14 protein-coding genes, 1 pseudogene and 2 CRISPR repeat arrays (2 of these 17 cut by a window edge) are annotated in these 57,671 nt (G+C 74.6%); of the genes and pseudogenes, 7 read left to right on the top strand and 8 right to left on the bottom strand.

All coding sequences use genetic code 11. The annotated features are described in order from the left end of the window. The 4 genes in view from BTM25_RS30720 to BTM25_RS18210 are tightly spaced (each overlapping or abutting the next) and all read left to right on the top strand, a layout consistent with a single transcriptional unit that may run on beyond the window. Positions 1 to 4,412, top strand: partial view of a non-ribosomal peptide synthetase gene (locus tag BTM25_RS30720; protein ID WP_103564055.1) — the 3' end only. Its footprint begins 6,031 nt before the window's first position; the window shows 4,412 of its 10,443 coding nt (coding positions 6,032–10,443); the start codon falls outside the window, past its left edge; the stop codon is at positions 4,410 to 4,412. Beyond that, positions 4,409 to 24,787 (top strand): non-ribosomal peptide synthase/polyketide synthase, encoded by a 20,379-nt coding sequence (locus BTM25_RS18220; protein WP_168212150.1) that lies wholly within the window; start codon positions 4,409 to 4,411, stop codon positions 24,785 to 24,787. The genes BTM25_RS30720 and BTM25_RS18220 overlap by 4 nt, the downstream gene beginning before the upstream one ends. After that, a complete protein-coding gene (locus tag BTM25_RS18215) occupies positions 24,784 to 32,418 on the top strand; it encodes a non-ribosomal peptide synthetase (RefSeq protein WP_103564053.1) in 7,635 nt (2,544 codons plus the stop codon). Before BTM25_RS18220 ends, BTM25_RS18215 begins: the two co-directional genes overlap by 4 nt. Continuing rightward, positions 32,419 to 42,462 (top strand): non-ribosomal peptide synthetase, encoded by a 10,044-nt coding sequence (locus tag BTM25_RS18210; protein ID WP_103564052.1) that lies wholly within the window; start codon positions 32,419 to 32,421, stop codon positions 42,460 to 42,462. It begins immediately after the preceding gene. A gap of 264 nt (positions 42,463 to 42,726) precedes the next feature. Here the strand turns inward: BTM25_RS18210 and BTM25_RS18205 are convergent, their stop codons facing one another. Then, the gene (locus BTM25_RS18205; RefSeq protein ID WP_146059076.1) at positions 42,727 to 43,308 is read right to left on the bottom strand and encodes a hypothetical protein; all 582 of its coding nucleotides are present in this window, start codon (positions 43,306 to 43,308) and stop codon (positions 42,727 to 42,729) included. 196 nt (positions 43,309 to 43,504) lie between these two features. Beyond that, positions 43,505 to 44,080 carry a TetR/AcrR family transcriptional regulator gene (locus BTM25_RS18200; protein ID WP_103564050.1) on the bottom strand — a complete coding sequence of 192 codons (576 nt, stop codon included), beginning with the start codon at positions 44,078 to 44,080 and terminating at the stop codon, positions 43,505 to 43,507. Between the two features lie 89 nt (positions 44,081 to 44,169). On the opposite strand from BTM25_RS18200, the gene BTM25_RS18195 reads away from it, so the two are divergent. Next, complete coding sequence (locus tag BTM25_RS18195) at positions 44,170 to 45,606, top strand: MFS transporter (RefSeq protein ID WP_103564049.1); 1,437 nt, start codon at positions 44,170 to 44,172, stop codon at positions 45,604 to 45,606. Between the two features lie 217 nt (positions 45,607 to 45,823). On the opposite strand, the pseudogene BTM25_RS30380 reads toward BTM25_RS18195, so the two are convergent. Further along, positions 45,824 to 46,003: pseudogene (locus BTM25_RS30380) on the bottom strand (helix-turn-helix domain-containing protein); the annotation flags it as partial. A 419-nt stretch (positions 46,004 to 46,422) separates the two neighbouring features. Beyond that, a complete protein-coding gene (locus BTM25_RS18185; protein ID WP_146059075.1) occupies positions 46,423 to 46,833 on the bottom strand; it encodes a hypothetical protein in 411 nt (136 codons plus the stop codon). A 158-nt stretch (positions 46,834 to 46,991) separates the two neighbouring features. On the opposite strand from BTM25_RS18185, the gene BTM25_RS18180 reads away from it, so the two are divergent. Together BTM25_RS18180 and BTM25_RS18175 are read left to right on the top strand one after the other, a co-directional pair. Next, the gene (locus tag BTM25_RS18180) at positions 46,992 to 47,870 is read left to right on the top strand and encodes a helix-turn-helix domain-containing protein (protein ID WP_103564046.1); all 879 of its coding nucleotides are present in this window, start codon (positions 46,992 to 46,994) and stop codon (positions 47,868 to 47,870) included. After that, positions 47,818 to 48,012 (top strand): DUF397 domain-containing protein, encoded by a 195-nt coding sequence (locus tag BTM25_RS18175; protein WP_103564045.1) that lies wholly within the window; start codon positions 47,818 to 47,820, stop codon positions 48,010 to 48,012. Before BTM25_RS18180 ends, BTM25_RS18175 begins: the two co-directional genes overlap by 53 nt. A gap of 170 nt (positions 48,013 to 48,182) precedes the next feature. Continuing rightward, a CRISPR array of direct repeats spans positions 48,183 to 49,607; the repeat unit is 37 nt; unit sequence CCTCCAACGGTGACCGGCCCTTTCTGGCCGGTGCGAC. Positions 49,608 to 49,753: 146 nt separating this feature from the next. On the opposite strand, the gene csb2 is transcribed toward BTM25_RS18175, so the two are convergent. The 4 genes from csb2 to cas3g are packed head-to-tail and all read right to left on the bottom strand — an operon-like array spanning position 49,754 to position 57,023. After that, positions 49,754 to 51,241, bottom strand: a complete 1,488-nt coding sequence (gene csb2, locus BTM25_RS18170; protein WP_103564044.1) for a type I-G CRISPR-associated protein Csb2 — start codon at positions 51,239 to 51,241, stop codon at positions 49,754 to 49,756. Positions 51,242 to 51,247: 6 nt separating this feature from the next. Then, on the bottom strand, positions 51,248 to 52,222 hold the full coding sequence (gene cas7g / locus BTM25_RS18165; RefSeq protein ID WP_205648140.1) for a type I-G CRISPR-associated RAMP protein Csb1/Cas7g: 975 nt from the start codon (positions 52,220 to 52,222) through the stop codon (positions 51,248 to 51,250). A gap of 2 nt (positions 52,223 to 52,224) precedes the next feature. Then, the gene (gene cas8g1, locus BTM25_RS30375; protein WP_268877675.1) at positions 52,225 to 54,546 is read right to left on the bottom strand and encodes a type I-G CRISPR-associated protein Cas8g1/Csx17; all 2,322 of its coding nucleotides are present in this window, start codon (positions 54,544 to 54,546) and stop codon (positions 52,225 to 52,227) included. Beyond that, positions 54,543 to 57,023 (bottom strand): type I-G CRISPR-associated helicase/endonuclease Cas3g, encoded by a 2,481-nt coding sequence (gene cas3g, locus BTM25_RS18155; protein ID WP_103564042.1) that lies wholly within the window; start codon positions 57,021 to 57,023, stop codon positions 54,543 to 54,545. The genes cas8g1 and cas3g overlap by 4 nt, the downstream gene beginning before the upstream one ends. A 377-nt stretch (positions 57,024 to 57,400) precedes the next feature. After that, positions 57,401 to 57,671: a CRISPR direct-repeat array (repeat unit 37 nt; unit sequence GTCGCACCGGCCGCACCAGGCCGGTCACCGTTGGAGG) (it continues 723 nt past the right edge of the window).

Below are 57,671 nucleotides of genomic sequence, written 5' to 3'. Positions count from 1 at the left end.
ACGTGGACGCCGTCTACAACCTGCCGCTCGCGCTCCGCATGACGGGCGAGCTGGACGTGGCGGCGCTGGAGGCCGCGCTCGGCGACGTCGCCGACCGCCACGAATCGCTGCGCACGATCTTCCCCGACCAACCGACCCCGACCGACCTCCCGGGTTTCCCCGACCAACCGACCCCGACCGACCTCCCGGGTTTCCCCGACCAACCGACCCCGACCGACCTCCCGGGTTTCCCCGAGACCGACGACGGGCCGCGGCAGCTCGTCCTGCCGTCCCGGCCGGTCCTGACCGTCCGCTCGGTGCCCGACCTGGACGCGGCGGTGCGGGACGAGGGCGGGCGCCGGTTCGCGCTGGCCGCCGAGCCGCCGCTGCGCGCGACGCTGTTCGTGCAGGGGCCGGACGAGCACGTGCTGCTGCTGGTCGCGCACCACATCGCGGTGGACGGCTGGTCGATGGGCGTCCTCGGCCGCGACCTCGGCACCGCCTACGCGGCCCGGCTGGCCGGGCGCGCACCGGAGTGGGAGCCGCTGCCCGTCCAGTACGCCGACTACGCGCTCTGGCAGCGGGACGTCCTGGACGACGCCGTGCTGGACGCGCAGCTCGCCCACTGGCGCCGCGTCCTCGCCGGCGCCCCGGCGGAGCTGGCGCTGCCGACGGACCGGCCGCGTCCGGCGGCGTCCACGCTGCGGGGCGGCTCGGTGCCGCTGCGCGTCGGCGCGGACACCCACGCCGCGCTCACCGGGCTGGCCCGCGACCGCCGCGCGACGATGTTCATGGTCGCGCACGCCGCGCTGGCCGCGCTGCTCACCCGGATGGGCGCGGGCGACGACCTCCCGATCGGCACGGCCATCGCGGGGCGCGGCGACCCCGCGCTGGACGGCCTGATCGGCTTCTTCGTCAACACGCTCGTGCTCCGGACGGACCTGTCCGGCAATCCGACGTTCGCGCAGCTCCTGGACCGCGTCCGCGACGCCGACCTCGCCGCCTACGCCCACCAGGACCTGCCGTTCGAGCGGCTGGTCGAGGACCTGAACCCCGAACGGTCGCTCGCGCGGAACCCGCTGTTCCAGGTCATGCTGAGCGTGGAGAACGTGCCGCGCGAGGCGGGCGCGTGGGAGCTGCCCGGCCTGGACGTCCGCGCCCTGCCGCGCCGGACGGACGAGCCCGTCGAGTTCGACCTGTCGGTGACGCTCACCGAACGGCACGACGCGGGCGCCCCGGCGGGGTTCGACGGCCTGTTCCAGTACGCGGCGGACCTGTTCGACGCGGCGACGGCGGAGGGGCTGGCGCGGCGGCTCGTGGCCGTCCTGGACCAGGCCGCCGCCGACCCGCACCGCCCGATCGGCGAGCTGGCCGTGCTCGACGCGGCCGAACGCGCGCGGATCCTCACCGGCTGGAACGCCACCGACGCGACCGTGTCCCCGGCGACGTGGCCGGAGCTGTTCGCCGCGCACGTCGCGCGGACGCCGGACGCCGTGGCCGTCCGGTCCGGCGGGGACGCGCTGACCTACGCGGAGCTGGACGACCGCTCCGCGCGGCTCGCCGGGCACCTGCGGAGCCTCGGGGTCGGTCCCGAGACCGTCGTTGCGCTGTGCCTGCCGCGCGGGGTGGACTGGCCCGTCGCGCAGCTCGCGGTGTGGCGGGCGGGCGGCGCGTTCGTCCCGCTCGACCCCGAGCACCCCGCCGAGCGGCTGGCCCACATCGTCGCCGACAGCGGCGCCGCGCTGGTCATCGGGACCGGCGACACGCTCGGTCCGTTCGACGCGCCGACGACCACGCCGGACGTCCTCGGCCCGCCGCTGCGGGCGGACGTCCGGCCCGGTCAGCTCGCCTACGTCATCTACACGTCGGGGTCCACGGGCCGTCCGAAGGGCGTCGCGATCGAGCACCGGGGCCTGGTGAACCTCGCGACGGCGCTGCGGCCCGCGCTCGGCGTCGCGCCCGGCACGGTCGCGCTCCAGTTCGCGTCGTTCGGGTTCGACGCGGCCGTGCTCGACGTCGCGGTGGTGCTCGGCGGCGGCGGGACGCTGGCCGTCGCGACCGCCGAGGAGCGCGCCGAGCCGGACGCGCTGGCCGCGATGATCCGGTCGGCGGGGGTGTCGGTGGCGAGCGTCGTGCCGTCCCTGCTCGGGGTCCTCGACCCGGACGCGGTGCCCGGAGTGCGGCGCTGGGTCCTCGGCGCCGAGCTGCTGACGGCCGACCTCGCCGCGCGCTGGACGGCCCGGTCCACGGTCTGGAACACCTACGGGCCCACTGAGGGCACGGTCATCGCGACGTCCGGGCCGGTGGACGCGGGCATCACCGCCGAGGACCGGCCGCCCGCCGTCGGACGGCCGCTGACCAACACCCGCCTGTACGTACTGGACGAGAAACTGCGGCCCGTCCCGCCCGGGGTGGTCGGGGAGCTTTATCTGACGGGCGTCGGGCTGGCGCGCGGTTATGCGGGACGGCCCGACCTCACCGCCGAACGGTTCGTCGCGTGCCCGTTCCGGCCCGGCGGGGCGCGCATGTACCGCACCGGCGACCGTGCGCGCTGGACGGCCGGTGGCGAGCTGCTGTTCGCGGGCCGCGCCGACGAGCAGGTCAAGATCCGCGGGTTCCGGGTGGAGCCGGGCGAGGTCGCGTCGGTGCTGGCCGCGCACCCGGACGTCGCGCAGGCCGCCGTGGTCGTCCAGGACGGGCGGCTCGTCGCCTACACCGTCGGGGGCGGCGCGGACGCGCTGCGGGCGCACGTCGCGGCGCGCGTGCCGGACTACATGGTGCCGTCCGCGTTCGTCGCGCTGGACGCGCTGCCGCTCACGGTGAACGGCAAGCTGGACCGGGCGGCGCTGCCGGTGCCGTCGGCCGCCTCGGCCGAGGACGCGCGCGAGCCCGCGACGCCCGCCGAGGAACTGCTGTGCGGGCTGTTCGCCGACGTCCTCGGGCTGGAGCGCGTCGGCCCCGACGACTCGTTCTTCGCGCTCGGCGGCGACTCGATCCTGTCGATGGCGCTGGTCGCCAGGGCCCGCCGGTCGGGGCTGGTGCTCGGCGTGCGGGAGGTGTTCCGGCGGCGCACCCCGGCCGCGCTCGCCGCCGTCGCGACGGCGCTCACCGATCCGGCGGCGGCGGACGTCCCGGCGACCGGCGCGGTCCCGCTGACGCCGGTGATGCGCGAACTGCTGGCCGGCCCGGACGCCGAGCGCGCCGTGCAGTCGGCGGTGCTGGCCGTCCCGGCGGACCTGGACGCCGGCCGGCTCGCGGACGCGCTGCGGGCCGTCATCGACCACCACGACGTGCTGCGGGCGCGGCTGGAGGGCGACGCGCTCGTCGTGCTGCCGTCGGGCGCGCCGTTCGCGCTCGGCGCCGGGGTCGCGCTGGACGGGCCGCTGCTCGGCGCCGCATTGTCGCCGGGACGGCTGGAGCTGGTCGCGCACCACCTCGTCATCGACGGCGTGTCCTGGCAGATCCTGCTGCCCGACCTGCGCGCCGCGTACGAAGGCCGTCCGCTGGAGGCAACCGGAACATCGTTCCGGCACTGGGCGCGGGCGCTCGCCGACCAGGCCGCCGACCGCGTCGCCGAGCTGCCGGACTGGATCCGGCTGCTGGACGGGCCGTCCCTGCGGATCACCGACGCGCCGGTCACGCCCGGCCCCGCCCGCGAGACCGCCGCGACTTTGGACGCGGCGACGACCGAGGCCCTGCTCACCCGCGTCACCGCCGCCTTCCACGCGGGCATGGACGAGATCCTGCTCGCCGCGCTGACCGCCGCGCTCACCGAGACCTGGCGGCGGCGCGGGCGCGACACGTCCGGCGGGCTGCTGGTCGACGTCGAACGGCACGGCCGCGAACCCCTCGCCGAGGGCATGGACCTGTCCCGGACGGTCGGGTGGTTCACCGCCGTCCATCCCGTCCGGCTGGACGCGGGGGCGCTCGACCTCGCCGCCGTCCGCGCGGGCGGCCCGGACGCCGGGACGCTCGTCAAGCGCGTCAAGGAGCAGGTCCGCGCGGTGCCCGGCGACGGGCTCGGCTTCGGGCTGCTGCGCCGCGTCCACCCGGGGACGGGCCCGGTGCTCGCCGCGCTGCCCGCCCCCGGCATCGCCTTCAACTACCTCGGCCGGACGCCCGCCGCCGCGTCCGGCGACTGGCGGCGGCTCGGCGAGCGCGCGGCCGGCGACGTCCCGGTGCGGCACGCGCTGGACGTGATGGCGCGGATCACCGACGGCCCCGTCCTCACCCTCACGCTCGCCTCGCCGCCCGGCGCGCTCGACCCGGCCGACGCGCGCGAGATCGCCGACGGCTGGGCGGCGGCGCTCACCGGCCTCGCCGCGCACACCGGCGGCGGGCACACGCCGTCGGACTTCCTGCTCAGCACGCTCGACCAGCACGAGATCGACCTACTCGAAGCGGACCTCGCCGACGAAGGGGGACCACGGTGACGCAGCGTCGCACGGACGGCCGGGTGGAGGACGTCTGGCCCCTGTCGCCCCTCCAGGAGGGGCTGCTGTTCCACGCGGTGTACGACGAGGACGCCCTCGACGTCTACGTCGGCCAGCACGTGCTGGACCTGGACGGCCCGCTGGACGTCGCGCGGCTCCGCGCGGCGTGGGACGCGCTGTTCGAGCGGCACGCGAGCCTGCGCGCCGGGTTCCGGCAGATGGCGGGGGCGCGGCGGCCGGTCCAGGTCGTCGCGCGGGCCGTGGACGCGCCGTGGCGCGAGGTCCTCTCGGCCGACGCCGACGCCGACGCCGACGCGGTCGCCGAGGAGGAGCGGGCGCAGCGGTTCGACCTGGCGCGTCCGCCGCTGCTGCGCGCCGCGCTGCTGCGCCTGGCGCCCGACCGGCACCGGCTGCTGATCACCGCGCACCACATCGTCCTGGACGGCTGGTCGCTGCCGCTGCTGCTGGACGAGCTGCGCGCCGCCTACGCCGGGACGTCCGGCCCCGCCCCGGTGACGTCCTACCGCGACTACCTGGAATGGCTCGCGCGGCAGGACGCGGACGCGGCACGGGAGGCGTGGCGGGCGGCGCTCGCCGGGACCGGCGAGCCGACCCTGGTCGTCCCCGCCGACCCGAACGCCGCGCCGGTGCTGCCCGAGGACGTCGAGATCGCCCTGGACGCGGGGCTCGCCGACCGATTACGCGCGCTGTCCCGCTCCCGTGACCTCACGCTCAACACGGTCTTCCAGGGCGCGTGGGCGCTGGTGCTGTCGGCGCTCACCGGGCGCGACGACGTGGTCTTCGGCGGGACGGTCGCGGGCCGCCCGGCCGAACTGCCCGGCGCGGACCGGATGCTCGGGCTGTTCATCAACACCGTCCCGGTGCGGGTGCGGCTGCGCGCCGGGACGTCCTTCGCCGACACGCTCGCGGGCTTGCAGGACGTCCAGTCCGGGCTGCTCGCGCACCAGCACCTCGGGCTCGCCGACGTCCAGCGCGCGGCCGGGCCCGGCGCGGTTTTCGACACGTCGATGGCGTTCGAGAACTACCCGGCCGAGCGGTCCGCGCCCGAGCCGGGCGCATTGACGATGACGATGTCGCGCGGCCGGGACGCGGCGCACTATCCGCTGTCGCTGGTCGTCAACCCGTTCGGCTCGATGGGGTTCCGGCTGAGCCACCGCGCGGACGTGCTGCCGGACGGCGCGGGGATCGCGGCGCGGCTCGTCCGGGTCCTGGAGCAGGTCGCGGCCGACCCGGACGTCCCGGTGGACCGGGTGGACGTGCTGGCGCCGTCCGAGCGGCGGGCCGTGCTGACGTCCTGGAACGCCACCGGCGCCGACGTCCCGTCGGGCACGTTCGGCGCGCTGTTCGAGGCGCAGGCAGCGCGGACGCCGGACGCGCCCGCGCTCGTCACCGCCGCCCGCACCTGGACCTACGCCGAGCTGGACGCGGCGGCCAACCGCGTCGCCCACGAGCTGATCGCGCGGCGGATCGGGCCGGGCGACCTGGTCGGCGTGCTGATGGAGCGCTCGGCGGACCTGCTCGCGGTGCTGCTCGGCGTGGTGAAGTCCGGGGCGGGCTACCTGCCGATCGACCCGCGCCACCCGGAGGAGCGGGTGGCGTTCATGCTCGGCGACGCCCGTCCGGTGCTGACGGTCTGCACGGACGCCACGCGGTCGGTGCTGCCGGAATCCGCCGCTTCCTGGGTGTTCGACGCCTCGGCGCTGGCGGCGCGTCCCGCGACGGCGCCGACGGACGCGGACCGCGTCGTGCCGCTGCGGCTGCTGCACCCGGCGTACGTGATCTACACGTCCGGGTCGACGGGCCGGCCGAAGGGCGTGGTCGTGTCGCACCGCGGGGTGGGGAGCCTCGCGGCGAGCCACATCACGCGGCTGGGGGCGGGGCCGGGGGCGCGCGTCCTCCAGTTCACGTCGCTGAGCTTCGACGTGGCGTTCGCGGAGTTCTGCACGGCGCTTCTTTCGGGGGGCGCGCTGGTGGTCGTGGACGCGACGCGGCTGCCGCCGTACGGGTCGCTCGCCGAGGTGGCGGACGAGTTCGGCGTGACGCACCTGATGATGCCGCCGTCCGTCCTGGCCGCCGCCGGGGAGCTGCCCGCGTCGGTGCACACGGTGTCAGTGGCGGGCGAGGTGTGCCCGGAGACGCTCGTGGCGGCCCGCGCGCCCGGCCGGACGCTGATCAACGCCTACGGCCCGACCGAGGCGACGGTGATCGCCGCGATGAGCGCGCCGCTGACGCGCGTCTCCGGCCCGGCGCCCATCGGCCGGCCGATCGAGAACACGCGGACGTACGTCCTGGACGGCTTCCTGCGGCCCGTCCCGCCCGGCGTCACGGGCGAGCTGTACCTGGCGGGCGCGGGCCTGGCGCAGGGCTACGCGGGCCGTCCGGGGCTGACCGCCGAACGCTTCGTCGCCGACCCGTTCGGCGGCGGCCGGATGTACCGGACGGGCGACCTCGCCCACTGGACTCCCGGCGGCGACCTGGTCGTCGTCGGCCGCGCCGACGAGCAGGTCAAGGTGCGCGGGTTCCGCGTCGAGCCCGGCGAGATCGAGGCGCTGCTCGCGTCCCACCCGTCCGTGGCGCAGGCGGCGGTCATCGCCCGCGAGGACCGCCCCGGCGACAAGCGCCTGGTCGCCTACGTCGTCCCCCACGCTGACCAGGACACGGGCCTGGACGGGCGGTCGCTGCGGAGCCATCTGGCGGAGCGGCTGCCGGACTACATGGTGCCGTCCGCCATCGTCGTGCTGGACGCGCTGCCCGTCACAGTGAACGGCAAGCTGGACCGCGCCGCGCTGCCCGCGCCGGACGCGGCGGCCGGGGGGCGGGCGCCGTCCACACCGATGGAAGAACTGCTGTGCGGGTTGTTCGCCGAGGTGCTCGGGACGAACCGCGTCGGCGCCGACGACTCGTTCTTCGACCTCGGCGGCGACTCGCTGCTCGCGATGCGGCTCGTCGCCCGGATCCGCGCGGTGCTGAACTCCGACATCAGCGTCCGGACGCTGTTCGGGACGCCGACCGTCGCCGACCTCGCCCGCGTCGCCGGGGAGACGGGCCGCGCGCCGGTCCCGCTGACGCGCCGCTCCGGCGACGCCGAGCCGCCGCTGTCGTTCGCCCAGCAGCGCATGTGGTTCCTGAACCGGCTGGAAGAGGCGGGCGCGAGCGCGGACTACAACCTCGCCGTCGCGCTGCGGCTGACCGGCGACCTGGACATCGGCGCGCTCGCCGCAGCTCTCGCCGACCTCGCCGACCGCCACGAGACCCTCCGGACGATTTTCCCCGACCAACCGACCCCGACCGACCCCCCGGGCCTAAACGACGCGGGCGAGGTGCCGCGTGCGCGGGTGCTGACGGGGGCGGAGGGGCGGCCTGAGCTGACGGTCGCGGACGTCGCGCCCGAGGAACTCGCGGACGCGCTGGCGGCGGAGGTCCGGCGCCGGTTCGACGTCCGCGCCGAGCTGCCGTGGCGGACGTCGCTGCTGGTCACCGGCCCGGATGAGCGGGTGCTGCTGATCGTCGCGCACCACATCGCGGTGGACGGCTGGTCGCTGGACGTCCTCGGCCGCGACCTCGGCACCGCCTACGCGGCCCGCCGGAGCGGAGACGCGCCGGCGTGGGAGCCGCTGCCCGTGCAGTACGGCGACTACGCGGTGTGGCAGCGCGCCGTCCTCGGTGACCTGGACGACCCCGAGAGCCTCATCACCGCCCAGCTCGACCACTGGCGCACGGCGCTCGACGGCGCCCCGGCGGAGCTGGCGCTGCCGGCCGACCGGCCGCGTCCGGCGGCGGCGTCGTTCCGGGGCGCGTCCGTCCCGGTGGCGGTGGACGCCGCCACGCACGCCCGGCTCGTCGGGGTGGCGCAGCGCGGCCGGGCGACGACGTTCATGGTCGTCCACGCGGCGCTGGCGGCGCTCCTCGCCCGGACCGGCGCGGGCGACGACCTCCCGATCGGCACGGCCATCGCGGGACGCGGCGACCCCGCGCTGGACGGGCTCGTCGGCTTCTTCGTCAACACGCTCGTGCTCCGGACGGACGCGAGCGGCGACCCGACCTTCGCGCAGCTCCTGGACCGCGTCCGCGAGACCGACCTCGCCGCCTACGCCCACCAGGACCTGCCGTTCGAGCGGCTGGTCGAGGACGTCAACCCCGAACGCTCCCTCGCCCGGAACCCGCTGTTCCAGGTCATGCTGAACATGCAGAACGTCCCGGACGACGCGGCGGGCTGGACGCTCCCGGGCGTCGACGTCCGTCCGGTCGAGCAGGAGCCCGGCACCGAGATCGCCCGGTTCGACCTGATGCTCGGGCTCAGCGAGCGGCGCGACGCGGCCGGGACGCCCGCCGGCATCGACGGACGGCTCCAGTACGCCGCCGACCTGTTCGATGAAGCTACCGCGCAGGCCCTCGCCGCCCGGCTCACGCGCGTGCTGGAGCAGGTCGCGGCGGACCCGGGCCGGCGGCTCAGTCAGATCGACGTCCTGCGGTCCGGCGAGCGGGCGCTGCTGGACGGGTTCAACGCCACGTCCCGTCCCGTCCCGGACGAGCCGTTCGCCGCGCTGTTCGAGGCGCAGGCCGACCGCACGCCCGGCGAACCGGCCGTCATCGGCGGCGACGTCGTCCGGTCGTACGCGGAGCTGGACGCGGCGGCCAACCGCGTCGCCCGCGAGCTGATCGCGCGCGGCGTCCGCACCGGGGACCTCGTGGGCGTGCTCCTGCACCGGGGCGCCGACCTCGCGACCGTGCTGGTCGGCGTGGCGAAGGCGGGCGCGGGCTACCTGCCGCTGGACCCGGAGTACCCGGTGCAGCGCCTGGCGTTCATGGTCGCCGACTCGCGGCCCGCGCTGACGGTCTGCGCGGGCTCGCTGCGCGACGTCCTGCCCGCCGACGCGCCCGTCCTCGTGCTCGACGACCCGGCCGTGGCGGCGGCGGTCGCGGCCCGTCCCGCGACCCGTCCGACGGACGCCGACCGGACCGCGCCGACGCGCCTGGACCACCCGGCGTACGCGATCTACACGTCCGGCTCGACCGGGACGCCGAAGGGCGCGGTGCTCACCCATCGAGGCATCGGCAACCTGACGGCCGCCGTGGTCGAGCGGTTCGGCGGCGGCCCGGGGGCGCGGGTGCTCCAGCTCGCGTCGCCGAGCTTCGACGCGATCGTGTGGGAGCTGGCGTTGTCGCTGCTCACCGGCGGCGCGCTCGTCGTGGCCGAGGGCGACCGCCTCCAGCCGCACGGACGGCTCGCCGAACTCTCCGCCCGGCACGGCGTGACGCACATGCTGATGCCGCCGTCGCTGCTCGCGGCCGTGGACGAACTGCCGCCCGTCGTGTCCACGATCGTCGCGGCGGGCGAGGTCTGCCCGCCCGCGCTGGTCGAGCGGTGGGCGCCGGGACGACGGCTCATGAACCTCTACGGGCCGACCGAGGCGACCGTCTACATCACGGTGACCGAGGCGCTGACGCCGCGCGGCGACGGCCGGCCCGTCCCGGTCGGCCGGCCGATCGTCAACACGCGCGTCTTCATCCTGGACGCGCACCTGCGGCCCGTCCCGCCCGGCGTCCCCGGCGACCTGTACGTCGCGGGGCCCGGTCTCGGGCGCGGCTACACCGGACGTCCCGGGCTGACCGGCGAGCGGTTCGTCGCCTGCCCGTTCCCCGGCCCCGCCGGGCCCGGCGAGCGCATGTACCGGACGGGCGACCGCGCCCGCTGGACGCCGTCCGGCGACGTCGACTACCTCGGCCGCGCCGACCAGCAGGTGAAGCTGCGCGGCTTCCGCGTGGAACTCGGCGAGATCGAGACGGCGTTCGCCGAGCAGCCCGGCGTCGGGGCCGTGGCGGTGGTCGTCCGGGAGGACGTGCCGGGGGAGAAGCGGCTCGTCGCCTACGTCGTCCCCGACGGCGGCGCGGTGGACGCGGCCGGACTGCGCGCGTCCGTCGCGTCCCGGCTGCCCGACTACATGGTGCCCGCCGCCGTCGTGGAGCTGGCCGCGCTGCCCGTCACCGCGAACGGCAAGCTGGACCGGGCCGCGCTGCCCGCGCCCGACTTCGCCCCGCGCGGCGGACGCGGCCCCGAGACGCCCGCCGAGGCGGCGCTGTGCGCGCTGTTCGCCGACGTGCTCGGACTGGACGCCGTCGGGGCGGAGGACTCCTTCTTCGACCTCGGCGGCGACTCGCTGACCGCGATGCGGCTCATCGGGCGGATCCGCGCGGCCCTCGGCGCGGAGGTCGGCGTCCGGGACCTGTTCGCGGCGCCGACCGTCGCGGGCATCGCCCGGCACGTCGACGGCGCCGAAGGGGCCCGTGCGGCGCTGACGCGGCGGGAGCGGCCGGACGTCCTGCCGCTGTCGTTCGCCCAGCGCCGGATGTGGTTCCTCAACCGCCTCGAGGACGCGGGCGAGGGCGCCGCGTACACCCTGCCGCTCGCGCTGCGCATCACCGGCGACCTCGACGTTCCCGCGCTGGAGGCCGCGCTCGCCGACGTCGCGGCCCGGCACGAGACGCTGCGCACGATGTACTCCGGCGACGGCGAGCCGCATCAGGTGATCGTCGCGTCCGGGCCGTCCCTGGCCGTCGAGGACGTCGCCGCGGACCGGCTCGCCGACGCGCTCGCCGCGCACGCGGCGGAACGGTTCGACCTGGCCGCCGAACTGCCGTGGCGGGTGCGGCTGCTGCGGCTCGGGCCGTCCGACCACGTGCTGCTGGTCGTCGCGCACCACATCGCGGTGGACGGCTGGTCGATGGGCGTCCTCGGGCGCGACCTCGGCGCCGCCTACACCGCCCGCGCGGAGGGACGCGCGCCGGAGTGGGAGCCGCTGCCCGTCCAGTACGTCGACTACGCGCTGTGGGAGCGGGACGTCCTCGGCGACGGCGCGGCCCAGCTCGACTACTGGCGGGACGCCCTCGCCGGCGCGCCCGCCGAGATCCGGCTGCCGTTCGACCGGCCGCGTCCGGCGACGCGCTCGTTCCGGGGCGCGTCCGCGCCGCTGCGGGTGGACGCGGCGACGCACGCGCGGCTGCTGGACCTCGCGGCGCGGAACGGGTCGACGCTGTTCATGGTCGTCCACGCGGCGCTCGCCGCGCTGCTCGCCCGGACCGGCGCGGGCACCGACCTTCCGCTCGGCACGGCCGTCGCGGGCCGGGGCGACGCCGCGCTGGACGGGCTCGTCGGCTTCTTCGCCAACACGCTGGTGCTCCGGACGGACGCGAGCGGCGACCCGTCCTTCACCGACCTGCTCGCCCGCGTCCGCGCCGCCGACCTCGGGGCGTACGCGCACCAGGACGTCCCGTTCGAGCGGCTGGTCGAGGAGCTGAACCCGGCGCGGTCCCTGGCGCGCAACCCGCTGTTCCAGGTGATGCTGAGCGTGCAGAGCCTGCCGCCGACGCACGAGCAGTGGGCGCTGCCGGGCGTGTCCGTCGGGCCGGTGCCGCCCGGCTCGCGGGTCGAGGCGGCGCAGTTCGACCTGACGGTGGGGCTGACCGAGCAGCGGTCCCCGGACGGGTCCCCGGCCGGGCTGGACGGCATGGTCCAGTACGCGACGGACCTGTTCGACGCGTCGACCGTCGCGGGGCTGGCGGAGCGGCTCGTGCGGGTGCTGGCGCAGGTCGCGGCCGATCCGTCGGTGCGTCTGGGTTCGCTGGACGTGCTCCTCGGCGACGAGCGCTCGCGGGTGGTGTCGTCCTTCAACGCCACGTCGGCGTCCGCGCCCGCCGCCACCTGGCCGTCGCTGTTCGCTTCGTGGGTCGAGCGGACGCCGTCGGCTCCGGCCGTGCGCTGCGGCGCCGACGTCCTGTCGTACGCCGAGCTGGACGCGCGTGCCGACCTGCTCGGGCGCCGCCTCCGGTCGCTGGGCGTCGGTGCGGAGTCGGTCGTCGCGCTGTGCCTGCCGCGCGGGGTGGACATGGTGGTGGCGGAACTCGCGGTGTGGAAGGCGGGGGGCGCGTTCCTTCCGCTGGACGTGTCGCATCCTGCGGACCGGCTCGGTCATGTGATCGAGGACAGTGGGGCGGCGGTCGTTCTGGCGACGTCCTCAACCGTGGGCGCACTGCCCGCCTCTGGACGCGTGGCCTTGCTGGAGGACACGGCCGCTACGTACGCCGAGTCCCTGCCCGGTGACGTCGTTCCCGGTCAGTTGGCGTATGTCATCTACACGTCGGGGTCGACGGGCCGTCCCAAGGGCGTGGCGGTGTCGCACCGGGGCGTGGTGAACCTGGCCTCGGCGCTGCGTCCGATTCTGGGCGTGGAGCCCGGGGTGACGGCGTTGCAGTTCGCGTCGTTCAGCTTCGACGCGGCCGTGCTGGACGTCGTCGTCACGCTGGGCGCGGGCGGGACGCTGGCCATCGCGTCGCCGGACGAGCGCGCCGAGCCCGGCGCGCTGGCCGCGATGATTCGGGCTGCGGACGTGTCGGTGGCGAGCGTTGTGCCTTCGCTGCTGAGCGTCCTGGACCCGGCCGCCGTCTCCGGCGTCCGCAACTGGGTGCTCGGCGCCGAACTCCTGACCGCCGACCTGGCCGCCCGCTGGACGGCCGGTTCGCGGGTCTGGAACACCTACGGCCCGACCGAGGCGACCGTGATCACCACGGCCGTCCCGGTGGACCCGGCGATCACGGCGACCGACCCGCCGCCTTCCATCGGCCGGCCGATCGAGAACACCCGGACCTATGTCCTGGACGAGTTCTTGCAGCCTGTGCCGCCCGGCGTGGTCGGCGAGCTTTACATCACCGGCCCCGGGCTGGCACGGGGTTACGTCGGCCGCCCGGACCTGACGGCTGAACGCTTCGTGGCGTCCCCCTTCGGGACGGGTGAACGCCTCTACCGCAGCGGTGACCTGGCCAAGTGGACCGCCGACGGCGAACTGGTCTTCGCGGGCCGCGCCGACGCCCAGGTCAAGATCCGCGGTTTCCGCGTGGAGCCGGGCGAGATCGAATCCGTCCTGGCGTCCAGCGAGAGCGTCGCGCAGGCGGCGGTGCTCGTCCGCGACGACTGGCTCGTCGCCTACGTCGTCGCTGATGGCCTGGACGTGGACGCGCTGCGCGAGTTCACCGCCGGGCGGCTGCCCGACTACATGATCCCGGCCGCGTTCGTCGTGCTGGACGCGCTGCCGCTCACCGTCAACGGCAAACTCGACCGCGCCGCGCTGCCCGAACCGGACTTCGCCGGGACGGGCGGACGCCCCGCCGCGTCGTGGACCGAGGAGATCCTGTCGGGGCTGTTCGCCGACGTCCTCGGCGCCGACCGCGTCGGCCCGGACGACTCGTTCTTCGACCTCGGCGGCGACTCGCTCTCGGCGATGCGGCTCATCGGGCGCGTCCGGACCGTCCTCGGCGTGGAGATCGGCGTGCGGGCGCTGTTCGCCGCCCCGACCGTCGCGGGCGTCGCGCGCCTGGCGGGCGGCCCGGACGCGGCGGCGCGGCCCGCGCTGACCCCGCGTCCGCGCCCGGAGACCGTCCCGCCGTCGTTCGCGCAGCAGCGCATGTGGTTCCTCAACCGCCTCACCGAGGCGCAGCCCGGCGCCGCCGCCGTCTACAACCTGCCGGTGGCGCTGCGCCTGTCCGGCCCCCTCGACGTCGCGGCCCTCGACGCCGCCCTCGGCGACCTCGCCGACCGCCACGAGTCCCTCCGCACGATCCTCACCGACCAGGCGACCCCGGCGGGGGAGGGGGCGCTGCGGCAGGTCGTCGTCGCGGGCCGGCCCGAGCTGGAGGTCGTCGGCAGCGGCGAGGCGACGCTGCTCGCGGACATCGCCGCGCGGACGGGACGGAGCTTCGACACCTCGCGGGACCTGCCGTGGCGCGTGACGCTGCTGGAGCTGGGACCGGACGAGCACGTCCTGCTGATCGTCGCGCACCACATCGCCGTCGACGGGTGGTCGATGGGGGTGCTGCAACGAGACCTCGCCGTCGCCTACGCGGCGCGGCGGGCGGGAGGGGCGCCCGAGTGGGAGCCGCTGCCCGTCCAGTACGCGGACTACGCGCTGTGGCAGCGCGCGGTGCTCGGCGACCCCGACGACCCCGCGGGCGCGCTCGGACGGCAGATCGCGCACTGGCGGGAGGCGCTGGACGGCCTGCCCGCGGAGATCTCCCTGCCGTTCGACAGGAACCGGCCGGCGGCGCCGTCGTTCGAGGGACGGTCCGTCCCGCTGTGGGTGGACGCGGAGACGCACGCCGCGCTCGCCGGACTGGCCCGCGACACCGGCACCACCATGTTCATGGTCCTCCAGGCCGCGCTGGCGGTGACGCTCGCCAAGCTCGGCGCCGGGACGGACGTCCCGCTCGGCACGCCCGTCGCGGGGCGCGGCGACGCGGCCCTGGACGATCTCGTGGGCTTCTTCGTCAACACGCTCGTCCTGCGGACCGACCTGTCCGGCGACCCGACGCTCGCGCAGGTGCTCGACCGCGTCCGCGCCGCCGACCTCGCCGCGTACGCGCACCAGGACGTCCCGTTCGAGCGGCTCGTGGAGGAACTCGACCCGGCGCGGTCGCTGGCGCGCAACCCGCTGTTCCAGGTCATGCTGAACGTCCAGAACCTCCCGGACGAGGACGGCGGCTGGGACGCGGCGGGCCTCGCCGTCGCCGAGATGGGACCCGGCTCGTTCGTGGAGCCGGCGCGGTTCGACCTCGCCGTCAACCTCATGGAGCGGCACGGCCCGGACGGCCCGGCCGGGATCGGCGGCGGCATCCACTACGCCGTCGACCTGTTCGACCCCGAGACGGCGCAGGCGCTGACCGAGCGGCTGGTCCTGGTGCTGCGGCAGATGGCCGCCGACCCCGGCCGCACCCTCGGCCGCGTGGACGTCCTGGACGACGCCGAGCGCCGGACCGTCACCGAGGACTGGAACGCCACGTCCCGCGACGTCCCCGAGGGCACGCTCGCCGCGCTGTTCGCCGCGCAGGCCGCGCGGACGCCGGACGCCGCGGCCGTCGTCGCCCGCGACCGCGTGTGGACCTACGCCGAGCTGGACCGGGCCGCCAACCGCGTCGCGCACGAGCTGATCGCGCGCCGCGTCGGCCCCGGCGACGTGGTGGGCGTGCTGATGGAGCGCTCGCCCGACCTGGTGGCCGTGCTGCTCGGCGCGGCCAAGGCCGGCGCCGCCTATCTGTCGATCGACCGGAACTACCCGGCGGAGCGCATCGCGTTCATGCTGGCCGACGCCCGCCCCGCGCTCGTCGTCTGCACCCCCGAGACCGAGCACCAGACCCGTCCCCCCGCCGGGCCGGACGGGGTCGAGCGGCTGGTGTTCGACGCGGCGGGGCTCGCGGAGCGGGCGGAGACCGCGCCCACCGACGCCGAGCGGACGGTTCCGCAGCGCCTGGACCATCCCGCTTACGTCATCTACACGTCCGGGTCCACGGGGACGCCGAAGGGCGTCGTCCTCTCGCACCGCGGCGTCGGCAACCTCGCCGCCGTCCAGCGCGAGCGGCTCGGCGCCGGGCCGGGCGCCCGCGTGCTCCAGCTCGCGTCCCTCAGCTTCGACGCCGCGTTCTGGGAGACGGTCATGGCGCTGCTGTCGGGCGCCGCGCTCGTCGTCGCCGACGAGGAGAGCCTGCGCGACCCGGCGGCCGTCGCGACCGAGCACGGCGTGACGCACCTGACCGTCCCGCCGTCGGTGCTGGCGACCTTCGCCGAGCAGCCGCCCGGCCTGGACGTCGTCGTGGTGGCGGGCGAGGCGTGCCCGCCGGCGCTCGCGGCCCGCTGGGCGGACGGCCGCACGATGATCAACGCCTACGGCCCCAGCGAGGCCACGGTCTGCACCACGATGACCGACCCGCTGACGGGCGAAGGCCCGATCACCATCGGCCGTCCCATCGCGAACACGCGGATGTACGTGCTGGACGAGCGGCTGCGGCCCGTCCCGCCCGGCGTCGTCGGCGACCTGTACGCGGCCGGACCCGGCCTCGCCCTCGGCTACCTGCGCCGCCCCGCGCTGACGGCCGGACGGTTCGTCCCGTGCCCGTTCGGTGCGTCCGGCGAACGCATGTACCGCACGGGCGACCGCGCGTCCTGGACCCGCGCCGGCGAACTGGCCTTCGCGGGCCGCGCCGACGAGCAGGTCAAGGTGCGCGGCTTCCGCGTGGAGCCGGGCGAGGTCGAGACGGCGCTGGCGGAGTTCGCCGAGGTCCGGGCGGCGGCGGTGATCGTCCGCGAGGACCGGCCGGGCGACCGGCGGCTCGTCGGCTACGTCGCCGGAACCGCCGACCCCGCCGCGCTGCGCGCCCGGCTCGCCGAGCGGCTGCCGGACTACATGGTGCCGTCCGCGCTCGTCGTGCTGGACGCGCTGCCCGTCACCGCGAACGGCAAGCTGGACCGGGCCGCGCTGCCCGCGCCGGAGGCCGCCGCGCCGGGCCGCGCGCCCGAGACGCCCGCCGAGGCGCTGCTGTGCGAGCTGTTCGCCGAGGTCCTCGGCGTGCCCGAGGTCGGCGCGGACGACTCGTTCTTCGACCTCGGCGGCGACTCGCTGCTGGCGATGCGCCTGCTCGCCCGCGTCCGCGCGGTGTTCGCGGCGGAGATCGGTGTGCGGGCGCTGTTCGCGGACCCGACGCCCGCGGGCGTGGCGCGCAACATCGGCGAGCAGGTGGAGGACGACCGTCCGCCGCTCGTCGCGGGGCCGCGCCCGGACGTCGTTCCGCTGTCGTTCGGTCAGCAGCGGATGTGGTTCCTCAACCGGCTGGAGAGTTCCGGCGAGGGCGCGGGCTACACGATCCCGCTCGCGCTGCGGCTCACCGGACCCCTGGACGTCCCCGCGCTGGAACGGGCGCTCGGCGACGTCGCCGACCGCCACGAGACCCTGCGGACGATCTTCCCGGCGCAGGACGGCACGCCCGGCCAGCGGCTCGTCGACGACCGCCCCGCGCTGGACGTCGTCGCGGTGGACGACCTCTACGCCGACATGGCCGCGCGCACCGCCCGCCCGTTCGACGTCGGCGCGGAGATCCCGTGGCGGGCGACGCTGTACGTCCTCGGGCCGGACGAGCACGCGCTGCTGCTCGTCGCGCACCACATCGCGGTGGACGGCTGGTCGATGGGCATCCTGACCCGCGACCTCGGCGTCGCCTACGCCGCGCGAGCGGACGGACGCGCGCCCGAGTGGGAGCCGCTGCCCGTCCAGTACGCCGACTACGCGCTGTGGCAGCGCGCGGTGCTCGGCGACCCGGACGACCCGTCCAGCCTGGTCAGCCGCCAGCTCGCGCACTGGCGGACGACGCTCGCCGGGGCGCCGGAGGAGCTGACGCTCCCGGCGGACCGGCCGCGTCCGCCGGTGCCGTCGTTCGAGGGCGCGACGGTGCCCGTCCACGTGGACGCGGCGACGCACGTCCGGCTGACCGAACTCGCGCAACGCACGCACGCGACCACGTTCATGGTCCTGCACGCGGCGCTGGCGGCGCTGCTGTCGCGGCTCGGCGCGGGCGACGACATCCCCGTCGGCGCTCCGGTGGCGGGACGCGGCGACGCGGCGCTGGACGACCTCGCGGGCTTCTTCGTCAACACGCTCGTCCTGCGGGCCGACGTGAGCGGCGACATCACGTTCGCCGAACTGCTGGCGCGCGTCCGTGAGACCGACCTGGCCGCCTACGCCAACCAGGACGTGCCGTTCGAGCGGCTGGTCGAGGAACTGAACCCCGACCGGTCGTTGTCGCGGAACCCGCTGTTCCAGGTCATGCTGGCCGTCCAGAACCTGCCGCTGGACGACGACGGCTGGCCCGTGCGCGGGCTCGGCGTCGAGCTGATGCAGCCGAAGGCCGAGGCGGCGCGGTTCGACCTGTCGGTGTCGCTGCTGGAGCGCCGCGACGCGCAGGGGCGTCCGGACGGGCTCGGCGGCGCCGTCCGCTACGCCGTCGACCTGTTCGACGAGGCGACCGCCCAAGGGCTGGTGGCGCGGCTGGTGCGGGTGCTCGCGCAGGTCACGGCCGATCCGTCGGTGCGGCTGCGCGACCTGGACGTGCTGGACTCCGGCGAGCGCGCCGCCGTCCTGACCGGCTGGAACGCCACGTCCGCGCCGCGCTCGGCGGACACCTGGCCGGAGCTGTTCGCGTCCTGGGCGCGGCGGACGCCGGACGCGCCCGCCGTGCGGTGCGGCGACGAGACGCTGACCTACCGGGAGCTGGACGAGCGGTCCAACCGGCTGGCGCGCCGCCTGCGCGGCCTGGGCGTGGCGGCCGAGAGCACGGTCGGGCTGTGCCTGCCGCGCAGTGCGGACCTGGTGACCGGGGTGCTCGCGGTGTGGAAGGCCGGGGGCGCGTATGTGCCGCTCGATCCCGAACACCCGGCCGACCGTGTCGCCTACATGCTGGAGGACGGTGGGGCGACGGTCGTTCTCGTCGCTCCCGAAACGCTGGCGGTCGTGCCTCCCGGGGTGCGGACGGTGCTGGTCGGGTCGGCCGCTCTGGAGTCGGACGCCGCGCTGCGGGTCGTGGTGCGTCCGGACCAGCTCGCGTACGTCATCTACACGTCGGGGTCGACGGGCCGTCCCAAGGGCGTGGCGGTATCGCATCGTGGGCTGGTGAACCTCGCGGAGTCGTTGCGTCCGGCGCTCGGATCGGTGCCCGTCGCCCTTCAGTTCGCCTCCTTCAGCTTCGACGCCGCCGTGCTGGACGTGGCGGTCGTGCTCGGCGGGGGCGGGACGCTCGTGGTCGCGTCGGCGGAGGAGCGCGCCGAGCCCGCGCGGCTCGCCGCGACGATGCGGGACGCGGGGGTGACGGCGGCGAGCGTGGTGCCGTCGCTGCTCAGCGTCCTGGACCCGGACGACGTGCCGGGGGTCGCGCACTGGATCGTCGGCGCCGAGCGGGTGACGTCGGAGCTGGTGAGCCGGTGGGCGGGCCGCGCGAGCGTGTGGAACGCCTACGGGCCGACCGAGACGACCGTCCTCGCGGCGGCCGGGCCGGTGTCCGCCGGCCACCGGGCGGACGACCCGGCGCCGTCCATCGGCCGGCCGATCGAGAACATGCGGGCCTACGTCCTGGACGGATACCTGCGTCCCGTCGCGCCCGGCGTGGTCGGCGAGCTGTACGTCTCCGGGCCGGGCCTGGCGCGCGGCTACGCGGGCCGTCCCGCGCTGACGGCCGAACGCTTCGTCGCCGGCCCGTTCGGCACGCCCGGCGAGCGCATGTACCGCACCGGCGACCTCGCCCGCTGGACCCGCGACGGCCGCCTCTCCTTCGCCGGCCGCGCCGACGCCCAGGTCAAGATCCGCGGCTTCCGCGTCGAGCCGGGCGAGATCGAGTCCCTGCTCACGGCGCACCCGTCCGTCGCCCAGGCCGCCGTGCTCGTCCGCGACGACCGCCTGATCGCCTATCTCGTCCCGTCCGCTGGGGCGAGCGTGGACGCGGCGGTCCTGCGGGGCCATCTGGGGGAGCGGGTGCCGGACTACATGGTGCCCTCGGCGTTCGTGGTGCTGGACGCGCTGCCGCTCACCGTGAACGGCAAGCTCGACCGGGCCGCGCTGCCCGCGCCGGACGCGTCCGGCAGCGGCGGGCGCGCTCCCGCCACGCTGGCCGAGGAACTGCTGTGCGGCGCGTTCGCGGAGGTGCTCGGGGTCGAGCGGGTCGCCGCCGACGACTCGTTCTTCGACCTCGGCGGCGACTCGCTGTCGGCCATGCGCGTCATCGCCCGCGTCCGGACGGCGCTCGGCGTGGAGATCGGCGTCCCGGACCTGTTCGCCGAGCCGACGCCCGAGGGCGTGGCGCGCCTGCTCGCCGCGCGGGCCGGCGTGTCCCGGACCGCGCTGGCGGCGCGGGAGCGGCCGGAGACGATCCCGCTCTCGTCCGGCCAGCAGCGCATGTGGTTCCTCAACCGGCTCGCCGACGAGCAGCCCGGCGCCGCCGCCGTCTACAACCTGCCGCTGGCGGTGCGGCTGACGGGCGTCCTGGACGTCCCCGCGCTGCGCGCCGCCCTCGCCGACGTCGCCGACCGCCACGAGACCCTGCGCACCCTCTACCCCGACGACCTCGTCCTGCCCGGCACCGACGAGACGGGCGCGCGGCAGGTCGTGCTGGACGGCGTCGCCGGACGGCCGGCGCTGGAGGTCGTCGAAGCGGCGCCGCAGGAGGTCAAGGGGCTGCTGCTGGCGTGCGCGGAGCGTCCGTTCGACGTCCGGAGCGACCTGCCGTGGCGGGCGCTGCTGGTCACGGTCGCCCCGGACGAGCACGTGCTCGCGATCGTCGCGCACCACATCGCGGTGGACGGCTGGTCGATGGGCGTCCTGCAGCGCGACCTCGCCACCGCCTACACGGCCCGCCACGCCGGACGGGCGCCCGGCTGGACGCCGCTGCCCGTCCAGTACGCCGACTACGCGCTGTGGCAGCACGACGTCCTCGGCGACCCGGACGATCCGGGCAGCGTCCTCGGCGCCCAGCTCGCCCACTGGCGCGCGGCGCTGGACGGCCTGCCGCCGGAGATCCCGCTGCCCGCCGACCGGGCGCGGCCGAAGGCGGCGACGTTCGACGGCGGCACGGTGTCCTTCCGGATCGCCCCGGAGACGCACGCGGCCCTCGCCGCCCTGGCCCGCCGCCACGACGCGACCATGTTCATGGTGGCCCACGCGGCGCTCGCGCTGCTGCTCACCCGGCACGGCGCGGGCGACGACGTCCCGATCGGCACGCCGATCGCGGGGCGCGGCGACGCGGCGCTGGACGACCTGGCGGGCTTCTTCGTCAACACGCTCGTCCTGCGGACGGACCTGTCGGGGAATCCGACGTTCGCGGAACTGCTGGCCCGCGTCCGCGCGACGGACCTCGCCGCCTACGCCAACCAGGACATCCCGTTCGAGCGGCTGGTCGAGGAACTGAACCCGGTGCGGTCGCTGGCGCGCAACCCGCTGTTCCAGGTGTCGCTGACCGTCCAGAACCTGCCTGAGCAGGAGGCCCGCTGGGACCTGCCGGGGCTGGAGAGCGGGCCGGTGGAGCCCGGTTCGCATCCCGAGACGTCCCGGTTCGACCTGGCGCTCAGCCTGTCGGAGTTCCGGACGGACGACGGCGCGCCCGCCGGCATCGGCGGCGCCCTCCAGTTCGCGACCGACCTGTTCGACGCGGACACGGCGCGGGCGCTCACGGAGCGTCTCGTCCGCGTCCTAGAGCAGGCCGACGCCGACCCGGAGCAGCCGCTCACCCGCATCGGCGTCCTGGCCGAGGCCGAGCGAGGCGACCTGCTGGCCGCCGCCCCCGCCGCGCCGCTCCCGGACGGCACCTGGCTGGACCTGTTCGAGGCGAGCGTCCGGCGCGTCCCGTCCGGGACGGCCGTCCGCTGCGGCGACCGCTCCCGCACCTACGCCGAACTCGACGCGGACTCCTCCCGCCTAGCCGCCCGCCTCCGCGCGGACGGCGTCGGCCCCGAGACGGTCGTCGGCCTCTGCCTGCCGCGCGGTGTCGAGCTGGTCACGGCGGTGCTCGCGGTCTGGAAGGCGGGCGGCGCGTTCCTCCCGCTCGACCCCGAGTACCCGGCCGACCGCCTCGCCTTCATGATCGAGGACAGCGGCGCCCCGATCGTCGCCGTCACCCCGGACACGGCCGACAAACTCCCGCCCACCGACGCCCGCACCCTCCACATCCCGACCCCGGACACCACCGAAGCGCTCGCGCCGCACGATGACGTTGCGGTGGGCGGGGCTGTGGGGGCGGACGGGCTTGCGTACGTGATCTACACGTCGGGGTCGACCGGGGTGCCGAAGGGCGTCGCGGTCGCGCACCGGGGCGTGGTGAATCTTGCGCGGGCGATGCGGCCCGTGCTGCGCGTCGAGGACGGGACGGTCGCGTTGCAGTTCGCGTCGTTCAGCTTCGACGCGGCGGTGCTCGACCTCGCGGTCGTGCTGGGCGCGGGCGGGACGCTGGCCGTCGCGACGGCGGAGGAGCGCACCGAGCCCGCGCTGCTGGAGACGATGATCCGGGACGCGGGGGTGACGGCGGCGAGCGTCGTCCCGTCGCTGCTCGGGGTGCTCGACCCGGACGCGGTGCCGGGCGTCGCGACGTGGGTGCTCGGCGCGGAGCTGCTGACGGCCGACCTGGCGAGCCGCTGGACGGCGCGGTCGAGCGTCCGCAACACCTACGGCCCCACCGAGGCGACCGTGATCACGACGGCCGGGCCGGTGGACGCGGCGATCACCGGGGCCGACCCCGCGCCGCCCATCGGCCGGCCGATCGAGAACGCGCGCGTCCACGTCCTGGACGACCGGCTGGAGCCCGTCCCGGCGAACGTCGCGGGCGAGGTGTACGTCGCGGGGCCGGGCCTGGCGCGCGGCTACCGGGGCAGGCCGGGCCTTACCGCCGAGCGGTTCGTCCCGTGCCCGTTCGGGGCGCCCGGCGAGCGCATGTACCGCACGGGCGACCTCGCGCGCCGCGACCGGAACGGCGACCTGTTCTTCGCGGGCCGCGCCGACCAGCAGCTCAAGATCCGCGGGTTCCGGGTGGAGCCGGGCGAGGTCGAGGCCGTCCTCGCCGCGCACGACGGCGTCGCGCAGGTCGCCGTCGTGGCCCGCGAGGACCGGCCCGGCGAGCGCCGTCTCGTCGCCTACGCCGTCCCGGCGGACGTCGACACCGCCGCGCTGCGCGCGTTCGCCGCCGCCCGCCTCCCCGAGCACATGGTCCCGGCGGCGTTCGTGACGCTGGACGCCCTGCCGCTCACGGTGAACGGCAAGCTCGACCGCGCGAAGCTGCCCGCGCCCGACACGACGTCCGGCGGACGCGCCCCCGAGACGCCGCGCGAGGAACTGCTCTGCGCGCTGTTCGCCGACGTCCTCGGCCTGGAGCGGGTCGGCGCGGACGACTCGTTCTTCACCCTCGGCGGCGACTCGATCCTGTCGATGACGCTGGTGTCGCGGGTGCGGCGGGAAGGGCTCGTCCTGTCCGTCCGGCAGGTGTTCGAGCACCAGACGGCGGCGGCGCTCGCGCGGGTCGCGACGACGGCGGCCGACGCGGCGCGGGCGGGCGAGCCCGGCACCGGCGACGTCCCGCTCACCCCGGTGATGCGCGAGCTGATCGACCGGGCGGGCGCGGACCTGCCCGGCGCGGTGCAGTCCGCGCTGGTCGTGACCCCGGCGGACGTGGACGCCGATCGGCTCGCCGCGGCCGTCCAGGCGCTCGTGGATCGGCACGACCTGCTCCGCGCGCGGCTCGACGGGGACCGGCTGACCGTCCCCGAGCCGGGCGCGGTCACGGTGGCGGTCACCCGCGTCGACGCGGCCGGGCGTGACCTGGACGCGCTCGTCCGCGCGGAGAGCGCCGCCGCGACGGAGCGCATCGACCCGCGACGGTCGCTCGTCGCGGCCGTCTGGTTCGACGCGGGACCCGGCGCGCAGGGACGGCTGCTGCTGGCCGTCCACCACCTGGCCGTGGACGGCGTGTCCTGGCGGATCCTGCTGCCCGACCTGGCCGAGGCGTACGCGGGGGCCGAACTCGCGCCCGTCCCGACGTCGTTCCGGCACTGGGCGCGGACGCTCGCCGCGCAGGCGGGCGCCCCGCGCCGCCGGGCCGAGCTGCCGCACTGGACGGCGACGCTCGGCGCCGCCGAGCCGCCGCTCGGGGACCGTCCGCTCGACCCGGCCCGCGACGTAGGCGGAACAATGTTCCAGATCGCCGTCACCGCGCCGGACGCGGCGACCCGGGGCCTGCTCACGAGCATCCCGGCCGCGTTCAACGCCGGCCCCGACGACGTCCTGCTCGCCGCGCTGACCGTCGCGTTCACCGAATGGCGGCGGCGGCGCGGCGCGACCGGCCCGCGCGGGCTGCTCGTGGACGTCGAGGGCCACGGCCGCGTCCCGCTGGAGGACGGCGCCGACCTCTCCCGTACCGTCGGCTGGTTCACCGGCCTGCACCCGGTGCGGCTGGACGCCGGGCCGGTGGACGTGGCGCGCGTCCGCGCGGGCGGCCCCGAGGCGGGCGAGGTGATCAAGGCGGTGAAGGAGCAACTGCGCGCCGTCCCCGCCGACGGCCTCGGCTACGGCATCCTGCGCCACCTCGACCCCGAGACCGCGCCGCTGCTGGCCGATGCCCCCGCCCCCCAGGTCGGCTTCAACTACCTGGGCCGTTTCACCGTGAGCGCGGGAGACGAGACGCCGTCGGACTGGCGCCCGGCCGGGCTCGGCGGCGGGTCCGGCGACCGGACGCCCGCCGCGCACGCCCTGGAGGCCGGCGGCATGATCGAGGACCTCCCGTCCGGCCCCCGCCTCACCCTCACCCTGGCCTGGCCGCGCGGCCTGCTCGCCGAGAGCGCCGTCCGCGACCTCGCGGCCCTGTGGACGGACGTGCTCACCGGCATGACCGCCCCCACCGCCGCGACCGGCGCGCACCACACCCCGTCCGACTTCCCCCTGGCGGAGATCAGTCAGGACGACCTCGACGAGTTCGAGGCCATCGCCCAGCAGATCGTAGAAAGGGAAACGCCTTGACATCCTCCGCCCTCGCAGGAGTTTGGCCGCTCTCCCCGCTCCAGGAGGGCCTGTTGTTCCATGCGACCTACGACGAGGGGTCGCCGGACGTTTACGCCGGTCAGGAGGTCGTGGACCTGACGGGGCCGTTGGACGCCGCCGTGTTGAAGGCGTCGTTCGAGACCGTGGTGGACCGGCACGAGATCCTGCGGGCCAGCTTCCAGCGGCGCGGGTCGGGGACGCCGGTGCAGTTGATCGCGCGGCGGGCGGCGCTGCCGTGGCGGGAGGCGGACCTGTCGGGGCTGGACGGCGACGCGGCGACGGCGGAGGCGCACCGGCTCGCGGACGAGGAAAGGGAACGTCGTTTCGCTTTGGACGTCCCGCCACTGATCCGCGTGCTGCTGGTGCGGTTCGGGCCGGAGCGGCACCGGCTCGTCGTGACACTGCACCACATCATCCTGGACGGCTGGTCGCTGCCGCTGCTCCGGCAGGAGTGGTGGGCGTCGTACCAGGCGGGCGGGACGGCGGCGGGCATGCCGCCCGTCACGCCCTACCGGGAGTACCTGGAGTGGCTGGCGGGCCGGGACCGGGACGCCGCGCGGGACGCCTGGCGCGCGGCCCTCGCGGGCGTGGACGAGCCGACGCTCGTCGCCCCGGCCGCCGCCGACACACCGCCCGGCGAGTCCGGCGAGGTCGTCGTCCGGACGGGCGAGCGGCTCGCCGCCGCGCTGCGCGAGCTGGCGCGGGCGCGCGGCCTGACGCTCAACACGGTCGTGCAGGGCGCGTGGGCGCTGCTGGTCGCCAAGGCGACGGGCCGCCGGGACGTGGTGTTCGGGTCGACCGTCGCGGGCCGTCCGGCCGAGCTGCCCGGCGTCGAGCGGATGCTGGGGCTGTTCCTCAACACCGTCCCGGTGCGGGTGCGGCTGGACCCGGCGCTGCCGGTGGGGGACCTGCTCGCCGAAGTCCAGCAGCGGCAGTCCACGCTGGTGGACCACTCGTATCTCGGGCTCAGCGAGATCCAGCGGCTGGCGGGCGGCGGCGCTTCGTTCGACACGCTGATGTCGTTCGCGAACTACCCGGTCGGGCCGTCCGGACCCCAGGCCGGGGCACGCGCCCTGACGCTCAACGTCGCGGCCGTGCGGGACGCGGCGCACTACCCGCTGACGCTCGTCGTCGCGCCGACCGACGACCTGGAACTGCGGCTCAAGCACCGCGCGGACGTGTTCACCCCCGCCGAGGTGGAGGTGCTCGGCGGACGCCTGGTGCGGGTGCTGGAGCAGTTCGCGGCGGACCCGGGGCGTCCGGTCGGGCGGATCGAGGTGCTGGACGAGAATGAGCGCCGCACCGTCCTCGCCGACTGGAACGCCACCGCCGCCGACGTGCCGACGGCGACGCTGCCCGCGCTGTTCGAGGAGCGCGTCGCGACCGCGCCGGACGCCCCGGCCGTCGTCGGCGCGGACGGCGTGTGGACGTACGCCGCGCTGGACCGCGAGGCGAACCGCGTCGCGCACGAGCTGATCGCGCGCGGCGTCGGGCCGGGCGACATCGTGGCGGTCGTCCTCGGCCGCTCCCCGGCGCTCGTCGCCGCGCTGCTCGGCGCGGTGAAGGCGGGCGCCGCCTATCTGTCGATCGACAGGAACTACCCCGCCGAGCGGATCGCCTTCATCCTCGCCGACGCCCGCCCCAAGCTGGTCCTCTGCTCCACCGAGACCGAACCCGTCCTCCCCGCCGATCTCGGCGCGGAGACCGTGCGGGTTCTACTGGACGATCCAGAGGTCGCAGCCCAGATCACAGGACGGTCGGACGTCGGGCCGAGCGACGCGGACCGGCGGTTGCCGCTCAATGTCCGGCACCCCGCGTACGTGATCTACACGTCGGGGTCCACCGGGGTGCCCAAGGGGACGATCGTCACCCACGAGGGCATCGGCAACATGGCCTGCCACCAGCGCGAACAGTTCGGCGGCGGTCCCGGCAAGCGGGTGCTGCAACTGGCGTCGCTGAGCTTCGACGCCGCGTTCTGGGAGCTGACGATGGCGCTGCTCACCGGCGCCGCGCTGATCACCGCCGAGGGCGACCGGTCCGGCGCGCACGGCGCGTTCGCGGAGCTGGCCGAACGGTTCGGAGCGACGCACGCGATCGTTCCGCCGTCGGTGCTGGCGGCGGTGGAGGATTTGCCCGAGTCGCTGGAGTTCATCGCGTCCGGCGGCGAGGCGTGCCCGCCCGCGCTGGTGGCCCGCTGGGCGCCGGGCCGGCGCATGATGAACCTCTACGGGCCGACCGAGGCGACGGTGTACGTCTCGGCGACGGGCGCGCTGGACGCGGACGCCGACAAGCCCGTCCCGATCGGACGCCCGATCACCAACACCCGGCTGTTCGTGCTGGACGAGTTCCTGCGTCCCGTCCCGCCGGGCGTCCCCGGCGACCTGTACGCGGCGGGCCCCGGCCTGGCCCGCGGCTACCTGGGACGGCACGCGCTGACCGCCGAACGGTTCGTCGCCTGCCCGTTCGCCGCCCGCGGCGGCGAGCGCATGTACCGCACGGGCGACCGCGCGTCCTGGACGGACTCCGGCGAGCTGATGTTCGCGGGCCGCGCCGACGACCAGGTCAAGGTGCGCGGCTTCCGCGTCGAGCCCGGCGAGATCGAGGCGGTGCTCGCCCAGCGCGACGGGACCGAGTCGGCGGTGGTCGTGGCCCGCGAGGACCGGCCCGGCGACAAGCGGCTCGTCGCGTACGTCGTCCCCGCGCGGGCGGCCGACGGCGCCCGCGAGCACGTGGCGGAGCACCTGCCCGAGTACATGGTCCCGGCGGCGGTCGTGGGCCTGGACGAGCTGCCCGTCACCGTCAACGGCAAGCTCGACAAGGCCGCGCTGCCCGCCCCCGACTTCGCCGGGATGTCCGGCGGACGCGCCCCCGCGAACCCGCTGGAGGAGGTCCTGTGCGGCCTGTTCGGCGAGATCCTGGGCCTGGAGCGCGTCGGCGCGGACGACTCGTTCTTCGACCTCGGCGGCGACTCGCTGTCGGCGATGCGGCTGATCGCGCGCGTCCGGGCCGTCCTGGACACCGAGGTCCCCGTCCGCGACCTGTTCGCCGCGCGCACCCCGGCGGGCGTGGCGCGGCTGGTCGCCGAGAAGGGCGACGGCGTCCGCCCCCCGCTGACGCGCCGCGAGCGCCCCGAGCGCATCCCGCTGTCGTTCGCGCAGCAGCGCATGTGGTTCCTCAACCAGCTCGAAGGCGCCGCGTACACGATGGCGCTCGCGTACCGGCTGGAGGGACGCCCGGACGTCGCCGCGCTCGAAGAGGCCCTCGGCGACCTCGCCGACCGGCACGAGAGCCTCCGCACGGTGTACCCGTCCATCGACGACACCCCCTACCAGCGGATCCTCGACGGCCGTCCGATCCTGGAGGTCGAGGACGTCGCTGAGGACGACCTGAAGGACGTCCTCGCCGAGCGCGCCGCCCGCCCGTTCGACCTCACGGCCGACCTCCCGTACCGGACGCGGCTGCTCCGGCTCGCCCCGGACGACCACGTGCTGCTGCTCGTCCTGCACCACATCGCGGTGGACGGCTGGTCCGTCGGCGTGCTCCAGCGCGACATCGGCACCGCCTACGCGGCGCGCAGGGAGGGCCGCGCGCCGGCGTGGGAGCCGCTGCCCGTCCAGTACGCGGACTACGCGCTCTGGCAGCGGGACGTCCTCGGCGACCTGGACGACCCCGAGAGCCTCATCAGCGCCCAGCTCGACCACTGGCGGACGGCGCTGGACGGCTCCCCGCCCGAGCTGACGCTGTCCGCCGACCGCCCGCGCCCGCCCGTGCCGTCGTTCGAGGGCGCGGCGGTCCCGGTGCGGGTCGACGCGGCGGCCCACGCGCGGCTGGTCGAGATCGCGCAGCGCGGCCGGGCGAGCATGTTCATGGTCGTCCACGCGGCGTGGGCGCTGCTGCTGGCCCGGTCCGGCGCCGGCACGGACGTCCCCGTCGGCACCGCCACCGCCGGACGCGGCGACGCCGCGCTGGAAGACCTCGCGGGCTTCTTCATCAACACGCTCGTCCTGCGCACCGACCTGTCCGGCGACCCGACGTTCGCCGAGCTGGTGGCGCGCGTCCGGGAGGCCGACCTCGCCGCGTACGCGCACCAGGACGTCCCGTTCGAGCGGCTGGTGGACGAGCTCAGCCCGGTCCGCTCGCTGGCCCGCAACCCGCTGTTCCAGGTGTCGCTGAGCCTGCAGAACTTCCCGCAGGACCAGGGCTGGCGGCTGCCGGGCCTGGCCGTCCGGCCGATGTCGCCGCGTCCGCTGGAGGCGCGGTTCGACCTGTCGCTGAGCATGACCGAGCGCCGCGCCGCCGACGGCTCCCCGGACGGCCTGGACGGCATGCTCCAGTACGCGGTGGACCTGTTCGACGAGGAGACCGTCAAGGACCTCGCCGCCAGGCTCGCGCGCCTGCTGAACCAGGTCGCCGCCTACCCGCGCACGCGCGTCAGCCGCTTCGAGATCCTGGACGACGCCGAACGCCACCGGGTGACGGCCGGCTGGAACGCCACCGAGCACCCGCTGCCCGCCGCGACCCTGCCCGAGCTGTTCAGGGCCCAGGCCGCGGCCACCCCGGACGCCCCGGCCGTCGAGACGGACGGCACGAGCTGGACCTACCGCGACCTGGCCGAACGCGCGGACGCGATCGCCCGCGCCCTGGCCGGACGCGGCGTCGGGCGCGGCGATCTCGTCGGCGTGGCCCTCGACCGCTCGCCCGAGCTGGTCGCGACGCTGCTCGGCATCACGCTGGCGGGCGCCGGTTACGTCCCGATCGACACGGCCTGGCCGCAGGCGCGGCGCGACGCCGTCCTGGACGGCACCACGCTCGTCATCGACGCCGAGATCACCGGCGACGGCGAGCCCCAGGCGCCCGGCCCGGACGACACCGCCTACGTCATGTTCACGTCCGGCTCCACCGGCACCCCGAAGGGCGTCGTCGCGACGCAGCGCGGCGTCGCGGCCCTCGCCGCCGACCCGTGCTGGAGCGCGGCGGCGCGCGGACGCGTCCTGTTCCACGCGCCGCACGCGTTCGACGCGTCCACCTACGAGCTGTGGGTGCCGCTCGTCCACGGCGGCACCGTCGTCGTCGCGCCGCCCGGCAGGCTGGACGCCGTCACGCTGGAACGCCTGGTCACCGAGCACCGGCTGACGGCCGTCCACGTCACGGCGGGCCTGTTCAGCGCGATGGCCGAGGCGGCGCCCGCCTGCTTCGGCGGCGTGCGGGAGGTCCTGACCGGCGGCGACGCGGTCCCGCCCGGCGCGGTGCGGCGGGTGCGCGAGGCGTGCCCTGGCGTGACCGTCCGGCACCTGTACGGGCCGACCGAGACGACGCTGTGCGCCACCACCCACGCGATCGCGCCGGGCGCCTCCCCCGGCGCGGTCCTCCCCATCGGACGGCCCCGCGCCAACACCCGGACGCTCGTGCTGGACGACTTCCTGCGTCCCGTCCCGGCGGGCGTGACCGGCGAGCTGTACGTGGCGGGGGACGGCGTCGCGCGCGGCTACCGGGGCCGTCCGGCGCTGACGGCGGAGCGGTTCGTCGCCGACCTGACCGGCGCCGGGGGCCGCATGTACCGGACGGGCGACCGCGCCCGCTGGACCAAGGACGGCGACCTGGTCTTCGCGGGCCGCGTGGACGGCCAGGTGAAGATCCGGGGCTTCCGCGTGGAGCCGGGCGAGATCGAGGCCGTCCTCGCCGAGCGGACCGACGTCGGCCGCGCCGTCGTCGTGGTCCGCGAGGACGGTCCGGGCAAGCGGCTCGTCGCCTACGTCGTCCCCGGCGACGCCGAGCCCGACGGCGCCGCGCTGCGCGCCCACCTCGCCGCGCGGCTGCCCGAGTACATGGTCCCGGCGTCGGTCGTGGTGCTGGACGCGTTCCCCGTCACCGCGAACGGCAAGATCGACCGGGCGGCGCTGCCCGCGTCCGACACCGCCGCGCTCGCCGTCGGACGCGGCCCCGGGACGCCCCGCGAGCAGGTGTTCTGCGACCTGTTCGCCGACGTCCTCAAGCTGGAGCGGGTCGGCGCGGAGAACTCGTTCTTCGAGCTGGGCGGCGACTCGATCATGTCGATGACGCTGGTGGCGCGGGCCCGCCGCGCGGGCCTGGTGATCACCGTCCAGCAGGTGTTCGAGTCCGGCACCCCGGCGGGGCTGGCGGCGGTCGCGACCGAGGCGGCCGAGGACGCGGCGGCCGTGCGGGTGGACCCGGCCGGCGAGATCCCGCTGACGCCGGTGATGAGCGAGCTGGTCGAGCGGGCCGGGGACGGCGTCGGCGAGACGTTCCAGTCGATGCTGGTCGTCACGCCCGCCGACCTGGACGTCGCGCTGCTGGCGCGGGCGCTGGACGCGGTCGCGGACCGGCATCCGGTGCTGCGCGCCCGGCTCGGCGACGGCGTCCTGACCGTCCCGGCCGACGGCGCCCCCTTCGCGGTCCGCACGGTGGACGCCCCGGGCGACCTGGCCGATCTCGTCCGGCGCGAGACCGGCGCGGCGGCGGCCCGGCTGGACCCGCGCGGCGGCGCGATGCTGGAGGCCGTCCTGCTGGACCGGGGCGCGGGGGAGCGGGGGCGGCTGCTGCTCGTCCTGCACCACCTCGTCGTGGATGGCGTGTCCTGGCGGGTGCTGCTGCCCGACCTCGCGCTCGCCTACCGGGCGCTGCGCGAGGGCCGGACGCCCGAGCTGGAGCCCGTCCCGGTCCCGTTCCGCCAGTGGGCGCTGGAGCTGGCCGGGCAGGCCCGCGCCGAGGAGGCCCCCGCCTGGCGGGACCTGCTCGCGGGCGCCGACGAGCCGCCGACGAGCCGCCCCTTCGACCCGGCCCGCGACGTCGGCGCGACGCTGCGGCAGGTCGCGGCGACCGTCCCGGCGGACGCGCTGCTGACGACCGTCCCGGCCGCCTTCCACGCGGGCGTGGACGACGTGCTGCTCGCCGCCCTCGCCGCCGCCCTCACCGACTGGTCGCGGCGGCGCGGCGGCCCGGTGCGCGACGGGTTCCTGGTGGACGTGGAGGGCCACGGCCGCACCCCGCTCGGCGCGGCCCGCGACCTGTCCCGCACGGTCGGCTGGTTCACGAGCCTGCGCCCGGCCCGGCTGGACGTCGGCACCGCCGACCTCGCCCAGGTCCGGGCGGGCGGCGACGAGGCCGGACGGGTCGTGAAGCTGGTGAAGGAGCAGCTCAGGGCCGTCCCCGGCGACGGCCTCGGGCACGGCCTGCTGCGCGCGTCCGGCGCGCTGGACGGGCTGCCGAGCCCCCGCGTCGGGTTCAACTACCTCGGCCGGATGGGCGGCGGCGGCCCGGCCGGCCCGGCGGGCGACTGGCAGCCCGCGCCCGAGGCCGCGCCCGGCGGCGGCCTGGCCCCCGGCACGCCCGCCGCGCACGTGCTGGAAGCGGCGGCGCTCGCCTCCGACACCGCCGACGGCGCCCGGCTCACGCTCACGCTGGCGTGGCCGTCGGGGCTGCTGGACGAGCCCGCCGCGCGCGAGCTGGTCGAGGCGTGGGCGGCGATGCTCACCGGGATGGCGGCGGGGACCGAGTCCGGCGGCGGCCACACGCCCTCGGACTTCCCCCTCGCCGGGCTCGACCAGGACCTGATCGACGAACTTGAGGCCGAACTCGAAGGGGAACTCTAAATGGCGCGGACACGAGTCGAGGACGTCTGGCCGCTCTCTCCGCTCCAGGAGGGCCTGCTGTTCCACGCCCTCTTCGACGAGGGCGCGCTGGACATCTACGCGGGCCAGCGGGCGCTGGACATCGAGGGCCCGCTGGACGTCGCGGTGCTCAAGGCGTCCTGGGACGCGCTGCTGGAGCGGCACGCGAGCCTGCGCGCGGGGTTCCGGCGGCCGGTGGGCGCGGACAACCCGGTGCAGGTGATCGCCCGGAGCGTGGAGCTGCCCTGGCAGTTCGTCGACTTATCCGGAATGCCGGGCGATGAGGCGAAGGCGGAGGCCGTCCGGCTGTCGGACGCCGACCGCGCCCGGCGGTTCGACCCGGCCAAGCCGCCGCTGCTGCGCGTCCTGGTGGTGAAGTTCGGCGCGGACCGGCACCGGATGGTCGTCACCCAGCACCACATCGTCCTGGACGGCTGGTCGCTGCAGATTCTCGTGTCCGAGCTGTGGGCCGCGTACAACGCGGGCGGCACCACGCGCGGGCTCCCGCCCGTCACCCCGTACCGCGAGTACCTGGCGTGGCTCGGCCGCCAGGACCGGGACGCCGCGCGCGGCGCGTGGAAGACCGCGCTGGCGGGCCTCACCGACCCGACGCTCGTCGCGCCCGCCGTGCAGAACGCCGCGCCCGTCGCGCCCGGCGAGGCCGAGGCGCAGGCCGGGGAGGAGCTGGTCGGGCCGCTGCGCGAGCTGGCGCGGCGGCACGGGCTGACGCTCAACGGCGTCGTGCAGGGCGCGTGGGCGCTGCTGGTCGGCAAGCTCGCCGGACGCCGGGACGTGGTGTTCGGGTCGGCGGTCGCGGGACGCCCGGCGGAGCTGCCCGGCGCGGAGAACATGCTGGGCCTGTTCATCAACACCGTCCCGGTGCGGGTGGAGCTGGACCCGTCCGCGACCGTCGCCGAACTGCTCACCCAGATCAAGGAGCGGCAGGCCGCGCTGGTCGCGCACCAGTACCTCGGGCTGAGCGAGATCCAGCGCGTCGCGGGCGCGGGCGCGGCGTTCGACGTGCTGATGACGTTCGCGAACTACCCGTCCGGGGGCGGCGGCGGCGACAAGCAGCCGCAGAACCCGCCCGGCCCGCTCAAGTTCACCGTGCCCGGCGGCGGACGCGACTCCGCGCACTATCCGCTGACGCTCGGCGTGACGGTCTCCGACGGGCTGCGGCTGCGCGTGAGCTTCCGGCCGGACGTGTTCGACGCGGCGGCCGGGCGGGCGCTCGTCCACCGGCTGCTGCGGGTGCTCGGGCAGATGGCCGCCGACCCCGGGCTGCTGCTCGGGCGGATCGACGTGCTGGACGAGGCCGAGCGCCGACTCATCGTGGGGCGGTGGAACGACACGTCCCGGCCCGTCCCGGTGCGGACCCTCCCCGGCCTGTTCCGCGCCCGCGCGGCCGAGACGCCCGGCGCCGTCGCGCTGATCGGGACGCGGCCGTGGACGTACGCGGAGCTGGACGTCCTCAGCGACCGCGTCGCGGGCGGGCTCGCGGCGCGCGGCGTCGGCCGGGGCGACCTGGTCGGCGTCGTGATGGAGCGCTCGGCCGAACTGGTCGCGGTGCTGCTCGGGATCATGAAGGCGGGGGCCGGGTACGCGCCGGTCGACCCGTCCTGGCCCGCCGAGCGCGCGGCTCTCGTGCTGGACGCCGTGCCGGTCCGGGTCGCCGACCGCGCGCTCGCCGACGCCGACGCGCTCATCGCCGCCGACCTGCTCGCGTCCCCGCCCGGCGCGGGCGCGGCGCCCGGCCCCGGCGACGTCGCCTACGTCATGTTCACCTCGGGCTCCACCGGCACGCCGAAGGGCGTCGTCACGACACAGGAGGCCGTGGCTGCGCTCGTCACCGACTCGTGCTGGAGCGCGGCGGCGCGCGGCCGGGTGCTGCTGCACGCGCCGCACGCGTTCGACGCGTCCACGTTCGAGCTGTGGGTGCCGCTCGTCCACGGCGGGCGGGTCGTCGTCGCCCCGCCCGGCGCGCTGGACGCGGGCGCGCTGGAACGGCTGATCGAGGAGCACGAGCTGACGGCCGTCCATGTGACGGCGGGCCTGTTCGGCGTGCTGGCCGAGGAGTCCCCGGACTGCCTGGCCCGGCTGGACGAGGTCCTGACCGGCGGCGACGTCGTCCCGGCCGGGGCGGCGGGCCAGGTGATGGCGGCGGCGTCGCGGCTGTCGGTGCGGCACCTGTACGGGCCGACCGAGACGACGCTGTGCGCGACCACCCACGCGTTTCCCGCCGGGTCCGAGCCGCCGGCGGTGCTGCCGATCGGACGGCCCCGCGACAACGCGAGCGTGTACGTCCTGGACGAGTTCCTCCAGCCCGTCCCGGCCGGGGTGACCGGCGAGCTGTACGTGAGCGGGCTCGGGCTGGCGCGCGGCTACCTGCGGCGGCCCGCGCTGACGGCCGAGCGGTTCGTCGCGAGCCCGTTCGGCGGCGGCCGGATGTACCGGACGGGCGACCTCGCCCGCTGGACGCCCGACGGCGTGCTCGTCTTCGGCGGCCGCGCCGACGAGCAGATCAAGATCCGCGGGTACCGGGTCGAGCCGGGCGAGATCGAGGCGGTGCTGGCCGGGCACCCGCTCGTCGGGCAGGCCGCCGTGCTCGCGCGGGAGGACAGGCCGGGGGAGAAGCGGCTGGTGGCCTACGTCGTCCCGGCTCCGGACGCGCCCGCGACCGCCGCCGCCGAACTGCGCGACCACCTCGCCGCGCGGCTGCCGGAGTACATGGTGCCGGCCGCGCTGCTGACGCTGGACGCGCTGCCCGTCACGGCCAACGGCAAGATCGACCGGGCCGCGCTGCCCGCGCCGGAGCTGACCGGCGCGGTGCGCGGACGCGGTCCCGCGACCCCGGTCGAAGAGATGCTGTGCGGCCTGTACCGGGAGGTCCTCGGGCTGGACTGGGTCGGCGCGGACGACTCGTTCTTCGAGCTGGGCGGCGACTCGCTGCTCGGGATGCGGCTGATCGCCCGCATCCGCGCCGTGCTGGAGGCCGACCCCGGCATCGGCGACCTGTTCACCGCGCCCTCGCCCGCCGAGCTGGCCCGCCTCATCGGCGGCGGCGAGGAGACCCGGGCCGCGCTCGCCCCGCGCGTCCGGCCCGACGCCGTTCCGCTGTCGTTCGGGCAGCAGCGGATGTGGTTCCTCAACCGGCTGGAGGGGACGGGCGAGGGCGCGGCCTACAACCTGCCGCTCGCGCTGCGGCTGAGCGGCGCTCTGGACGTGCCCGCGCTGTCCGCCGCGCTCGGCGACATCGCGGACCGGCACGAGAACCTGCGGACGGTGTACCCCGAGGTCGGCGGCGTGCCGTCGCAGAAGATCCTGTCGGGCGAGGGCTCGCGTCCGCGGCTCGCGGTGGTGCCGACCGTCGAGTCCGCGCTGCCGGACCTGCTGGCGGCCGAGATGGGACGCGGGTTCGCGGTGGCGTCCGACCTGCCGTGGCGTCCGACGCTGTACGTCCTCGGGCCGACCGATCACGTGCTGCTGGTCGTCGCGCACCACATCGCGGTGGACGGGTGGTCGATGGGCGTCCTCACCCGCGAGCTGGGGGCGGCGTACGCGGCGCGGTCGTCGGGACGCGCGCCGTCGTGGGAGCCGCTGACCGTCCAGTACGCGGACTACGCGCTGTGGCAGCGCGAGGTGCTCGGCACGCTGGACGATCCGGACAGCCTGATCAGCGCCCAGCTCGCCTACTGGCGCGCGACGCTCGCGGACGCGCCCGCCGAACTGCGGCTGCCGACGGACCGTCCGCGTCCCGCCGTGTCCTCGTTCCGGGGCGCGTCGGTGCCGGTGCGGGTCGGCCCGCACACGCACGCGAAGCTGGTGGAGATGTCGCAGCGCGGGCGCGCGACGATGTTCATGGTCGCGCACGCGGCGCTCGCGGCCCTGCTCGCGCGGGTCGGCGCCGGGACGGACCTGCCGCTCGGCACGCCCGTCGCCGGTCGCGGCGACACCGCGCTGGACGGCCTCATCGGCTTCTTCGTCAACACGCTCGTCCTGCGGACGGACGTCGGCGGCGACCCGACGTTCGCCGACCTGCTCGCGCGCGTCCGGGAGACCGACCTCGCCGCCTACACTCACCAGGACATTCCGTTCGAGCGGGTCGTGGAGGACCTGAACCCGGCGCGGTCGCTGTCGCGGAACCCGCTGTTCCAGATCATGCTGAGCGTGCAGAACTCGGCGCCGTCGCGCGGCGGGTTCGAGCCCGCCGGCCTGAAGATGCGTCCGCTCCCGGCCGGTCCCGGCCTGGAGACCGCCCGGTTCGACCTGTCGGTGACGCTCGCCGAGCAGCGCGACGCCGAGGGCGCTCCCGCCGGGATCGGCGGGACGATCCAGTACGCCACCGACCTTTTCGACGCCGCGACGGCGCACCGCCTCGCGGACCGGCTGGCGCGCGTCCTGGAGCAGGTCGCGGCGAACCCGCGCCTGCGGATCAGCCGCCTGGACGTCCTGGACCGCGACGAGCACGCGAACGTGGTGCGCACCTGGAACGCCACGTCCGCCGCGTTGCCCGCCGGAACCTGGCTGGACCTGTTCGCCGCCCGCGCGGCGTCCGGCCCGGCGCTTCCCGCCGTCCGCTCCACCGCCGCCGCGCTGACGTACGCCGAGCTGGACGAGCAGGCGTCGCGGGTGGCCGGCTATCTCGCCCGGCACGGCGTCGGCCCGGAGACCGTCGTCGCGCTGTGCCTCCCGCGCGGTGTCGACTACGTGGCGGCCCTGCTCGGCGTGTGGAAGGCGGGCGCGGCGTTCGTGCCGCTCGACCCCGCGCACCCGGCGGGACGTCTCGGGTACGTGATCGGCGACAGCGGCGCGGCCGTCGTGATCGGGACGGAGGACACGCTCGCCGGGCTCCCGCCGATCGCCGTCCCGGTGACGTTCGAGGAGGCCGTCGCGGCGCCCGCCGACGCGGCGGCGCGGCCGGTGGCGCCCGACCAGTTGGCGTACGTGATCTACACGTCGGGGTCGACGGGCCGACCCAAGGGCGTGGCGGTGTCGCATCGCGGTGTCGTGAACCTGGCGCAGGCTCTGCGTCCTTCGCTCGGCGTGGAGCCCGGCGTGACGGCGTTGCAGTTCGCGTCGTTCAGCTTCGACGCGGCCGTGCTGGACATCGCGGTCACGCTGGGCGCGGGCGGGACGCTGGCCATCGCGTCGTCCGCCGAGCGGGCCGAGCCGGGTGCCCTGGCCGGGATGATCCGGGACGCCGGGGTGTCGGTGGCGAGCGTGGTGCCGTCGCTGCTGAGCGTCCTGGACCCGGCCGCCGTTCCGGGCGTCCGCACCTGGGTGCTCGGGGCCGAGCTGCTGACCGCCGACCTCGCCGCGCGGTGGACGGACGTCGCGCACGTGGTCAACACCTACGGCCCGACCGAGGCGACGGTGATCACGACGGCGGGCCCGGTGGCCCCGGCGATCAGCGGCGACGACCTGCCGCCCTCCATCGGCCGGCCGATCGAGAACACGCGGACCTACGTCCTGGACGAGTTCTTGCAGCCCGTCCCGCCCGGCGTGGTCGGCGAGCTTTACATCACCGGGCCGGGCCTGGCGCGCGGATACATCGGGCGTCCGGACCTGACGGCCGAACGGTTCGTCGCGTCCCCGTTCGGGACGGGCGCACGCCTGTACCGCAGCGGCGACCTGGCCAAGTGGACCGCCGACGGCGAACTGGTGTTCGCGGGCCGCGCGGACCAGCAGGTCAAGATCCGCGGGTTCCGCGTCGAGCTGGGCGAGGTCGAGGCCGTCCTCGCCGCGCAGGAGGACGTCGCGCAGGCCGCCGCCGTCGTCCGCAAGGACCGCCTGATCGCCTACGTCGTCGGCGCGTCCGGGCTGGACGTCGAGGGGCTGCGGGAGTTCGCGGCGGAACGGCTGCCGGACTACATGATCCCGGCGGCGTTCGTCGTGCTGGACGCCCTGCCGCTCACCGTCAACGGCAAGCTCGATCGCGCCGCGCTGCCCGAGCCCGAGGCGCGGCTGGCGGGGCGCGCCCCGGCGACGCGGGCGGAGGAGGCGCTGTGCGCGCTGTTCGCCGACGTCCTCGGCCGCGAGCGCGTCGGCGCCGACGACTCCTTCTTCGACCTCGGCGGCGACTCCCTCACCGCGATGCGGCTCATCGCCCGCGTCCGGGAGGAGCTGGGCACGGAGATCGGCGTCCGCGCCCTGTTCGCCGACCCGACCCCCGAGGCCGTCGCGCGGATGGTCGAGGGCGCGGACGGCGCGGTCGTCACGACCGTCACCCCGCGCGTCCGGCCCGAGGCGATCCCGCTGTCGTTCGGGCAGCAGCGGATGTGGTTCCTCAACCGGCTGGAGGGCCGGGGCGAGGGCGCCGCGTACAACCTGCCGCTGGCGCTGCGGCTGACCGGCAGCCTGGACGTCCCGGCGCTGGAGGCCGCGCTGTCCGACGTCGTCGCCCGGCACGAGAGCCTGCGCACGGTCTACCCCGAGAGCCGGGGCGTGCCGCGCCAGGAGATCCTGGACGCGCACCCGCACCTGGAGATCGCCCACGTCACCGACCCGGACGCGGAGGTGGCGGCCCGCACCGCGCGCCGCTTCGACGTCACGACGGACTTGCCGCTGCGGGCATCGCTGCTGGTGGTGGGGCCGTCCGAGCACGTCCTGCTGCTGGTCATGCACCACATCGCGGTGGACGGCTGGTCGATCGGCATCCTCCAGCGTGACCTGTCGATGGCCTACACCGCGCGGGTCGAGCGGCGGGCGCCGCGCTGGGACCCGCTGCCCGTCCAGTACGCCGACTACGCGCTCTGGCAGCGCGAGGCGCTCGGCGACCTGGACGATCCGGACAGCGTCGTCAGCGCCCAGCTCGCCTACTGGCGCACGGCCCTCGCGGACGCGCCGCCGGAGCTGCGGCTGCCGACCGACCGTCCGCGTCCGGCCGTCCCGTCGTTCCGCGCGGGCTCGGCGGACCTGCGCCTGTCCGCGACGGCGCACGCCGCGCTGGCCGACCTCGCGCAGCGGAACCGCGCGACGATGTTCATGCTGGCGCAGGCGGCGGTCGCGGTGCTGCTGGCGCGGACGGGCGCGGGCCGCGACATCCCCGTCGGGACGTCCGTCGCGGGCCGGGGCGACACCGCGCTGGACGAGCTGGCGGGCTTCTTCGTCAACACGCTCGTCCTGCGCACGGACGTGAGCGGCGACCCGACGTTCGCCGACCTCCTCGCCCGCGTCCGGGACGCCGACCTCGCCGCCTACGACCACCAGGACATCCCGTTCGAGCGGCTGGTCGAGGACCTGAACCCGGCGCGGTCGCTGGCGCGGAACCCGCTGTTCCAGGTGATGCTGAGCGTGCAGAGCGTCGGCGGGGAGCGGCGGTCGCTGCCGCTGCCCGGCCTGGTCGCCGAGCCGCTGCCGCCCAAGGCCGAGGCCGCCCGGTTCGACCTGTCGTTCACGCTCGTCGAGCACCGGGACGCGGCCGGGACGCCCACCGGGATCGGCGGCGGCGTCCAGTACCCGCTGGACCTGTTCGACGCGGCCACGGCGGAGGGCCTGGCGGCGCGGCTCGTCCGGGTGCTGGAGCAGGTGGCGGCGGACCCGTCGGTGCCGCTCAGCCGGATCGAGGTGCTGGACGAGCCCGAGCGCCGGACGGTCGTCGCGGACTGGAACGCCACGTCCGCCGCCCGTTCTACTGCGGACTGGCTCGGGCTGTTCGGTGCGTGGACGTCCCGGACGCCGTCGGCCCCGGCCGTCCGCTGCGGCGCGGACGCCCTGTCGTACGCGGAGCTGGACGCCCGCTCGAACCGTCTGGCCCGGCACCTGCGGACGCTGGGCGTTGCTGCGGAGTCGGTCGTCGCGCTGTGCCTGCCGCGCGGGGTGGACATGGTGGTGGCGGAGCTCGCGGTGTGGAAGGCGGGGGGCGCGTTCGTACCGCTGGACGTGTCCCACCCGTCCGACCGGCTCGCCTATGTCATCGCCGACAGCAAGGCGTCCCTGGTGCTGGGCACCGCCGGAACCCTCGCGTCCCTGCCCGGCACGACGCCGCACGCGGTGCTGACGTCGTCCACGGCCGCCGGGCTGTCGGACGAGCCGCTGGGCACGGTGCTCGCGCCTGATCAGTTGGCGTACGTCATCTACACGTCGGGGTCGACGGGTCGTCCCAAGGGCGTCGCCGTCTCGCATCGGGGCGTCGTGAACCTGGCGGAGGCTCTGCGTCCTTCGCTGGGCGTGGAGCCCGGGGTGACGGCGTTGCAGTTCGCGTCGTTCAGCTTCGACGCGGCCGTGCTGGACGTCGCGGTGACGCTGGGCGGCGGCGGGACCCTGGCGATCGCGTCGCCGGACGAGCGCGCCGAGCCCGCCGCGCTGGCCAGGATGATCCGCGACGCGGACGTGTCCGTGGCGAGCGTCGTGCCGTCGCTTTTGAGCGTCCTGGACCCGGCCGCCGTTTCCGGCGTCCGTAACTGGGTGCTCGGCGCCGAGTTGCTGACCGCCGACCAGGCGGCGCGGTGGACGGCCGGTTCGCGGGTCTGGAACACCTACGGCCCGACCGAGGCGACCGTGATCACCACGCTCGGCCCGGTGGACCCGGCGATCAGCGGCGACGACCTGCCGCCTTCCATCGGCCGGCCGATCGAGAACGCCCGGACCTACGTGCTGGACGAGTTCCTGCGCCCGGTCCCGCCCGGCGTCGTCGGCGAGCTTTACATCACCGGGCCGGGCTTGGCGCGCGGTTACGTCGGGCGTCCGGACCTGACGGCCGAGCGGTTCATCGCGTCCCCGTTCGGGACGGGCGAGCGGCTGTACCGCAGCGGTGACCTGGCCAAGTGGACGGCTGACGGCGAGCTGGTGTTCGCGGGCCGCGCGGACCAGCAGGTCAAGATCCGAGGGTTCCGCGTCGAGCCGGGCGAGGTCGAGGCCGTCCTCGCCGCGCACGAGAGCGTCGCGCAGGCGGCGGTGCTCGTCCGCGACGACCGGCTCGTCGCCTACGTCGTCGGCGACGGCTTGGACGTGGACGCGCTGCGCGAGTTCACCGCCGAGCGGCTGCCCGACTACATGATCCCGGCGGCGTTCGTCGTCCTGGAGACGCTGCCGCTCACCGTGAACGGCAAGCTCGACCGCGCCGCACTGCCCGACCCCGAGGCCCGGCCGGCGGGCCGCGCCCCGGCGAACCGCGCCGAGGAAGTCGTCTGCGGCCTGTTCGCCGAGGTGCTCGGCCGCGAGAGCGTCGGCGCCGACGACTCGTTCTTCGACCTCGGCGGCGACTCGCTCACCGCGATGCGGCTCATCGCCCGCGTCCGGGAGGTCCTGGACGCGGAGATCGGCGTCCGGGCGCTGTTCGCCGAGCCCACCCCGGAGGCGATCGTCCGGGCCGTCCACCAGGGCGGCGCGGCCGACGACTTCAGCCCGCTGCTGCGGCTGCGCGCGGGCGGCGGCCGTCCGCCGGTGTTCTGCCTGCCGCCGAGCACCGGCCTCGGCTGGACGTACGGGGCGCTCGCCGAACGGCTGCCCGAGGACGTCCCCGTCTACGCGCTCCAGTCACCGGCCCTGACCGGGACCGGGGACGCGCCGGAGACGATGGAGGCCCTGGCCGCGCACTACTTCGAGCAGATCAGGACCGTCCGGCCCGACGGCCCGTACCGCCTGCTCGGCTGGTCCTTCGGCGGCCTCCTGGCGCACGCCGTCGCCGTCCACGCGCAGCGGGAGGGCGCGCAGGTGGACCTGGTCGCGAGCCTGGACGGCTACCCGTCGTCGGGGGAGAGCGCGCCCGACGGCCCGCGTCCGCCGGAGACCGGCGGCCCGGACGCGGGCGGCGCGCTGTCGGCGGTCGAGCGGGTCAACGCCGAGAGCGCCCGGCTCGCCGGCCGCTTCACGCCCGGCGTCCTGCACGGGGACCTGCTGCTGGTCGTCGCGACGGAAGGACGTCCGTCGTTCGCCCCCGCGGCGGCGGCGCCCGCGTCCTGGCGCCCGCACGTGTCCGGCGCCGTCCGCGTCCACGAGGTGGCCCACGGCCACCACGACCTGATGAAGCCGGAACCGCTCGCCGACATCGTCCGCCTCCTCACCGCCCGCCTCGCGGACGACTGACCCGGCAGGACCGGCCGGGACGAGCCTCCCGGCCGGTCCTGCCGGAACTCCGCGCCGACACCTGAGCCGCAGCGCGGACGTCCGGGCGGAGTGCCCCGGGGGACGGGTCCCGGGGCGGGAGAGACCGCGCAGCGAAACGGCGCTCGCCCCGGGACCGGCCGCAGAGCGAACCGTCCGGTGGGCGGAGGTCCCTGTGCGGGCGCGGTCGGCGGGTGAGCGCCGCAGTCCCGGGCCGAGTGCGAACCCGGCCCGGGACCGACGAGGTCAGCCCTGCGGAACCTGGGCGCCGGGCGGGACCACCAGGAGCGGACGGCACGCCTTCTCGGCGGTCTTGAACTGCTCCGACTTGGGGTCGATGCCGGACTTCGACGGGTCCAGCTCCAGGTCGCCCTTGGCGTTCGGGTCCGGGAAGTTCGAGACGCCCTTGTCCCGCATGCACTTGGAGTACTTGATCTGGTCGTTGCGGTACTTGCTCATGTCCGGCCGCGACTTCTGGCCGGGCTTGAGCGCCGAGCATGCCTTTTCGGCGGCCTGGAAAACGGGCGACTTGCCGTCCACCGCGTCGGGGCCGGGCGTGCCGACCGAGTTGCCGTTGGCGTCCAGGTCGGGGAATCCGGTGACGCCGTGCTCGCGCATGCACTTGGAGAACTCGATCGGGTCGGCCTTCTTGGCGGGCGTGGCCGACGCGTTGGTCCCCGTCTTGGATCCGGCCACCCCCTTGCCCGAGTCGTCGCCGCCGCACGCGCTCGCGAACAGCGCGATGGCCACGCATCCGGTGGCCAGGAAAGCGGACCCGCGCAGCCGCAGTGCTTTCTTCTTGCCGGTGGAGCTACGACCATCTTCCATCTCTTGCCTCCGCAGATCGCTGACTCTCTTATCGGCGAAACTACGGGAGGAGGGGTTTCGGAAAGGTCTCACCCACAACCACCTGCGCGACCGTCCCACTCACACCCATCCGGCCGCCTTCGCCCGCTTTTACGAAACCCGTCCGCCCCAGGCAGCCCGGTCGGGTGACCGGTGACCGCACCGCGGGCCGAAGAGATCAGGGCTGCGCCAGGAGCCGGTCGACGAGCCCGGCGATGTAGTCCGGGGTGAGCGGGCCCGCGCCGAACAGGACGCGGATGTACATCGGGGCCATGAGGTGGTCCAGGACGTCCAGCCCGTCGGGTGGACGCTCGCCACGGTCGGCGGCGCGGTCGAGCATGCCCTGGACGAGCCCGGCGCGTTCGGCGAGGAAGTCGTCACGCGCCTGGAGGCCCCGTTCGCCCCGGTTGGACAGGGCGACGACCAGGCGCAGCACCGCCAGGCCCTCGGGTCCCGTGATCTCGCGCGCCACCTGGGCCGCGTAGGCGTGCAGGTCGCCGGCCAGGGTCCCGGTGTCGGGCATCGGCGACCGGGCCTTCAGCCGCGTGAGCGCCACGTCGGTGAGCAGGGCCTCCAGGGTGCCCCACCGGCGGTAGACGCTGGTGTCGGCCACGCCCGCGCGGGCTGCGACGTCACCGACCGTGAATTCGCCGTAGCCGCGCTCGCCGACCAGGTCCGTGACGGCCTGGTGTACCGCCGCGCGGACGCGTGCGCTGCGTCCGCCGGGCCGCCGGACCGGTTCTCGCTCTCCCATGGCGTCACCTTATCGCAGTCATCAGTTGCGTTTAGACATCCGATCGGCTAGCGTCCCTAAAGCAGTGACGGACTGCTTTAGGAGGAACGATGAAGCCTGCATCGCCCGTGACCGTGCCGAACCGGGCGGCGTTGCTCACGGTGACCTGCCTGGGGCAGTTCATGGTGCTGCTCGACAACACGATCGTCGGCGCGGCGCTGCCCGACATGCAGGAGCGGCTGCACACCCGGCTGACCGGACTGCAATGGATCGTCGACGCGTACGTGCTGCTGGTCGCCATGCTGCTGCTGTCCGGCGGCGTCTTCGCCGACCGCTTCGGCCGCAAGAAGATGTTCCTGGCCGGCGTCGTCGTGTTCACCGCCGCGTCCGTCCTGTGCTCCGCCGCGCCCTCGATCGGCTGGCTGATCACCGGACGGGTGGTGCAGGGCATCGGGGCCGCGGCGCTGAGCCCCGCCTCGCTGGCCCTGCTCGCCGCCGCGTACCCGGTCGCGCAGGAGCGGGTCAAAGCGATCGGGCTGTGGGCCGGACTCAGCGGAATCGGGCTGGCCGCCGGACCCCTGGCCGGCGGCGTCCTGGTGGAGGCGTTCGGCTGGCCCGCCATCTTCCTCGTCAACGTGCCCGTCGGCGCGGTCCTGCTGGTCGTCGGCCTGCGGGTGCTGGGCGAGTCCCGCAACCCGAACGCTCCGGCGATCGACGTGCCGGGAACCGTCCTGTCCGTCCTCGGCGTGGGGTCGTTCACCTACGCGCTGATCGAGGGCGGCTCCCGAGGCTGGACCGCACCGGTGATCCTCGGCGGTTTCGCCGCCGGAGCCGTGGCCCTCGCCGTCTTCATGGTCGTCGAAGCGCGGGTTCCGGCGCCGATGCTGCCCGTGCGGCTCTTCCGGCAACGGCTGTTCGCGGTGTCCAACACGGCGATGATCGTGGTCGGGTTCGCGCTCATGGGCTCGTCGTTCTTCTTCTCCCAGTTCTTCGTCTACGTCCAGGGCACCTCGATCCTGCGCGCCGGGGTGCAGACCCTGCCCGCCACGCTCGCGATGGTCGTCGTGAGCCCGTTCGCGGGCCGGTTCGCCGCCCGGTACGGCTTCCGGATCATGGTCACCCTCGGCCTGGCGCCGGCCGGGCTGGGCCTGCTGGCCCTGGGTTTCGTGCACGCCGACACCGGCTACGCGAACGTGTGGTGGCGGCTGGCCGTCGTCGGCAGCGGGTTCGCGCTGGCCATGTCCCCGCTGACCGGCGCCGCGATCCAGTCGGTCGGTCCGCAGGAGGGCGGCCTGGCCTCGGGCGTCAGCAGCACCACCCGGCAGATCGGCGCGGTCCTCGGCGTGGCGGTGCTCGGGGCCGTCGTCCGCACCCGGCAGTCCGGCGGCGCCTCGTTCGAGCAGGGACTCGACAGCGCCTTCGTCGTGGCGGGCATCGTCACCCTGGCCACGGCCGTGTTCACCGGCCTGTGGCTGATCAAGAGCACGGAACCGGCACGGCCGACGAGTCCGGCCCCGTGTGTTCGTGAGAACACCGCGAGCCGATGAGGGGATCACCCTCGGCGCGCGAGAGCAGCGCCCGAGCCGGACGGGCGGCTCGGGCGCTGTCGGGTGTTCAGTCGCGGTCGGTGCGGATGGCCTTGATGGCGGCGCTGGGGTCGCCGTTGAAGTAGTCGCGGATGACGCTGTCCAGGACGGCGCGGGCGCGGGGGCTCGGTCCGGGCTCGGGGTCGGTGGTGGTGTGCGCGGCGGCGTTACCGATCTGGAGGAGGCGGTGGATCTCCGAGGCGTGGTAGCGGCGGTGGCCGGACGGCAGGGTGACGGGGTTCAGCGTCCCGGTCCGCGCCCAGCGGGTGACGGTCTTGGGATCGACGCGGAAGAAGTTCGCGACTTCGGCCGGGGTGTAGAGGGTCGGCTGCTGCGGCTCTTCGGGCTTCTTGGTCATGGTCGTCAGGTTCCGGTTCTCGATGGGTGTTGTTGTGGATGGCTGGTGCCTGTGCGGGCTTTGGCAGGGCGGGTCACCGGTCGGGTCCGGCGGACCGCCCTCCCCGAACGGTCCGTCTCGCCCCGGCGTTCACCACTGGCCGCAAGACCCGCGCGGTGCGCTCATCGCCGCGATCGTCCGGCCGACTGCTCCCACCACGGGTCGTACGACCCGTACGACCCGCGCGGCGGTTGCCCGTACGGCAGTTCCCCCTGGGCCGGGAGCGGTGCCGGGCGTTGCGCCGGAAGCGGCGCCGGCGCCGGACGCTGCGGGTAGGCGGGACGCTGTTGCGGCTCGTCGCGTGCCTGTTCGCGCTGCCGCAGTCCTGCGGCCGAGTGCCTGCCGGGATTGCGGCGGCGTCGATGCGGCCACATCGCCGATCACATCCGGGCCTGCTCGCCAGCCTGCTGATCGGCCTGCTCATCGGCCTGCGCGTCGGCCTTGCCCTTCAGCCACGCGAGCGCGGCAGTGACACCCGCGCCGCCGGACGCGTCGGCGATCCACACGCCGCCGTCGCCGTCGCCATCGCCGTAGAGCCAGGGGCGATCGGAGTCCTCGGCGCGGGGCGCGCAGAACACCCGCGCGGGAGCCCGACCGGGACGGTCCAGACGCACGTAGTGATTCTGGCCGCCGTCCACGGACGTGACCTCGGTCGTCATCCGGTGGGCGTCGTGCGCGGCCTGGTCCAGCACCCCCAACCGCACCATCGCCATATCGGTCGTCAGTCGGCGAGGGCGACCATTTCGGGCGCTGTCGCCCGCGCCGCCGTCACAAGGCTTTTCGAGGCTCATGGGATGCCCTTTCCTGCGTTCGGTGAAGTGCCCACGAGTCTGTGACGGACGGCATAGGCTCGGCTACAAAGCAGCCTTGAGCATCGGGCAAGGCACGCACGGTCCCCTCCGACTTGCGGTTCCCTTGCCGAAGACGTCCCCCGGGAGGTGTCCGCCAGATGGCGCGCCGTACGTCCCCGCCCATATATCCGCACGATCTGCCCACGCTGTACGCGCAGCAGCTCCGCGGAAGACGGACCGCGGCGGGCCTTTCGATGGACGCCCTCGCCGCCGCGATGGGCTACACCGGTACGTGGATCTGGCAGGTCGAGACGGGCGCCGAGCGGCCCTCGTTCAAGTTCGCCGAAGACTGCGATACCTACTGGAACACCGATCGCCTATTTCGGGACATTCAGGAGGCGATGGAGCGTCCCGGACCCGTACGGACCGTGCCGGGGTTTGCGGAATACTCCCAGCACGAGGTGCGGGCGGCGCTCATCCGCAGTTACGAAGCGCTGATGATCGCCGGGATCCTCCAGACCGAGGACTTCATCCGCGCCATCTACACGTCAGAGCAGCGCACGGCGGCGGAGATCGAGACCCGGGTGGTGCAGCGCATGGAGCGCCAGGCGCGGGTGCTGGGCAGGGATGACCCGCCCCGGCTCTGGATCGTCCACGAGGAACGCGCGCTCCGTGCGATGGTCGCCCCGCCCGATGTGATGCGGGCGCAGTGGGCCTACCTGCTGGAAATGTGCCAGCGGCCCAAAGTTCACATCCAGGTAGTGCCCGAGAACATCGGCTACCACGAAGGACTCGCGGGATCGTTCACGACACTCACGGGACCTTCCGATGCCGCCTACATAGAGTCGGGCGGCTACGGCTCCTACATTCAGGACCCGCAGGCGGTAGCCTCCTTTTCCGAACGGTTCGAGCTGGTCAGGAATGTAGCCCTGACGACCTCGGCGAGCATCGACCTGATCACGTCCCTGATGGAGAGCAGCTACGATGACCGACTCAACGCGCGCCAGGTGGCGCAAGTCGTCCCACAGCAGCGCTGACGGCGGGCAGTGCGTGGAAGTTGCGGACCTGTTTCCGGTGGTCGGCGTCCGTGACTCAAAGGACCCCGAAGGTCCGCGCCTGTCCCTCGGCCGCGCCGAGTTCGCCGCGCTGATTCACGCCCTCCGCAACGACACCGTCTAACCCGACCATCTCCCAAGCCCTCCCAAGGAGAGACGGGACAGAGACCGGCGTGTTCGTGTCCTGTCCACGATCAAAGAAGCCGTGCCGGCCGCCCACCCGTGGACGACCGGCACGGCTTCTCACTAGTAGACCGACGCAGCCAGGGCGTCAGTGGCGAAGCGCCCTTGCTCGCCCCAACGGTGACCGGACCGGTTCGGCCGGTGCGACTCGACGCCTCGGCGATCCTCGCGCTGCCGTCGCCGTACCTCCAACGGTGACCGGCCCTCTCCGGCCGGTGCGACCGCACTCCAGGGCGGCTATCCGGTCGTGGTCGACGCCCTCCAACGGTGACCGGCCCTTTCTGGCCGGTGCGACAGAGGCATTCGGGGGTGATGCGTAATACAGACTGCCTCCAACGGTGACCGGCCCTTTCTGGCCGGTGCGACCCGGTAGTCGGGCGCGCGGGCGCCGCGATCGGACTTCCCCCTCCAACGGTGACCGGCCCTTTCTGGCCGGTGCGACCCTCCAAAGCCGTGCGCTGCCGCACCCCGAACCCGCCGCCTCCAACGGTGACCGGCCCTTTCTGGCCGGTGCGACGGTGGAGGTCGAGCACGACGCAGATGTCGTTCGCGACCCTCCAACGGTGACCGGCCCTTTCTGGCCGGTGCGACCCCGGAGCGGCACGCCAAGGCGTGGGACGCCAAGGTCCTCCAACGGTGACCGGCCCTTTCTGGCCGGTGCGACCAGGGGACCACGGTCATCGCATCGTGGACCGAGACCCTCCAACGGTGACCGGCCCTTTCTGGCCGGTGCGACGCGATCCACGCGGCGTCGGCCTCCGCCTTCCCGACCTCCAACGGTGACCGGCCCTTTCTGGCCGGTGCGACCGCGGCCTACCACCACGGCGGGATCGATGGCGAGCCTCCAACGGTGACCGGCCCTTTCTGGCCGGTGCGACGGACGCGCTCGCGCGCCGTGCCCTCGGCGCACTGGACCCTCCAACGGTGACCGGCCCTTTCTGGCCGGTGCGACCTCTTCCGTCGTGATCGCGGTCTTGACGGCCTCGGCCCTCCAACGGTGACCGGCCCTTTCTGGCCGGTGCGACTCGTCGCGCCAGCCCCGGCAGACCCAGGCCAGCACCCTCCAACGGTGACCGGCCCTTTCTGGCCGGTGCGACCCGCTGTCCGAGGCAGCCTGCATCGCGATGTGGGCCCCTCCAACGGTGACCGGCCCTTTCTGGCCGGTGCGACCAGTCCCCGAAGGTGGCGCGGCTGGTCTTGTCATCCCTCCAACGGTGACCGGCCCTTTCTGGCCGGTGCGACTGCCGAACATCCTCACCGTCCGCGCCTCGGTGAAGAGCCTCCAACGGTGACCGGCCCTTTCTGGCCGGTGCGACGGGCGCGTGCGGAGGGGCGAGTGTCAGCCACGGGGACTCCCTCCAACGGTGACCGGCCCTTTCTGGCCGGTGCGACGCGGTAGCCCCCGGGCGCCCGCGCGCGAGATACACCCTCCAACGGTGACCGGCCCTTTCTGGCCGGTGCGACGCCCACCGCACCGTCAGGCTCGCCGCCTTCGAGCTCCTCCAACGGTGACCGGCCCTTTCTGGCCGGTGCGACGCCGCGCGAACTGCGGTTACTACTGGGAGTGGCTGAGGGAGTGCTCGGTTGTTGTCCAGTTTGTCCAGTCGAGTGTTGCAACGTGCTTCGGAACCTCCCGGTGATTCTGTGGGTGCTTGGGGTTCCGAAGTCGGTGGGTGGTCGGGTCATGGCGGGGTGGGTTGGAAGAGGCCGAGGCCGAAGTGGGTGTTGGCGCCGAGGTGGAGGGGGCCGGGGACGGGGGCTGTGAAGTCGAGGCGCAGGCCGTAGAGCGGACGGTGGTTGCGTGGCTGCTGGCGGGTGGGGCGGTGGCGGCGGTAGCGGCTCCAGTCGTGGGCGGGCAGGACGGTGATGGTGACGGGCGTCGCAATGTTGCGGTGGGCGAGTTCGCGGTGGATCTCGTTGATGAGATGGGTGTCGGCTGGGATGCGGGCCGGTGCCCAGCGTTGGAGCAGGACGGGGGTGCGGGTGGTCCAACTGGTGGACGTGGCGGTCAGGTCATGGGGGAGAGCGTCCTTGTTGCCGTAAGCGGTGATGCGGACGTGTAGGTCGCGTGGTCCTTTGACGTTCGGGCCGACTCCGAGAGCGGTGTTGGCGAGCTGGTCGAGGGCGGCGAGTTCTTGGTCGGTGAGGCCGCCGGGTGCCCAGATGACGAGTTCGTCGATCGTGTCCTGGTCGCCGAGGGCGAGGTAGTGGGCGTGCTGGTGGCCGGTGAGGGGCTGGTCGTTCTCGTCGCGTCCGACGAGGTTGCTGGGACGGGTGCGGGGGCCGGCGACCTGGTCGAGGGCCTTGAGGCTGGCCGCGCGCAGCAGGTCGGTGACGATCACGGTGTCGGTGACGCGGGGGAGAGGCGTGCCGTGTAGCGCGAACCGGACGGTCGTGACGTTCGACGTGCTGTCGCCGCGAGCCTGAGCGAGTGCCGTTCGAGTACCAGATGTTGACGCTCTGTCCCGCAAGGGTGTCGTCACGGCGGGCCGCCGAGGGCGGGACGCGGCGGGGGACGGGACGGCGTACTCGATGAGCCCGCTGCCCGGCGGGTAGACGAGCCGAGCCTTGCGGACGCTGGCGGTGTCGGTGATGAGCGCTTCCAGGTCGAGCGGGAGTTCCGGCGCCAGAAGGGGGACCCGTTCCATTCCCGGCGCGAGTTCATCGCTGATGAGAGGCGTCGCTACGGCGAAGTCGGGTGTGGGCGCCCAGCCGGGGGACGCGAGGCCGGCTGCGCAAATGCTGTCGGCACGGCCGAGGTAGGGCAGCGAGGCCGCGAGTTTGGCGAGCGCCTCGGTCTGCTTCGCGTTGAGGTCGCCGGGCCACCGGACGCGGATGGTGGCGTCGCCGCCGAGAGAGGCGAAGGCGTCGAGACCGAGGTTCGCGTCGGCGGCGCCGGTGCGGTGCTTGGTGCTGGGCAGGTAGTGCCGGCTGTGGGCTACCTGGTACGGCGGCAGGAAGTAGTCGGGCGGGACGGCGAGCTGGGTGAGAAGGCTGTGAACGACGTCGGCTTTCAGATCGGGGATGCGGAGTTTCCACACCGAGTACAGGGCGCGCAGGATCCGCCAGGGCGAAGGTGGAAGTTCGACGAGGCCTTCGTTGACGTAGTGGCCCCAGGGGGTGGCGTGGTAACGCTTCCAGGGGAAGTGGACGGCGAGCGTGACGGGCATGACGGGTCAGGCCGCCTTCCACGCGACCGGCAGCGGCCCGCCGACGCCGAACACGTCGGGGTCGGCGGCGCGGCAGGCGGAGATGAGGCCGGTGATCCGGTCCGTCAGGTCGGCGAGGGTGGGCAGTTCCTCGGGGAGGTCGCCGACGGGGTCGAGATCGCATGCGGTCCGCAGGCGCAGCCCGCCGGTGAGCAGGGACCGGATCTCCCACAGTGCGATCGCGGTGAGCAGGTCGGTGACGTCGTCGCCGAGGCCGTAGGAGCTCAGCAGCTCGACGTCGACGGTGAACATCGCGGTGATCGTCCGGGCGGTCCACTCCACGCGGTGGAACGGGATGGAGCCGTAGCCTTCTTTCGTGCCGCCGCCGGTGCCGTTCTTGTCGAGCTGGTGGCGGACGTGGTCGGACTTGCGTCCGCCGCTCACGGCCTGCCGGACGTCATACGCCTCGATCACCGCCGACACCGCGCGGGCGAACCGCGGCTGCCCGAACCACTCCTTCTGGTTGAAGAACACGCCGTGCAGGAGTGCGAACGGGTCCAGGGCCAGCAGGGCGCGGGCCATCGCGGTGCGGTCGAGGGGCGTGTCCTTGGCCAGATGCAGCCGTTCGGCGATGACCTTGAGCATCTTGGTCCCGTCCAACTCGGCCTCGCGGACGAACGCCGACGCCAGCCGGTGGGCCTCCAGGCGGCTCGACGTCAGGAACGCCTCAGGGTCGCCCGCGCGGTGGACGCGCACATAGGGAAGGCCGCTGAACACCGGGTGCTGGTCGCGGGCCGCCTCGTCCCAGGCGGCGCCCTCCAGCCGGTTGGCCATCGACTGCACCGACTCCACCAGCAGGCATTCCTGCAGCTCACCGGTGTCGGTGTAACGGGTGAACGTCGCCGGGCCGAGGTCGGGGAACCCGGTCGGCTGGAACGTCGAGCCCAGCGCGGGACGCAGATCGACGCTGAAACGGATGCGGTGCGGATTCGTCGGGGTCACGATCAGGCTCCTTGACGAGACGGGAGTTGGGAGGGCACAACACAGACCGCCCGCACGGCGCGGGCACGGTCGGCGGCGGAGACGCGCAGCAACAGGGCGGCGGCGAGCCGGGCGCCGTCGATGCGCATCGGTGAGGTCGGATCGTCGGCCGCCGCCAGATCCGTGCGCCTCAACACGGGCAGGAACCCGTTCAGTCGCAGGCGCAGCAGGACGTCGGACGCGACCGGGCCGAGCCCGTAGGCGCCGAGCTTGCTGATCCATTCGGGCCGGGCGCGCGGCGCGGTGCTGGTCGCGTCGTTCGGGCGAAGGTCGTGTCCGGCCGGGGCGTCGTCGGGACGGTTCCCTTCGGAACGGGTCGGCGGGGCGGCGGGCTGCGGACGGCTGGCGCGGTCGTGTGACCTCGCGTCGCCGGAGAAGAAGGGCACAAGGGCGGCCAAAGCGGGGTGCAGCGGCCGCCCTCGGCTCGGCGGCGCGTGGGCGTGGGTGCGGTCCAGGCAGCCCAGCGCCAGCAGCCCGTTGAGGTAGTCGGTGATGCGCCGGTTGTCCAGCCTGTCGAGCGCGAAGTCCTCGACCAGGTCGAGAGGGATCGGTTGCCCGGACGGGAACGGCCCGTCGGCTTCGACGGGGTGCGCCGGACCGTCCGCGTGGTCGGGGTCGCCAGCGAAGGTCATCCGGATGCGGTGGGCTTGCAGCAGTGCCTGGATCAGAGTGCTGGGGGCGAGGTCCATCCGGGTGAGGGATCGGTCGGTCCAGACCGTCCGCGTCCGGCGATCGGGACCGGTCCGCCGTTGGACGCGAGTGAGCAGCGCCCGCACGGACCGGTCGCTCGCCGCGCGCGGTGCCTCGCCGGAGCGCTCGGGCGCGGGGTCGTGGAGTGAGGCGATTCCGGCGGCGATCCACAGTTCCGGGTCGTCGGGCAGCGCCATGAGCCAGTCGACGCGGTCGCGGGGTCGGTACGGCGGAATCTGGTCGCGCAGCGTCCCTGATCGTGCGACCGCGTTGTGCAACTGCCCGAAGAGGATGAGGAACCGGCGCAGGGCTTCGGCTCCGTGACCGGCGGCGATGTCGCAGATCGCGGCGTCGGTGCGGCGGGCCAGGCTCGCCACCCCGGCAGGAAGAGCAAGACGGTGCAGGCGGCGGAGCCACTCATATGGTTCGCGGAGCCTTGCGATGGCTGGATCGTCGCGGACCGTGAACCGTCCGGCCTGAACAGCCAATGGGACTTTCCCGAACCGGGAGGCGATCACGAACCGGCGGAACGCCGACAGACCGCGATCGGTGCCCAGCGAGGCGATGGCGAGCGCGAACTCCAGGCCGTCGCGGGCAGGACGGCCGTTCCACTGGACCCGGCCCTCACCGATCAGGTATTCGATCTCCCGGAGACCGGCCGGACGCTCCCAAAATGGCACCCACTGCTCCCCCTTCACCCCCTCGCCAGACGCAGTGGAGTACCCGACCGCCGAGGTGCGTGCGGCGAACGGCAACGCGCCGGCGCTGGTGGAAGCGCGGTTGCGACGGGTCACCGCCGAGGCGAACAGCAACGTTCCCTCAAGGGTGAGGATCTGGCTCCACGGGTTGGCGAAGCCGGTGTCGTCGTGCTTCTCTCCGGGCGTGGACAGCACTCCGCCGGCCCGTCCCGGGTCGAATTGGCCCACGGTGCCGCGCAGGTACGGCACGTCCTCGCGGCCGAACAGCGCCGCCTCGGCGAACGCCGCCGACGACTTCGGAGCGGCATTCGGTCCGGCGACCATCGCCAGCCGCTGCAAGAACGTCGCCGACAGGTCCTGGCGGCCGAGGTTGCCACCTGTGCCGGTCAGCGGGTTGAACTGCACGTCGCCGGTGGTCAGCACGACCGCCGCGTCCACCCATGCAAGAGCCTTGTCGGGGAAGGCGTTCCGGCACATCCGCACGACGTCGGCCTTGCGGTCGGACGCCCACAGCGACCCGCCCTCGAAACCTCGCTCCCGGGCCTGCGCCACCACCTGGTCGGCGGCGCCGATCGTCGCTCGCAGTTCCGCAAAACGCGGCTCGGCGGTGGTGCGGAATGCCTGCACGGCCTTCTCGGCGGCGGCGCTCTTGCCGTTGCCGGCGAATCCCGAGCCGCTGTTCCACGGCGACACGATCGGCGTGGGCGCGTACTCGCGCACCAGCCACTCCACGATCCGCTCGGACGTGAGCACCGTCGTCAATGCCGGAACGTCCCCGATCCACCGCAACCGCGCCGACGGATCGGCCTGGGACGCCACCACCCGCAACACGCCCAGCGCCTGCAGATACCCGCCCAGCGATACCGCCGTGCACCCGCGCAACGACAGCTCGTTCACCACGTCCCCTCCCGATAAGCCTTGCTGACGCGCCAGTCGGCGATCCGCACCAGCGACTCCAGCCAGGCCAGCCGGAACGGCCCCAGATCCGGACGGTCCCGCAACCGCAGCGCCCGCTCGGTCCACGACGCGGACCACCCGGTCTCGGCCGAAGCAGGGCCGGATGCCGACCCGTCCGGTCCGGTTGCGCTCCGCGTTGCGCCGACCCGTACCGCTTCCAGCGACAACGCCAGCGCCGGGATCCGGCGGCCGTCCGGCAGCAGCACCGGCAACGTCTCGTCGCCGTCGGCGATCCCGAGGACCCGGCCGTCCTCTCCGGGGCGGGAGCGGATCGATACCCGCACCTTCCCGTGGTGCGCGGCGACCAGGTAGGCGATCAGATCGGCTTCGTCTTCACCGTCCAGCACCCGGCATTCGGGATGGAGCAGCATCAGCGCACCGGCCAGGTCATGCCGGGGGATCCGTTCGCGCGGGCCGCGCCGCTCGTTCGGTGCGGGTTCGGGTGGAGGGCCGGGCGACTTCGCCCACACCGTGCCCGCCAGCCCGGGTCGCTCATCGGGTGGCACCGAATCGAGGAGGACGTCCTGGAATCCGGGGAGTGCTTTCCCGAGATCGTGGTAGCGAGCCGCTGCCCGCACCGCATCTAGGGTCCCGTCGGACAATCCGTTCGTGAAGTTCGCGCATTTGGCGATCAGCTTTGCGCTTTCCCGCTCGGTATCGCTCAGGTGGTCGGTCAGCGACACTTTCCTTCGGGCGTTGAAGGACTGCTCATCGGACCCGGCCGTGTCCGACACGGTGATCTCCACGGGATCGACCGCAGTCCGCGATTTGGGCGACCACCCCGTTTCCGGCAGGTAGCCGCCGTCTGCTGCGTCCGCCACAAGTACTGCACCGGGGACGACGTCGTCCCGGCCGCACCGCCGCCATTCCGACCCGGCCCGCTCGTAGGTCCACAATGTCCGTCCGGCCTGCACCAAGCGGCGCGCTTCGCCGACCGGGGCCGGGCAGAGTTCCGCCCGAGAGGGGAACGGCATCCGCTTTTCAGGCCTATCGCCGTCGTGTCCGGGCTCGCGTCCGTCCAGCGTCCGCCACGCCACCAGGACCGTGGCGTCGTCGCCGTCGCGGATCCACGGTCCGACGTCGATGTCGGCACCCGACAGGTCCGGCGCCGTGTCGAAAAGCTGCAAGAGATCCCGGCGCCGCAGCACCGAATACACCGGCCGGATCGAGGACACTTTGACGGCCTGCAACTCCAGGGTCGTCAACGACCGGCCCTCCAACTCCGCCAGAGCCTCGGCCGAAGCATGCAGGTCGGCCTCCTCGTAGGGCGCCGCGCTCATCTTGGGCGGCGCACACCACACCACATCGGCGCCGTCCGGGTACTCGCCCGCCCGATTGCACCGGCCTGCGCGCTGGACCACCGAACTCCACGGCGCCACCTCGGTCACGAGCGTCCGCGAAGAGATGTCCACCCCGGCTTCCAACGCCTGCGTGGCCACCACGATCCGTCCCTGCGGCGGCAACGGCTCGGCGACCGCGTCCCCCAGGGCCTGGCGTTCAGTCCCTCGGAACTGCGAATGCACCAGCAGCCGTCCAACGTCCGGCGCGGCACGGGCGACCGCCGCGTACACCGCACGCGCCCGCTCGACGGTGTTGACGAACACCAACGTCTGCGTGGCGGGCCGGTGCCGGTCCACCGCCGCCTGGGCTAGCGCCCGCGCGTAAGCCACCGGGTCGTCGGGCAATGCCAAGCGCGTGAACGTACGCGACGCGTTCATCCGCACGCCCAACGGCCCCGCCAAGTCCTCCGCCGTCAAGCCCACCGACCGCAGCGTGCCCGGCGACACGGCATGATCGGGCGTCGCCAGCTCCGCGAGGTTCAACGTCGCCGACATCCACATCGTCGCCGTCCGGCCCGATGCGCCCAACGAATCACGAAGACCCTGCAACTGCGCGGTCGTCGCCAACGCCGGCCCCAACAGCTGGGTCTCGTCCACGACCCACTGCACCCCCACATGCAGCAACGAGAACGACACCGGCCACCGCGAACGCGGCTCCCCGTAACCGCGCATCAGCGCCCGCGACAACAACATGTCCTGCGTACCCACCAAGATCGCCGGAGCGGACGGATCCAACTGCCACAGATCGTCGTCACGATCGACCCCGCCCATCAGGACGTGGACCCGCACCTGCTCGGCCAGCCCGAGACGATCCAGCCAGCCACCGATCTCCCCGACCGCCTGATCCACCAGCGTCCGCATCGGCAGCACATACACCAACCGGCGAAACTCCTGATCAACCCCGGTCTCCACCGACCGCCACAGCCACGGCAGCACCGCAGCCGCCGTCTTCCCCGCCCCAGTCGCAACCCCGAGCACGTCCGGAAACCCGGATTCGGCGACGACCCGCTGATACGGATACGGCCCATCACCACCTCCGAACGCACGACGGACAAAAGCGGCAAAATCCTCAGTCATTGCCTAAGTCCCCGTTCCTTGACCGCTGCCGACACCCTGCCACCCGCCACCGACAATTCTTCGAGGTCCCGAAGGTTGGCCGGAACTGACCACCCAATGAGATTGGATAAAACTAATAATCCCGACAAAACAAACAAAATGTGCAACTCTCGGCTGGGTCGGTCGCGACGATCGCGAGCGCATCGGATAGCGTCCGGTGCCAGTCCGCGAAAGCCCCAGCGGGCTGTCGGTGGCGTCAGCCGGCTCGGTTCGGAACCCCGAGCACCCATAAAATCGCCGGGAGGTTCCGAGGTGCATCAGTGCACTCAACGGGACAATATGGACAACAATCGAGTCCGCTTTCAAAGACCCTCGGCAATAACCGCAGGTCACGCGGCGTCGCACCGGCCGCACCAGGCCGGTCACCGTTGGAGGTGTGCGCGGTCTACGAAGGCACGAACGAGGAAGTCGTCGCACCGGCCGCACCAGGCCGGTCACCGTTGGAGGCCGACCTGGCCAGCGCTGCGACGGCCCGCACGAACGTCGCACCGGCCGCACCAGGCCGGTCACCGTTGGAGGTCGCGCACCGCGACGCGCTGGACGAGATCGCCCGGGTCGCACCGGCCGCACCAGGCCGGTCACCGTTGGAGGCCCTGATGACACCGGGCG

The sequence above is a fragment of the Actinomadura rubteroloni genome, assembly GCF_002911665.1.
Taxonomy (GTDB): Bacteria; Actinomycetota; Actinomycetes; order Streptosporangiales; family Streptosporangiaceae; genus Spirillospora; species Spirillospora rubteroloni.
The sequence above is the reverse complement of the archived record's forward strand: the minus strand, read 5'-3'. Positions and strand labels throughout refer to the sequence as shown.

Excerpts from the sequence above, each read along its gene's own strand:
- BTM25_RS18175 (WP_103564045.1), top strand. The coding sequence starts at position 47,818 with ATGACCGACTCAACGCGCGCCAGGTGGCGCAAGTCGTCCCACAGCAGC.
- BTM25_RS18180 (WP_103564046.1), top strand. The coding sequence starts at position 46,992 with ATGGCGCGCCGTACGTCCCCGCCCATATATCCGCACGATCTGCCCACG.
- cas3g (WP_103564042.1), bottom strand. The coding sequence starts at position 57,023 with ATGACTGAGGATTTTGCCGCTTTTGTCCGTCGTGCGTTCGGAGGTGGT.
- BTM25_RS18195 (WP_103564049.1), top strand. The coding sequence starts at position 44,170 with ATGAAGCCTGCATCGCCCGTGACCGTGCCGAACCGGGCGGCGTTGCTC.
- BTM25_RS18200 (WP_103564050.1), bottom strand. The coding sequence starts at position 44,080 with ATGGGAGAGCGAGAACCGGTCCGGCGGCCCGGCGGACGCAGCGCACGC.
- BTM25_RS18210 (WP_103564052.1), top strand. The coding sequence starts at position 32,419 with ATGGCGCGGACACGAGTCGAGGACGTCTGGCCGCTCTCTCCGCTCCAG.
- BTM25_RS18205 (WP_146059076.1), bottom strand. The coding sequence starts at position 43,308 with ATGGAAGATGGTCGTAGCTCCACCGGCAAGAAGAAAGCACTGCGGCTG.
- csb2 (WP_103564044.1), bottom strand. The coding sequence starts at position 51,241 with ATGCCCGTCACGCTCGCCGTCCACTTCCCCTGGAAGCGTTACCACGCC.
- BTM25_RS18185 (WP_146059075.1), bottom strand. The coding sequence starts at position 46,833 with ATGAGCCTCGAAAAGCCTTGTGACGGCGGCGCGGGCGACAGCGCCCGA.